General features: G+C 68.1%; 55 protein-coding genes (1 of these 55 cut by a window edge). 31 read left to right on the top strand and 24 right to left on the bottom strand.

The genetic code is table 11. The features are described from left to right. Nucleotides 1-1071: the 3' portion of an FAD-binding oxidoreductase gene (locus ACIBG5_RS27000; RefSeq protein WP_396394231.1), read on the top strand. 213 nt of this gene lie to the left of the window's left edge; 1071 of the gene's 1284 nt are visible here — the last part of the coding sequence; its start codon lies off the left edge, out of view; the stop codon is at nucleotides 1069-1071. A 57-nt stretch (nucleotides 1072-1128) separates the two neighbouring features. Here the strand turns inward: ACIBG5_RS27000 and ACIBG5_RS26995 are convergent, their stop codons facing one another. Both ACIBG5_RS26995 and ACIBG5_RS26990 read right to left on the bottom strand, forming a co-directional pair. Next, nucleotides 1129-2028: an SH3 domain-containing protein gene (locus tag ACIBG5_RS26995; protein ID WP_396394230.1), complete on the bottom strand. Its 900-nt coding sequence runs from the start codon at nucleotides 2026-2028 to the stop codon at nucleotides 1129-1131. A 215-nt stretch (nucleotides 2029-2243) separates the two neighbouring features. Next, nucleotides 2244-2891 (bottom strand): TetR/AcrR family transcriptional regulator, encoded by a 648-nt coding sequence (locus tag ACIBG5_RS26990; protein WP_396394229.1) that lies wholly within the window; start codon nucleotides 2889-2891, stop codon nucleotides 2244-2246. 56 nt (nucleotides 2892-2947) lie between these two features. Between ACIBG5_RS26990 and ACIBG5_RS26985 the strand changes: the two genes are divergently transcribed. Further along, nucleotides 2948-3463: an ester cyclase gene (locus tag ACIBG5_RS26985; RefSeq protein ID WP_396394228.1), complete on the top strand. Its 516-nt coding sequence runs from the start codon at nucleotides 2948-2950 to the stop codon at nucleotides 3461-3463. A 143-nt stretch (nucleotides 3464-3606) separates the two neighbouring features. After that, nucleotides 3607-4389 carry an enoyl-CoA hydratase/isomerase family protein gene (locus tag ACIBG5_RS26980; protein ID WP_396394227.1) on the top strand — a complete coding sequence of 261 codons (783 nt, stop codon included), beginning with the start codon at nucleotides 3607-3609 and terminating at the stop codon, nucleotides 4387-4389. Here the strand turns inward: ACIBG5_RS26980 and ACIBG5_RS26975 are convergent. The 3 genes from ACIBG5_RS26975 to ACIBG5_RS26965 form a co-directional block, all read right to left on the bottom strand. Next, nucleotides 4381-4722 carry a YciI family protein gene (locus ACIBG5_RS26975; protein ID WP_396394226.1) on the bottom strand — a complete coding sequence of 114 codons (342 nt, stop codon included), beginning with the start codon at nucleotides 4720-4722 and terminating at the stop codon, nucleotides 4381-4383. The two genes, ACIBG5_RS26980 and ACIBG5_RS26975, sit on opposite strands and share 9 nt — an antisense overlap. Nucleotides 4723-4799: 77 nt before the next feature. Continuing rightward, entirely contained in the window at nucleotides 4800-4955 is a 156-nt protein-coding gene (locus ACIBG5_RS26970) for a DUF6131 family protein (RefSeq protein WP_396394225.1), read from the bottom strand. A 94-nt stretch (nucleotides 4956-5049) separates the two neighbouring features. Further along, nucleotides 5050-6450, bottom strand: coding sequence for an MFS transporter (locus ACIBG5_RS26965; protein WP_396394224.1), 1401 nt, complete (start codon nucleotides 6448-6450; stop codon nucleotides 5050-5052). Between the two features lie 179 nt (nucleotides 6451-6629). On the opposite strand from ACIBG5_RS26965, the gene ACIBG5_RS26960 reads away from it, so the two are divergent. Genes ACIBG5_RS26960 through ACIBG5_RS26950 form a run of 3 tightly spaced genes read left to right on the top strand, consistent with a single transcriptional unit; the run spans nucleotide 6630 to nucleotide 8921 of the window. Then, nucleotides 6630-6983 (top strand): YciI family protein, encoded by a 354-nt coding sequence (locus ACIBG5_RS26960; protein ID WP_396394618.1) that lies wholly within the window; start codon nucleotides 6630-6632, stop codon nucleotides 6981-6983. After that, nucleotides 6980-8212, top strand: coding sequence for an RNA polymerase sigma factor (locus ACIBG5_RS26955; protein ID WP_396394223.1), 1233 nt, complete (start codon nucleotides 6980-6982; stop codon nucleotides 8210-8212). The genes ACIBG5_RS26960 and ACIBG5_RS26955 overlap by 4 nt, the downstream gene beginning before the upstream one ends. A gap of 37 nt (nucleotides 8213-8249) precedes the next feature. Further along, nucleotides 8250-8921: a hypothetical protein gene (locus ACIBG5_RS26950; RefSeq protein WP_396394222.1), complete on the top strand. Its 672-nt coding sequence runs from the start codon at nucleotides 8250-8252 to the stop codon at nucleotides 8919-8921. On the opposite strand, the gene ACIBG5_RS26945 is transcribed toward ACIBG5_RS26950, so the two are convergent. The 3 genes from ACIBG5_RS26945 to ACIBG5_RS26935 all read right to left on the bottom strand — a co-directional run bounded on the left by ACIBG5_RS26945 (nucleotide 8918) and on the right by ACIBG5_RS26935 (nucleotide 12316). Then, nucleotides 8918-9469 (bottom strand): DUF4240 domain-containing protein, encoded by a 552-nt coding sequence (locus ACIBG5_RS26945; RefSeq protein ID WP_396394221.1) that lies wholly within the window; start codon nucleotides 9467-9469, stop codon nucleotides 8918-8920. The genes ACIBG5_RS26950 and ACIBG5_RS26945 overlap by 4 nt on opposite strands. A gap of 54 nt (nucleotides 9470-9523) precedes the next feature. After that, entirely contained in the window at nucleotides 9524-10468 is a 945-nt protein-coding gene (locus ACIBG5_RS26940; protein WP_396394220.1) for an aldo/keto reductase, read from the bottom strand. 72 nt (nucleotides 10469-10540) lie between these two features. Beyond that, nucleotides 10541-12316, bottom strand: coding sequence for a glycoside hydrolase family 36 protein (locus ACIBG5_RS26935; RefSeq protein WP_396394219.1), 1776 nt, complete (start codon nucleotides 12314-12316; stop codon nucleotides 10541-10543). Between the two features lie 19 nt (nucleotides 12317-12335). On the opposite strand from ACIBG5_RS26935, the gene ACIBG5_RS26930 reads away from it, so the two are divergent. Next, nucleotides 12336-13091, top strand: a complete 756-nt coding sequence (locus ACIBG5_RS26930; RefSeq protein WP_396394218.1) for an SDR family NAD(P)-dependent oxidoreductase — start codon at nucleotides 12336-12338, stop codon at nucleotides 13089-13091. A gap of 5 nt (nucleotides 13092-13096) precedes the next feature. On the opposite strand, the gene ACIBG5_RS26925 is transcribed toward ACIBG5_RS26930, so the two are convergent. Genes ACIBG5_RS26925 through ACIBG5_RS26905 form a run of 5 tightly spaced genes read right to left on the bottom strand, consistent with a single transcriptional unit; the run spans nucleotide 13097 to nucleotide 19080 of the window. Further along, nucleotides 13097-14878, bottom strand: coding sequence for a glycoside hydrolase family 36 protein (locus tag ACIBG5_RS26925; protein WP_396394217.1), 1782 nt, complete (start codon nucleotides 14876-14878; stop codon nucleotides 13097-13099). A 2-nt stretch (nucleotides 14879-14880) separates the two neighbouring features. Further along, a complete protein-coding gene (locus ACIBG5_RS26920) occupies nucleotides 14881-15915 on the bottom strand; it encodes a zinc-binding dehydrogenase (RefSeq protein ID WP_396394216.1) in 1035 nt (344 codons plus the stop codon). An 8-nt stretch (nucleotides 15916-15923) separates the two neighbouring features. Next, nucleotides 15924-17258, bottom strand: coding sequence for an ABC transporter substrate-binding protein (locus ACIBG5_RS26915; RefSeq protein WP_396394215.1), 1335 nt, complete (start codon nucleotides 17256-17258; stop codon nucleotides 15924-15926). 29 nt (nucleotides 17259-17287) lie between these two features. Beyond that, nucleotides 17288-18127: a carbohydrate ABC transporter permease gene (locus ACIBG5_RS26910; protein WP_396394213.1), complete on the bottom strand. Its 840-nt coding sequence runs from the start codon at nucleotides 18125-18127 to the stop codon at nucleotides 17288-17290. Further along, complete coding sequence (locus tag ACIBG5_RS26905) at nucleotides 18124-19080, bottom strand: carbohydrate ABC transporter permease (RefSeq protein WP_396394212.1); 957 nt, start codon at nucleotides 19078-19080, stop codon at nucleotides 18124-18126. Before ACIBG5_RS26905 ends, ACIBG5_RS26910 begins: the two co-directional genes overlap by 4 nt. Before the next feature lie 110 nt (nucleotides 19081-19190). Here ACIBG5_RS26905 and ACIBG5_RS26900 point away from each other — a divergent pair, with 110 nt between their 5' ends. Genes ACIBG5_RS26900 through ACIBG5_RS26890 form a run of 3 tightly spaced genes read left to right on the top strand, consistent with a single transcriptional unit; the run spans nucleotide 19191 to nucleotide 22080 of the window. After that, the gene (locus ACIBG5_RS26900) at nucleotides 19191-20012 is read left to right on the top strand and encodes an IclR family transcriptional regulator (RefSeq protein ID WP_396394211.1); all 822 of its coding nucleotides are present in this window, start codon (nucleotides 19191-19193) and stop codon (nucleotides 20010-20012) included. Then, nucleotides 20013-21152 (top strand): mandelate racemase/muconate lactonizing enzyme family protein, encoded by a 1140-nt coding sequence (locus ACIBG5_RS26895; protein WP_396394210.1) that lies wholly within the window; start codon nucleotides 20013-20015, stop codon nucleotides 21150-21152. Next, the gene (locus tag ACIBG5_RS26890; RefSeq protein ID WP_396394209.1) at nucleotides 21142-22080 is read left to right on the top strand and encodes a hypothetical protein; all 939 of its coding nucleotides are present in this window, start codon (nucleotides 21142-21144) and stop codon (nucleotides 22078-22080) included. The genes ACIBG5_RS26895 and ACIBG5_RS26890 overlap by 11 nt, the downstream gene beginning before the upstream one ends. Nucleotide 22081: 1 nt before the next feature. Here ACIBG5_RS26890 and ACIBG5_RS26885 read toward each other — a convergent pair whose 3' ends face one another. Continuing rightward, nucleotides 22082-22885 carry an alpha/beta fold hydrolase gene (locus ACIBG5_RS26885; protein ID WP_396394208.1) on the bottom strand — a complete coding sequence of 268 codons (804 nt, stop codon included), beginning with the start codon at nucleotides 22883-22885 and terminating at the stop codon, nucleotides 22082-22084. A 100-nt stretch (nucleotides 22886-22985) separates the two neighbouring features. On the opposite strand from ACIBG5_RS26885, the gene ACIBG5_RS26880 reads away from it, so the two are divergent. Further along, nucleotides 22986-23663 carry a TetR/AcrR family transcriptional regulator gene (locus ACIBG5_RS26880; protein WP_396394207.1) on the top strand — a complete coding sequence of 226 codons (678 nt, stop codon included), beginning with the start codon at nucleotides 22986-22988 and terminating at the stop codon, nucleotides 23661-23663. 3 nt (nucleotides 23664-23666) lie between these two features. Here the strand turns inward: ACIBG5_RS26880 and ACIBG5_RS26875 are convergent, their stop codons facing one another. Both ACIBG5_RS26875 and ACIBG5_RS26870 read right to left on the bottom strand, forming a co-directional pair. Continuing rightward, the gene (locus ACIBG5_RS26875; RefSeq protein ID WP_396394206.1) at nucleotides 23667-24755 is read right to left on the bottom strand and encodes a YbhN family protein; all 1089 of its coding nucleotides are present in this window, start codon (nucleotides 24753-24755) and stop codon (nucleotides 23667-23669) included. A gap of 74 nt (nucleotides 24756-24829) precedes the next feature. Beyond that, complete coding sequence (locus ACIBG5_RS26870) at nucleotides 24830-25909, bottom strand: LacI family DNA-binding transcriptional regulator (RefSeq protein WP_396394205.1); 1080 nt, start codon at nucleotides 25907-25909, stop codon at nucleotides 24830-24832. Nucleotides 25910-26135: 226 nt separating this feature from the next. On the opposite strand from ACIBG5_RS26870, the gene ACIBG5_RS26865 reads away from it, so the two are divergent. From ACIBG5_RS26865 to ACIBG5_RS26840, 6 genes are read left to right on the top strand one after another with little or no spacing between them, the layout of a single operon-like run. Beyond that, nucleotides 26136-27215: an ATP-binding cassette domain-containing protein gene (locus ACIBG5_RS26865; RefSeq protein WP_396394204.1), complete on the top strand. Its 1080-nt coding sequence runs from the start codon at nucleotides 26136-26138 to the stop codon at nucleotides 27213-27215. Nucleotides 27216-27225: 10 nt separating this feature from the next. Next, a complete protein-coding gene (locus tag ACIBG5_RS26860; protein ID WP_396394203.1) occupies nucleotides 27226-27567 on the top strand; it encodes an L-rhamnose mutarotase in 342 nt (113 codons plus the stop codon). A 5-nt stretch (nucleotides 27568-27572) separates the two neighbouring features. Beyond that, nucleotides 27573-28736 (top strand): L-rhamnose isomerase, encoded by a 1164-nt coding sequence (gene rhaI, locus ACIBG5_RS26855; protein ID WP_396394202.1) that lies wholly within the window; start codon nucleotides 27573-27575, stop codon nucleotides 28734-28736. Between the two features lie 4 nt (nucleotides 28737-28740). Then, nucleotides 28741-30774, top strand: coding sequence for a bifunctional aldolase/short-chain dehydrogenase (locus ACIBG5_RS26850; protein WP_396394201.1), 2034 nt, complete (start codon nucleotides 28741-28743; stop codon nucleotides 30772-30774). Between the two features lie 15 nt (nucleotides 30775-30789). After that, complete coding sequence (locus tag ACIBG5_RS26845) at nucleotides 30790-32250, top strand: arabinose isomerase (RefSeq protein ID WP_396394200.1); 1461 nt, start codon at nucleotides 30790-30792, stop codon at nucleotides 32248-32250. Continuing rightward, nucleotides 32247-33668 carry a rhamnulokinase family protein gene (locus ACIBG5_RS26840; RefSeq protein ID WP_396394199.1) on the top strand — a complete coding sequence of 474 codons (1422 nt, stop codon included), beginning with the start codon at nucleotides 32247-32249 and terminating at the stop codon, nucleotides 33666-33668. The genes ACIBG5_RS26845 and ACIBG5_RS26840 overlap by 4 nt, the downstream gene beginning before the upstream one ends. 34 nt (nucleotides 33669-33702) lie before the next feature. Here ACIBG5_RS26840 and ACIBG5_RS26835 read toward each other — a convergent pair whose 3' ends face one another. Then, nucleotides 33703-34899 carry an RNA-guided endonuclease InsQ/TnpB family protein gene (locus ACIBG5_RS26835; RefSeq protein WP_396394198.1) on the bottom strand — a complete coding sequence of 399 codons (1197 nt, stop codon included), beginning with the start codon at nucleotides 34897-34899 and terminating at the stop codon, nucleotides 33703-33705. Between the two features lie 56 nt (nucleotides 34900-34955). Between ACIBG5_RS26835 and ACIBG5_RS26830 the strand changes: the two genes are divergently transcribed. Further along, nucleotides 34956-35246 (top strand): LuxR C-terminal-related transcriptional regulator, encoded by a 291-nt coding sequence (locus tag ACIBG5_RS26830; RefSeq protein WP_396394197.1) that lies wholly within the window; start codon nucleotides 34956-34958, stop codon nucleotides 35244-35246. A 276-nt stretch (nucleotides 35247-35522) separates the two neighbouring features. After that, the gene (locus tag ACIBG5_RS26825; RefSeq protein ID WP_396394196.1) at nucleotides 35523-36053 is read left to right on the top strand and encodes a GNAT family N-acetyltransferase; all 531 of its coding nucleotides are present in this window, start codon (nucleotides 35523-35525) and stop codon (nucleotides 36051-36053) included. 48 nt (nucleotides 36054-36101) lie between these two features. Here the strand turns inward: ACIBG5_RS26825 and ilvA are convergent, their stop codons facing one another. Next, entirely contained in the window at nucleotides 36102-37385 is a 1284-nt protein-coding gene (gene ilvA / locus ACIBG5_RS26820) for a threonine ammonia-lyase IlvA (RefSeq protein ID WP_396394195.1), read from the bottom strand. Between the two features lie 231 nt (nucleotides 37386-37616). Here ilvA and ACIBG5_RS26815 point away from each other — a divergent pair, with 231 nt between their 5' ends. Then, nucleotides 37617-38483 carry a hypothetical protein gene (locus ACIBG5_RS26815; RefSeq protein WP_396394194.1) on the top strand — a complete coding sequence of 289 codons (867 nt, stop codon included), beginning with the start codon at nucleotides 37617-37619 and terminating at the stop codon, nucleotides 38481-38483. A 58-nt stretch (nucleotides 38484-38541) separates the two neighbouring features. Here the strand turns inward: ACIBG5_RS26815 and ACIBG5_RS26810 are convergent, their stop codons facing one another. Further along, nucleotides 38542-39429, bottom strand: coding sequence for an RNA polymerase sigma-70 factor (locus ACIBG5_RS26810; RefSeq protein ID WP_396394192.1), 888 nt, complete (start codon nucleotides 39427-39429; stop codon nucleotides 38542-38544). Between the two features lie 171 nt (nucleotides 39430-39600). Between ACIBG5_RS26810 and ACIBG5_RS26805 the strand changes: the two genes are divergently transcribed. Beyond that, nucleotides 39601-40089, top strand: a complete 489-nt coding sequence (locus ACIBG5_RS26805; RefSeq protein WP_360437254.1) for a carboxymuconolactone decarboxylase family protein — start codon at nucleotides 39601-39603, stop codon at nucleotides 40087-40089. A 78-nt stretch (nucleotides 40090-40167) separates the two neighbouring features. Here ACIBG5_RS26805 and ACIBG5_RS26800 read toward each other — a convergent pair whose 3' ends face one another. Next, nucleotides 40168-41595: an FAD-binding oxidoreductase gene (locus tag ACIBG5_RS26800; RefSeq protein ID WP_396394191.1), complete on the bottom strand. Its 1428-nt coding sequence runs from the start codon at nucleotides 41593-41595 to the stop codon at nucleotides 40168-40170. An 85-nt stretch (nucleotides 41596-41680) separates the two neighbouring features. Further along, the gene (locus tag ACIBG5_RS26795) at nucleotides 41681-44869 is read right to left on the bottom strand and encodes a BTAD domain-containing putative transcriptional regulator (RefSeq protein ID WP_396394189.1); all 3189 of its coding nucleotides are present in this window, start codon (nucleotides 44867-44869) and stop codon (nucleotides 41681-41683) included. Nucleotides 44870-44933: 64 nt separating this feature from the next. On the opposite strand from ACIBG5_RS26795, the gene ACIBG5_RS26790 reads away from it, so the two are divergent. From ACIBG5_RS26790 to ACIBG5_RS26770, 5 genes are all read left to right on the top strand, one after another. Beyond that, a complete protein-coding gene (locus ACIBG5_RS26790) occupies nucleotides 44934-45410 on the top strand; it encodes an NUDIX domain-containing protein (RefSeq protein ID WP_396394188.1) in 477 nt (158 codons plus the stop codon). 18 nt (nucleotides 45411-45428) lie between these two features. Further along, complete coding sequence (locus ACIBG5_RS26785) at nucleotides 45429-45854, top strand: YkvA family protein (protein WP_396394187.1); 426 nt, start codon at nucleotides 45429-45431, stop codon at nucleotides 45852-45854. A 91-nt stretch (nucleotides 45855-45945) separates the two neighbouring features. Continuing rightward, nucleotides 45946-46932: a hypothetical protein gene (locus ACIBG5_RS26780; RefSeq protein ID WP_396394186.1), complete on the top strand. Its 987-nt coding sequence runs from the start codon at nucleotides 45946-45948 to the stop codon at nucleotides 46930-46932. Nucleotides 46933-47148: 216 nt separating this feature from the next. Beyond that, on the top strand, nucleotides 47149-48105 hold the full coding sequence (locus ACIBG5_RS26775) for a hypothetical protein (RefSeq protein WP_396394185.1): 957 nt from the start codon (nucleotides 47149-47151) through the stop codon (nucleotides 48103-48105). A gap of 1 nt (nucleotide 48106) precedes the next feature. Continuing rightward, a complete protein-coding gene (locus tag ACIBG5_RS26770; protein WP_396394184.1) occupies nucleotides 48107-48802 on the top strand; it encodes a class F sortase in 696 nt (231 codons plus the stop codon). A 12-nt stretch (nucleotides 48803-48814) separates the two neighbouring features. Here the strand turns inward: ACIBG5_RS26770 and ACIBG5_RS26765 are convergent, their stop codons facing one another. From ACIBG5_RS26765 to ACIBG5_RS26755, 3 genes are all read right to left on the bottom strand, one after another. Next, nucleotides 48815-49549, bottom strand: a complete 735-nt coding sequence (locus ACIBG5_RS26765) for a Type 1 glutamine amidotransferase-like domain-containing protein (protein ID WP_396394183.1) — start codon at nucleotides 49547-49549, stop codon at nucleotides 48815-48817. Nucleotides 49550-49701: 152 nt separating this feature from the next. Next, nucleotides 49702-50325, bottom strand: coding sequence for an SAM-dependent methyltransferase (locus ACIBG5_RS26760; RefSeq protein WP_396394182.1), 624 nt, complete (start codon nucleotides 50323-50325; stop codon nucleotides 49702-49704). A gap of 196 nt (nucleotides 50326-50521) precedes the next feature. Beyond that, nucleotides 50522-50944, bottom strand: a complete 423-nt coding sequence (locus tag ACIBG5_RS26755; RefSeq protein WP_396394181.1) for a hypothetical protein — start codon at nucleotides 50942-50944, stop codon at nucleotides 50522-50524. 149 nt (nucleotides 50945-51093) lie between these two features. On the opposite strand from ACIBG5_RS26755, the gene ACIBG5_RS26750 reads away from it, so the two are divergent. The 5 genes from ACIBG5_RS26750 to ACIBG5_RS26730 all read left to right on the top strand — a co-directional run bounded on the left by ACIBG5_RS26750 (nucleotide 51094) and on the right by ACIBG5_RS26730 (nucleotide 55057). After that, on the top strand, nucleotides 51094-51453 hold the full coding sequence (locus ACIBG5_RS26750; RefSeq protein WP_396394180.1) for a YciI family protein: 360 nt from the start codon (nucleotides 51094-51096) through the stop codon (nucleotides 51451-51453). Nucleotides 51454-51771: 318 nt separating this feature from the next. Beyond that, entirely contained in the window at nucleotides 51772-52815 is a 1044-nt protein-coding gene (locus ACIBG5_RS26745) for a uroporphyrinogen decarboxylase family protein (RefSeq protein WP_396394179.1), read from the top strand. Nucleotides 52816-52940: 125 nt separating this feature from the next. Continuing rightward, on the top strand, nucleotides 52941-53648 hold the full coding sequence (locus ACIBG5_RS26740; protein ID WP_396394178.1) for a 4a-hydroxytetrahydrobiopterin dehydratase: 708 nt from the start codon (nucleotides 52941-52943) through the stop codon (nucleotides 53646-53648). A 115-nt stretch (nucleotides 53649-53763) separates the two neighbouring features. Beyond that, nucleotides 53764-54279, top strand: a complete 516-nt coding sequence (locus ACIBG5_RS26735; protein WP_396394177.1) for a CbrC family protein — start codon at nucleotides 53764-53766, stop codon at nucleotides 54277-54279. Nucleotides 54280-54661: 382 nt separating this feature from the next. After that, complete coding sequence (locus ACIBG5_RS26730; protein ID WP_396394176.1) at nucleotides 54662-55057, top strand: hypothetical protein; 396 nt, start codon at nucleotides 54662-54664, stop codon at nucleotides 55055-55057. The last annotated feature ends 216 nt before the right edge of the window (nucleotides 55058-55273 follow it).

The raw sequence follows: 55273 nt of genomic DNA, 5'->3' as shown, positions 1-55273 counted from the left end.
GGCGTACCGATCGCGGTGCAGGCCACCGGCCACGGGACGCGCGTACCGGCCGACGGCGGGATCCTCCTGAAGACGACGCAGATGACGACGGTCCTGGTCGACCCGGAACGCCGGGTCGCCAAGGTCGCGCCGGGTGCGCGCTGGGGTGCGGTGCTGGACGCCGCCGGTCAGTTCGGGCTCGCGCCGCTGTCCGGATCGCACCGCGACGTCGGCGTCACCGGCTACACGCTGGGCGGCGGGGTCGGTTGGCTGGCGCGCAAGTACGGCTTCGCGGCCGACAGTGTGATCCGCGCCGAGATCGTTACCGCGGACGGGCGGTTCGTCACCGCGACCGCCGAGCACCACCCCGACCTGTTCTGGGCGATTCGCGGCGGAACCGGCAACTTCGGCATCGTCACCTCGCTGGAGTTCCGGCTGTACCCGGTCCGCCAGGTCCACGCCGGCATCGTGTACTACGGCATCGACCGCGCGGCCGCCGTCCTGCGCCGGTACCGCGACTGGACCGCCACGATCCCCAACGAACTGAGCACCGCTGTCGTCCTCACTCGCGTACCCGGCACCGAGCAGCGCGCCGTCGCGATCAAGGTCCTGTACGCCGGTGAGGCCGAACTGGCCGACCACCTGCTGAAGCCGCTGTTCGAGGTCGCCGGACCGCGACTGGCCGGCGAGCTACGCACCGTGGAGTACGGCGAGGCCGCGATGGGCGGTACGCCGGCCCGGCACCTCGACTTCCTGGACACCCTGACCGACGACGTGATCGACGCGGTCACCGGCTTCGAGGACGAGGAAGCACCGACTGTCGAGATCCGGCACTGGGGTGGCGCGATGGCTCACCCGGGTCCCGGCGCCGGACCGGTCGGACACCGCGGAGCGTCGTACTCGCTGATCATCGACCGCGAGGTCCCGCCGGAGCTGGTGCCGAACTCGGGGCGCACCTTCGTGAACTTCCTCGGCGACCCCGGCCGCGCGGACACGGCGTACGCACCGAACGACCTGCGCCGGCTGCGCGAGGTCAAGCGGGCCTACGACCCGGCGAACTTCTTCCACCTGAACGCGAACATCCGCCCCTGAACACAGCGAACCGGTCCCCGGGAGGGCTGGGGACCGGTTCGCTCGAGACCGCTCGGCTCAGACTGTGCCCGAGTTGCCGTACACGCTCACGTGCACGTGGTCGTAGTGATTCGCGGTGGTGCTACCGCGGTCCTCCATTGCGCGCCAGCCTTCGCTGCTGCGCTGGACCGTCCAGATGTGCTGCTGCCAGATCAGCTGGCTGACGCCGAGCTTCTTGTAGTTGGCGTGCAGCCAGTCGGCGACCTCCTGGCCCTCCGACCCGCTGACCATGATGTCCAGCGCGTGGCCGCTCGAGTGCTCCGAACCGCTGTCGCCGGACCGCACACCGCCGTACGACGTGATGTCCGGGAACTTGGCGCAGATCGCGCGGTGGACGCGGATCGCGTCCTGGGTCAGCCCGTCCTCGACCGACGAACCGGACTTGCAGGCGGCCTGGGAGATGGCACCCGCCGTGCTCGCCACCGGCTTCGTGGCGGACAGGTACTGCGCCTTGACCCAGCGGGACTTGCCGTCACTGACGACCTCGGCCCAGATGCCGTCGACCTTGCCGGAGACGGAGACCTTGGTGCCCTTCGGCAGCACGTCCAGCAGGACGCCGGTCAGCGGGAGCGACCAGAGGTTCACGTCGGTGGTGGTGTACTTCGAGCCGATCACCTTCGGCGGCTCGGCGGTGCGGGTCTTCGTCGGCGACGGCTTGGGGATCGGCGCCTGCTTCTTCAGGTGCTTCGCCGTCGGGGCCGCCTTCGGCTTCGGAGCCGGAGTCGACGGCGTGACGTCCAGCGGGGGACGGAGAGCGTCCCGACTGGTGGCCGCGTCGCGCGCCAGCTGCAGGGACGAGCTGGCGATCGAGGTGTTCAGGTGGACTTGCTGACCAGGGAGTGCGGCCGCCGAACCGGTAGCCACCAGGGCCACTGCTGCGCCGGGAATCGCCACCTTCACGATGCCGGGCCGGATCACCTTCGGGCGCTGTTGACGGTGCCGCGCCTGTCTATGCCGTCCTGCAGACACTTCTAGAAACCCAATCTGCCGAGACCAAAACGTTATCGACCGGAGGAGTCAAGCACAGATCCCAGCGGGGTTCGCAATCGACCCCCAGTTTTAACGCATTACGAACATCCGCCACCGGGCGCCGAGCGTGATCTGCCCGCTATCCGGAGGTGATCGTGCCGAGATCAAACGCTTGGTCCACACAAGGCGTCGATAACAGCGCTCTTGAGTAACCCGGCGTACCGCTCCGGTGACCATCCGCGGACCAGAACCAGGAGCTCGTACATCTCGACCGAGATGTAGGTCCACAGCACATCGGCGACCTCCTCGAGGGTGATCCCGTCGCGCAGATCGCCCGTCTCGAGCAGATGGCGGCCGAGCATCGTCATCCCGGTCAGCCGCTCGTCCATCAGCGTCTGCCAGGTCGCGCGCAGGGTCTCGTCGCTGAGCCGGCCGTCCCGGATCACGATCTGCACCCGGGCCGACCGCTGCTGCCGGACGACCAGGCCGTCGACGTACAGCGCGATCTTCCGGCGTACGTCGGGCTCGGCCTGGATGGCGTGGGACTCGGGGCGCTCGGCCATCGGCACCGGCTCGTCGTCGCCGGCGATGACGAAGTCGAAGACCGCCTTGGCCAGCACGGCTTTGGTGCCGAACCCCTTGTAGATGCTCTCGGCCGAGACCCCGGCCCGCTTCGCCACCGCACTGATCGTGGTCGCCTGGAAACCGTCCGTCTCGAAGAGATCGCGCGCCGCGATCACGACGTCACGGCGGCGATGCCGGGCACGCTCGCGCCGTCCGGTCGCGTCGTACGGCCTCTTGACTTCGGTCATTCTCGATCCCATGCTTTTGAGTACAGTCACACTGTATCGAATTATTGGGGGCAGCGATGAGTACCACGGCAGGCGTGTCGGCGAATGAACTCGCGGTCCGCGCCATCCGCATCATGGCCGACGGTGACCGGGCCGACTTCGACGCGCTGGTCCATCCGGACGCGGTCAACCGCGAGGACGACGTCGAGCCGCCGGAGTGCCGGGTCGGGGGACCCACCGGGTACTACGCGACCGCGCTCTGGTTGCGGACCGCGTTCGAAGGGCTGGCCTACGAGATCCACCATGTAATTGCCGACGGCAACTTGGTGGCGATCAACTCGACCATGAGCGGGCGGCATGTCGCGCCGTTCGCGGTGTACACACCGGCGGGCGGGGTGGACACGGTGTTCCCGCCGACCGGGAAGACCTTCGCGATCACGCAGTCGCACTGGTTCCGGCTGGAGGACGGCATGGTCGTCGAGCACTGGGCCAACCGCGACGACCTCGGCCAGGCGAAGCAACTCGGCTGGGTCCCGCCGACCCCGGCCTACCTGTTCCGAATGGCGCGGGCGAAGCGACGCGCATCGCGCTAGCGGACCGCCAGCCCATCACAATCGCTCCGGTCACGCGGACGCCTCGCTCAGGCAACGGCCGCGCCCACGATTGTGAGGGGCTGGCGGTACACCATGTGATCCAGCGCGCGGCGGCCGGAGCGGGTTTAGGGTTGACTGCGGGGGTGGATGAGCTCGGGTTCCGGGTCGAAGGCGGGGCGGTGGCCCGGCTGGTGATCGACCGCGTCGCGAAGCGGAACGCGTTGACGCGCGCGATGTGGGAGGTCCTGCCCGGTCTGCTCGCAGAGCTGGCCGCCGACGACGAGGTGAAAGTGCTGCTCGTCACCGGCGCCGGGCCGAGCTTCTCCGCCGGGGCCGACATCGGTGAGCTGATCTCCGGGACCGATCCGGCCGACCCGATGGCCGAACTGCGCGCGTTCAACCTGCGGGCACAGGCGGCCTTGCGGGAGTTCCCGAAGCCGACGATCGCCGTGGTGCGAGGTCACTGCATCGGCGGCGGGCTGGAGCTCGCGGTGAACTGCGATTTCCGGTTCGCGGCACGGGACGCGACGTTCGGGGTGACGCCGGCCCGGATCGGGGTCGTCTATCCGCCGGACGCGATCAAGGTGCTGCTCGACCTGGTTGGTCCCGCGACGACGAAGTACCTGCTGTTCAGTGGCGAACTGCTCGGCGCCGACGAGGCTGAGCTGAAGGGTTTGGTGGATCGCGTCGCCGACGATCCGTTGGCGGCGGCCGGGGCGTTCGCCGCCACGATGGTGTCGCGCTCGCAGCTGACCGTCCGCTCGGCCAAGGAGACGGTCAACGCTCTGCTGGCCGGGACTGATGCGGAGGCGCAGGCGCTGCGGCGCTACCGGGAAACGATCGCCAGTGGCGAGCTCGCGGAGGGCATCGCGGCCTTCACCGAGAAGCGCTCACCCGACTTCCCGTGGCGCGGCAGCTCAGGCTGAGATCAGAGTGCCGCGCAGCTCGACCCGGTCGCCGACCGCGGCGGAGACCCGGGCCGCGATCGCCTCGGCCTCGGCGTCGTCGGCGACGTCGACCATGAAGAACCCGGCGAGCTGCTCCTTGGTCTCGCCGAACGGGCCGTCGGTGACCACCTGGACACCGTCGCGGATCTGCACGATCCGGCCCTCTTCCGGCGGCTGCAGACCCTCTGAACTGACCAGCTCGCCGCTGGCCGCGAGCTCGCTCTCGAGCTTGATCAGCCTGCCGAGCCCACGCTGGTCCTCATCGGTCCAGGTGCGGTCGGTGCTCCGGAAGATCATCACGACGTATTTCATGGGATCACCGTAGCGACGTGGACGGACAGAACCCCGCGAACCGGAGTGGTTCGCGGGGTTCTACGGCTAGCGCCGGATCAGTACCAATGACGTCGTCCGCCGACGGCGTGGCCGGTGGATCCGAGCAGGAACAGCACGGCCCCGACGATGAGCAGGACGATGCCGATCGTCCACAGGATCGGGATACTCAGCAGGAACCCGAGAATCAACAGGATCAAACCGAGGATGAGCATGAAGCCTCCTTCTCAGGACCGCCGGGCGGAGGTGGCGGCCACCCGCATCCGGTGCCCACTCTGAGGGCCCCAAACCTCCAACAAGTGTTTGATGTCAGGAGGTTGCCGGCTCCAGCTGCCCTTGCGTCGACTGCTTGCGGCTGACCAGCAGACCGCAGCCGGCGAGGCCGACGACGATGAAGCTCCAGACGACCAGGAAGGCGATCCGGTAGCCATGGGTCAGAGCGATCGGTGTGGTCCCGGTCGTGGCCGCAGTGGCGACGGCGGACAGTACGGCGACGCCCACCGCACCGCCGATCTGGAAGCTGGCGTTCTGCAGGCCTGATGCGACCCCGGAGTCCTCACCGGCGACGTCGCTGAGGGAGGCGATCGCGCCGGCAACCGTTCCGGCACCCAGACCGGCGCCGAAGATCGTCAGACCCCAGAAGGCCAGCTCGAAGTAGCCGGAGTCCACGGTGAGCATGCACATCAGCGTCGTGCCGACACCTGCGATCAGCAGTGAGACGAACCCGACCCGGCGGGTGCCGACGCGGGTGACCAGGTGCTGTCCGACCATCGACGCGACCACAGCGGCAGCCGCGAGTACGGCGGACATCAGGCCGTAGCGGATCGCGGAAACGCCCAGCGCCAGTTGCGCGTACTGCGTGTAGATGTAGTTCAGCCCGAACGCCGCCAGACCCCAAGCGACTGTGATCAGGTTGCCACCGACCAGACTGCGCGACCGGAAGATCCGCAACGGCACCAGAGGTGCGGCCGACCGCTTCTCCACCAGCACGAACAAACCGAACAGCAGCGCGGACAACACGATCAGCGCGACGGTCCGCCCGACGGACGACTCCGGTGCCTCGATGACGGCGTACACGAGGACGATGAGCGCGGTGGTCACGCTGGCCGCGCCGGCTACGTCGAACCCACGCCGGCCCGGTCCGCGGCTGTCCATCAGCAGGACGGGAGCCAGTACGAGGACCAGCACGCACACCGGCACGTTGATGAAGAAGATCCACTCCCAGCCGAGCCCATCGGTCACGGGCCCTCCGATCAGGGATCCCGCCGTACCGCCGACGCCGCTGGTCGCGCCCCAGATACCCAGCGCCTTGTTGCGGTCCGCCCCGGACGGGAACGTCGTCATCACGATCGACAACGCACTCGGCGCCAGTACGGCGGCCGCGGCGCCCTGCAGGCCACGCGCGAGGACCAGCGCGTCACCGCTCCAGGCGAACCCACACAGCAGCGAGCACGCACCGAACAGCACCAGGCCGGTCATGAACACCCGCCGCCTGCCCAGCAGGTCGGAGATGCGCCCACCGAGTAGCAGCAGTCCGCCGAACATCAGCGCGTAGCCGCTCGGCACCCACTGCACACCGCCGCTCGAGAAGGTCAGCTCACGCTCGATCGACGGCACGGCGACCAGCACGATCGACGCGTCGAGGATGATCATGAACCCGGTCAGACACAGCAGCGCCAGCGCGAGCCAGCGCTTCGTCTCGGTCACCATGTGAACATCTCCAGTACGGCGGGACGCTCCCGCTGAGCGTCACTCGGTGGAGACGTCGGGTCTGGCCGGGCCACTTCGACATCCCGAATCTGTCGAAGTGGGTACAGCTGTTCCGACGTACCGGGTAACAGGGGGTCACAGCGGCCTCCGCGAGCGACAGGATGGTGCCCGTGAAGTACATGCTGCTGATCTACAGCAACCCGGAGAGCTGGGCGAGCCTGTCCGCCGAGCAGCGCGAAGGCCTGGGCCGCGCGCACGAGTCCCTGGCCCGTGAGCTGAGCGAGCAGGGTCTGCTGGTCAGCGCTGCCGGCCTGGCCGATCCCATCACGAGCCGGACCGTGTCGGTGCGTGACGACACCACGACGACCACCGACGGACCGTACGCTGAGGCCAAGGAGCACCTGGCCGGGTTCTACCTGGTCGAGTGCGACAACATCGACCAGGCGATCGGCTACGCGGCCCGGATGCCGGACGCGAAGTACGTCGCGGTGGAGGTACGGCCGGTGATGGACGCGTCCGGGCTGGAGATGTGAGCGGCGTCGAGCTGCTGCTGCGCGAGCAGGCGCCGCAGGTGCTGAGCGCGCTGGTCCGGCACTACGGCCACTTCGACCTGGCCGAAGAGGCTGTGCAGGAGGCGCTGCTCGCGGCCACCCAGCAGTGGCCGGACGACGGTGTGCCTGACAACCCGCGTGGCTGGCTGATCCGGGTCGGCTCGCGACGGCTGACCGATCTGCTGCGCAGTGAGTCGGCGAGGCGGCGCCGCGAGGAGAACGCGGCCCAGATGGCTGCGCCCGAGGAGTTCGTTGCCGCAGGCCCTGAGATCGACGATCCGGGCGGCCGGGACGACACGCTGACGCTGCTGTTCCTGTGCTGCCATCCTGCGCTGTCTCCGGCGTCGCAGATCGCGCTGACACTGCGGGCGGTCGGTGGTCTCACCACCGCGCAGATCGCGGCCGCGTTCCTGGTGCCGGAGCCGACCATGGCGCAGCGGATCAGCCGGGCGAAGCGCAGTATCAAGCAGGCGGGCAGCACGTTCGAGATGCCGCCGGAGGCTGAGCGGGACGAGCGCATGGGCGCCGTACTGCATGTGCTCTACCTGATCTTCAACGAGGGCTACACCGCATCCTCGGGTACGGCGTTGCACAGTGCCGAGCTGACCACGGAGGCGATCCGGCTGGTGCGCGGCGTACGCAAGCTGCTGCCCGACGACGGCGAGGTGGCGGGGCTGCTGGCGCTCATGCTGCTCACGGACGCGCGCCGGCCCGCTCGGACGGGTGCGGACGGCGCACTGGTTCCGCTGGCCGAGCAGGACCGGTCGCTGTGGAACAGGGACACCATCGTCGAGGGTGAGTCGCTGGTGACCGATGCGCTGTCGCGCACGCAGCTAGGGCCGTACCAGGTGCAGGCCGCGATCGCAGCGGTGCACGACACGGCCGAGCAGGCCGAAGACACGGACTGGCGGCAGATCGTTGCACTGTACGACGTACTGGAGCAGATGTCGGACAACCCGATGGTCAAGCTCAACCACGCCGTCGCGGTTGCTATGGCGGTCGGTCCGAAGGAGGGCCTCGCCGTACTCGGGCCGCTGGAGTCCGACGACCGCCTGACCGACAACCACCGGCTGGAGGCGGTCCGCGCCCACCTGCAGGAGATGTCAGGCGACCTGGCCGGCGCCCGCGAGAGCTATCTGCACGCAGCCCGCCGTACGACGAGTGTCCCGGAACGCAACTACCTCCAGTCCAAGGCGGACCGCCTGATCTGACTCGCGGTGGCCCCGGACATGTGTCAGGTTTGGAGCTGTGGATCTCACCAGGGCCTCCCTCCTCCGGGAGATGCTGACCGGCACCGAGCTCGGCACCCGGACGACGGAGTTCGCGCACTCGCTGCGCAGGTTCACCACCCGGAACGGCGGTCTGATGCTGTTCGGGCCGGTCGACGACGAGCCGTGGCACCTGACGGCGCACCTGGACGACGAATTGCACCGGGCCGGCGTCGAGGACATCCGGCCGGCTCTGGTCCGCTGGGCGCCACCACCGGACGCACCGCCACACCTGGCGATCGGACTGGACCGTCTGCGTGACGCCGGGCGGGGCGAGTCCCTGCTGGTGGTGGCGGAGGAGGACCCCGCTGACACGTTGCTGGAACGCATCAGCGACGTACGGCGGCGAGGTACGACGATCTTCAGCATCGGCAACGGTGACAAGGAGCTGACGTCACTCAGCCACGAGACGCTCGTACCGGAGCTGCTGGTGCCGGACGGGTTCGGCTGGACGAGCCGTCCGATCGAGCTCGACCATGACGAACCGCAGAGCGGCGTACCGCTCACCGACACCGAACCGCAGACGACGGAAGGGTTCGAGATGGCGCAGCACCTGGTCAGTCTGGCCGCCGCCGACCAGGACGCCGGCCAGCCAGGCTGGCGCCGCCGTCTCCGTGCCGCCATAGAACGCCTCGGCGGCGAACCGGCCTAGGCCTCCCCGTAGAGCACGGCCAGTCGGGGGAGGTGGGTCTCCAGGTCGTCCTCGTCGTCGAAGTCGATCTCCTTACCGGCGGGCAGGTCCGGCGTATCCGGTGCCTCCGCCTCGACAGCCTTCCAGTACGCCGCCTCGTCGCCGGTCACGTTCTTGTAGGAGTGACTGCCGACGTACAGCATCGCCTCGCCGTCGAACCCCTCGAAGCCCTCCGGCCGATCCTCGTCGACCACGTCCGCGAGCGAGTCCGGCTCTGCCAGCGCGCCCTCCCACACCTCCCGTCCCTGCGCGATCAGCCAGCCCCGGAACGAGTCGAACCCGTCCTCGGAGGCCCCCGAGTTGATCAGGTACGCCGCTGCCCACAGGTCCCACCGGTACGACTCGACCTGCAACCGCGCGAGTTCGACCCCGAACCCCGCGATCGCCTCGGCCTCGAGTCCACCGAGCACCTTGACCAGCGCGTCCGCAACCCCGTCCGGATCCGCGACGGTGTCATCCACCGCACCACGCGCACCCTCGACCAGTCCCCAGAAACCATCCCTGTCCACCCCCACAGCCTCTCACCGCCCCCACCCCCAACGGGAGCGCTGATCCGGTGTGATTTACCAAACGTCGTCCAGGGCGGTGTGGTGGGTGGGGGTGAGGTTGAGGGTGGTGCTGTGGAGGGTGGTGGTCAGGTGGGTGGGGGTGGAGATGCCGATGATGGGGGTGATGGCGGGGGTGCTGGTGGTGAGGTAGGCGAGGACTACCTGGCTGCGGGTGGCGTTGAGTTCGGTGGCTATGTCGGTGAGGACCTGGAGGCGGCGGGTGGTGCCGGGGTGGTCGAAGGCTTCGGGGATGGGGCGGTCGGGGCGGTTCTCGTAGGCGCCGGACATGAGCGGGCTGTAGGCGAAGAGTTGCTGCTCGGGGTTCTGTACGGCGTAGTCGAGAACCTCGTCGGTGATCCAGCCGAAGCGGTGGTCGTGGGTGTGGTCGCGGACGAACGGGCGCGGCTGCAGGTACGAGTACCGCAGTTGCAGAGCGGTCGGGCCCATCACGCCCAGTTGCAGCGCGAGGTCACGCATCCGCTCGACCCGCCACAGTGCGTAGTTCGACAGACCCAATCGGCCGATCGTGCCGGCCGCGGCGTGCTTGCCGAACGCTGCGACCGTTTCCTCGAGCGGAGTGTCCCGGTCGTCGCGGTGTGCCCAGTAGAGGTCGATGTGGTCGACCCCGAGCCGACGCAGTGAGGCCTCGAGCCCCGCGTCGATCGCCTTGGCGCTGAGCCCCTCCGAATGCTCCGGATAGCTGCCAGGCCAGAGCGGCTCGCAGCCGACCTTCGTCGCCAGCTTCACCCGGTCCCGCACACCCGGCCGGCTCGCGAACCACCGGCCGAGCAGCTCCTCACTCTGCCCGCCATGGCCGCTCGGGTCCTGCCAGAACGCGTAGCAGTTCGCCGTGTCGATCCACTCTCCGCCACCATCGACGTACGCGTCCAGCAGCGCGAACGACTCCTTCTCCCCGATCCGCGTCCCGTACTCCATGGCGCCCAGCGCGATGTTCATCATGCCGTCGATGCTTCATCCTGGCGCGCACTCCAGGTCAAGCAATCCGGTGGAGCCGCACGAGTCCGAACAGGTCTACGCCGGAGTGAGGCTGACCAGGAGACCGTCACCGTCCGGGAGCGTCAATCCCTTGTCGTTGATGGTCACCGGACGCGTCTCGCCGGTCCACTCGTCGCACAGGACGTAGTCCCCCTCGAACCCATCGAGCGCGACCCGCACCTCGCCCAGAGCCGCGGGCAGGCTGATCGCGAGCAGTACCCGTCCGTCCTCGGTTGTGGCCTGGACGGCGTCGTACCCATCGACGTCGACCTTGGGCCGGCGGACGGTTGCCGTACGCAACGGACCGCGCCACCGCTTGAACGCCGCGGCCGCCTGAGCCATCGTCTCACGGGTCTCGTCGCTCCAGGTCTCGGGATCGTCCATCAGCACCCATGGCCCACCGATCACGTACGGCGCGATCCGCGCTCGCGGGGAGAGCTTGTCGGCACCCATGTACGCGCTCTGCCAGTCCAGCGGCAGGTACCGACCGAGACCGACCTTGGCCAGGCTGTTCCAGTGCGTACGGCAGTGGTCCTCGGTGATCGTGGTGTGATGGCTGCGCACCATCGCCAGGTCCAGCGGACGTACGCCGTTCCAGCAGTTCTCCAGCACCAGTTGGGGAAACTCGGTCTGCAGGGTGCGCAGGACGTGGTGCCACGCACGCTCGGCGGCATGTTCGCCGGCGCCCGGATCGTGAGTGTGGTCGTCGCGATCGCAGCGGGCGATGGACTCGAAGTCGTGCAGGAACCAGGTCAGCCCGAACTCGCCGACCATCCGCCGGAGTTCATCGAGGATCCAGTCCCGGGCCGGGTCGTGACCCAGGCAGAGCGCATGGTTGCCGAAGCTCAGCTTCGGCGTCATACCTCGCCAACTGGCCAGCCACTCCGGGTGCTCTTGGGCGACCGGTGACGCCGGATCGGCATTCCCGAAGCCACACCAGACACCGAAGCCCATGCCGCGCGAGCGAGCCTCGTCCGACAACCACCGCATGCCGGAGGAGAACCGGTCGTTGGCGTGCCAGTCGCCGACCGAGCGTTCCCAACCTTTGTCCACCACGAAGACCTCGGCACCGATCGCCGCGGTCGCGTCCATCATCGCGATGATCCGCTCGGTGGAGGTGTTCTCCTGCACACCCCACGAGTTCGCCACCACACAAGGGAATGCCGGGTCACCAGGCATCCCGCGCAGGTCGGGTGCCGTCACGACCTCGTCGATCACCAGCGACCGCAGCGCCGCCGCCCCCGCATCCAGACCGCCCGGCACCACAGCAACCCAGCCGACTGGTCCCTCCCAGTCCTCCGAGCCGGCCGGATGGAAAGTGTCCGATGGCAGCCTGCTGGTGATCCGCGTCCGGCCGTCCCGAACCGTCACCTCGATGGTCAGCGAACCGCTGTACTCCCACGCCAGTACGGCGCACTGCCCGGCGAACTCCACCAGCGTCCACGCAGCCGCATCCTGGTGATCGTCGTCCGGCCCCGGCGCCGCACCCTCCAGATAGCGATGCCCGTCTTTGATGTCAGGAAAGCGCATCGGCTCACCGTTGCGATGGGCAACGGCATCGGCCGTGCCATACGGTCCGGCGTGCAGACAGATGAGATCACCCTCGACCAGCCTCCTGGTCGGCGTGACGACACCTCGATCAGCGGCGTCCCAGCTGAAGGGATGCAACCACTCCACGACCGCCTCGTCCGCCTCGAGCTCGATCTCGGCCAGGGGTGCGGACCGGGTCAGCGTCGTCGCGAGTCGAAGGAACGGACCGATGTGGTCCTCCACAGTGGCATGCGCAATTCCGAAGTCAGTCATCGTGGCCATCTCTCGTAGGGTTGGGGCCGTGGACAACGCGGTGGTGGTGACCGGAGCGGCCAACGGCATCGGTGCGGCGATCGCCCGCCTGCTGGTCGAACGCGGGTGGACAGTGATCGGGCTGGATCGTGACGAACCGCGGCTGCAGAGCCTGCGCGACGAGCTGGGCGACAAGTTCGTCAGCGTCACCGGCGACGTCACCCGCCGCGCGGACCACGAGCGAGCCCGGCAGGTCGCCACCGAGAACGCCCGGCTGACCGGATGGGTCAACAACGCCGGGATCGAGCGACCGACGACGGCCCGGGGACTGGACGAGGATGACCTGCAGGCGATCGTCCAGGTCAACCTGATCGGCACCATGCTGGGCTGCGCCGTCGCCACCGAAGCCCTGCGCGGCGCCGGCGGCGCGATCGTCAACATGTCGAGCATCCACTCGCTGGCCGGATTTCCGGAGTCGTTCGTGTACGCCGCGACGAAGGGCGGCATCGACGCGATGACGCGCCAACTCGCGGTGGAGGAGGCGGCCCAGGGCATCCGGTGCAACGCGGTCCGTCCGGGCGCGGTGATGACACCGCTGACCCAGTCGTTCCTCGATGCGTCCGACGATCCCGATGCTCTGCTCGCGGAGTACGCCGACCTGCACCCGATCCGCCGCCTGATCGAACCAGTTGAGATCGCCCGCGTGGTCGCGTTCCTGCTGTCGGACGAGGCGTCGTTCGTCAACGGCGAGTCGATCACCGTTGACGGCGGCGCTACCGCGCGCTGCTATCCCTACCCGACCTGACGACCTCATTCGGCACGGCTCAGCAGCCACAGGATCGAGGTTCCGGCCGTCGCCATCAACCCGGCCTCGGCAAGGTCCTTCCCGGTACGCCGCTCCGCCCGCCGCAGATCCCCGTCGTCGAGCACGTCAACGGCGTACGTCGCCATCGGGTCGAGTCCAACCGGCCGGACTGGCTCCCAGCCCCCGGTCGGGTGCAACCGGAAGCCGGCAACGAGATGACGGTCGTCCGCGGTCAGCTGGTAGGCGGGCTGACGCCAGCCCTTCTCCTCGCGCAACGGCTGCTCAGTCAGCGGAATCAGCACGCCAGTCTCGACCAACGGCCTGATCACCGACCGATAGCTGTCCACGTGATCCCGAAGCCGCCGCAACAGCTCCGGCCGCATCTCGGTGAGTCGCACCGACACACCGAACCGATGCAGCAACGCCGCCCGCATCTTCGTGTCGAATTGGTCCGACGTGATCAACGTGCCGGAGTAGTCGACCTTCTGGAACCGATGCTCGCCGCGCCACTCACTCTGCGGCCAGTGCAGCAGTTGACGAGGCGGCAGCAGCTGAGCCGCACCCCACAGACACGTGAGGTGGTGCTCGGTCCAGTCCGGGTCGGAGAGGAACAACGCGTCGACATGTGCGGCCAGCCCGGCGTCGATCCGCAGCCCGCCGGACGAACACGCCTCCAGCACAGTCTCCGGATAGGCCGCACGCAACCGATCCAGTACGTCGTACAGGCCGAGGTAATGGCGCAGCAGGCCATCCTCCGGGCCGTGGCCGTGGTCGTCGCGGGTGCAACCGGCTCCCGGATCGAGGTTGAAGTCCCACTTGATCCAGCGGGCGCGGGTGGTCTCGATCAGCCCGGACACGCTGGCGAAGACGTGCTCCTGCCCGGCCGGGGAGCCGAGGCAGACGTAGCCAAGGCTGGAACCTGCGTCGCCCGTGGCGACCAACTCGGGCCGCTCGCCGGCGATGGACGCGCGGGCGCCGATCGCCTCGGCCTCGATCCAGATGCCGAACTCGATGCCCAGGGCGCGGGTCTGATCGGCGAGCCAGGCCAGTCCGTGCGGGAAGCGTGCGGCGTTGACCCGATGCCAGTCGCCGCGCTCGGCGAACCACTGGCTGTCCGCCTCCGGGCGGCCGAACCAGCCTGCGTCCAGCAGCGCGACCTCGAGTCCCAGATCCGCGGCGACGGCGGCGTTCGCGAGGAAGACGTCCTCGGAGATCTCGGCGTCCTCGTACGGCCACCAGTGGTTCCACTCGGTCAGCAGTGGCGGACCGGCGGGGACCTGCTCGGACAGATGCCGCGCCAGGGCTGCGGCAGCGGAGGCACGCGTCTCGCCCCACGCGATGCTGACCTCCGGCAGCGTGAACGTCTCACCGTCGCCGAGGATGATCCGCTGCCCGTCAGGGTGCAGCGCGACATCGATCCGCACGCCGTCGTCGGTCGGTCTGCTGGCGATTCGCCAGTTCCCGCTCCAATGCAGCGTCACGACGTACGCACCGGCTTCGGTCTCGATCGCCAGCCACGGTACGGCGCCCTGCGTGGAACGACCCGTGGTCACTTCGAGTTCGGCCGACTCGTCCACCGGCAGGGCCACCGGCTGGTACTCGAGCCCCCAGCCGCTGGTGAAGCCGTCGATCGACGTTGCCCGGGGCAACACAATGAAGCCGACCTGTGGATCCCACTCACCAGCCTGGGTGACGGTCACTGCGTAGGTCGCCGCATCGGCGGACTGCCGGATCAGTCCGGCCTCGGCGCCGGGCAGTGCGGGGATGAGTTCCGGCGTCTCGATCACGATCACGTCCCTGGGTTGCTGGGTTGGAGTACGACCTTGCCGGCCGGATGGCCCTTGATCAGTTGCTCGTACCAGTGCTGTCCGTCGGCCAGAGCCGCGTGCACCACCTCGCCGCGGAACACCAACTCGCCGCGTCCGAGCAACTCGACCGCCTGGCCGAACTCGTCCGGCCGGTACGCGAAGCTGGTGGTGCAGGCGACCTCGCGACGGATCAGGTCCCGCAGCGGCAGCACGCCGTCGGCGGCGTGCAGCCCGACGAAGCAGACGTCTCCACCCGGTCGTGCGGCGAGCGTCGCCGAGGTTCGGGTGTCGGCGCTGCCGACCGCGTCGAACACCGCGTCCGCGCCCAGTCCGCGGGTGAGCTCCTTGAGCTGCCGGACGAGAGCGTCCGGGTCGTCGCTGAGCCGCGTCGCTCCACTGGCTTCGGCCGCGGCGACCCGTCCTTCGACCCGCTCGGTGAAGAACAGGTGCTCGACGCCCCGAAACCGCAGTACCTCCAGCAGGAGCAGGCCGATCGGACCGGCACCGATGACCAGGGCGGACCCGCCGGCCGAGATCCGGGTACGTCCGACCGCCCGTAGCGCACATGCAGTCGGCTCGGCGAACACGCTGGAGCTCGGGTCGGACAGATGATCGACGCGGTGCACCGCAGTCGCCGATACGACGATCAGCCCCGCGTTGCTGCCGTGGACGTGGCCGCCGAGCAGCCTGCGTTGCGGGCAGACGTTCTCGTGCCCGGCCACGCAGATCGGGCAGATCCCGCACGACCGCAGCGGGTTGGCGGTGACTGACGCACCCAGTGGCAGCTGTTGCTCCACCGGGACGTCAGGCCCGTACGCGTCGACCACGCCGACGAACTCGTGCCCGAAGACCAGCCCGGGCTTGCGCAGGCCGTCAGTGCCGAGGAACCCACCGAGCTCCGATCCGCAGATCCCCGACTGCGTGACGGCGATGCGGACCTCGCCCGGCCCGGGCACCGGGTCGTCGAGAGTGACCAGGTCGAAGTGTCCGACGTCGCTGAGAACCAGCGCCTCCATAACGCTCCTCAGCCGAGCAACTTGGTGGCGGCGTCCTGCATCTTCTGTGCGGCGTCCTCCGGGGTGAGCTTGTTGTTGAGCAACTGCTCGAAGTTCTTGCCGTAGACCTCGTTGAAGATCTGCTGCATGTTGGCGGTGTAGATGTCGCCGATGCGTGCGTTCGACAGGTCCTTCATGGCCGCCTCGAAGCCTTCCGGCATTCCCTTCAGCATGTCCTGGGACTCCCGGGCCGCGTTCTGCAACGGGATCCAGTCGTGGTCCTTGGCCATCTGGGGCTGGAACTTGGTCGCGCTCCAGGTCGCGAAGGCCTGCGCCGCCGACAGCGCGGCCGACTGCCGCGGGATCACCCAGCCGCCGAGCCAGTACGGCGCGATGCTGTTGCCCTGGTACTTCGGCAACGGGGCCATCGCCCACTTGTCCTTCATCTGCTGGAACGACGAGATGTTCCAGGTGCCGTCGGCAATCATCGAGTACGCGCCGGAGGCAAAGCCGCCGTTGTTCTGCGCGACCCCGGCCCGCTCGTCCGGCCGCGGGGCGATGTGCTTGGACCACATCATGTCCTGGACGAACCGCATCGACTCGACCACCTTCGGGTCGGTCATCTGGAACTTGGTCGGCTCCAGCGCCTTGTCGACGAACGACGAGCCGGCTGCCCAGGACAGCGACTGGATCCCCCACCAGATGCCGAGCGAACCGATGTCGAGGCCCCACCGGGTGACCTTGCCGCCGGTCGACTTCTGCAGCTTGGGTGCGGTCTCGACCACCTTGTCCCAGGTCCAGGTCGCATCCGGGTAGTCGAGCCCGGCGGCGTCGAAGTGGGACTTGTTGTAGAACATCGCCATCGACTGGATGTTCTCCGGCACGCAGAACAGGTGCTGGCCGTCGAACTTCCACGGGTCGTACAGCTTGGTCGGGTAGGCCTTCGCGTCCATCATCGGGGTGGTGTCGATCACGGGCTGCTCGTTGAAGACCAGGTTCTTCTTGTAGTGGGCGTACGCCTGGACATCCCAGTAGTAGATGTCGAACGGCTTCTTCGCGGCGTACTGCAACTGCACCTTCTGCCAGTACTGGTCGTACGGCAGGAAGTTGATCTTCGCGGTGTACTTGCCGGCGAACTCCTTGTTGAACAGCGCGACCCGCTTGCGGAAGTTCGCGTCGATGGTCGGGCCGTTCGTCCAGGCGTAGATCTCCAGGTCGGTCTTTCCGACCAAGGCGGTTCCGGTAGGCGCCGGCGCGGCGGCCGACCCGCCACTGCTGTTCCCGGAGCAACCGACCAGACCTGCTGCTCCGGCGGCGGTCAGGCCCCCGAGCAGGATCCGGCGGCTGACGGTGTTGTTCGACATGGATCGTCTCCTTCGACGTGACGGTCGGGCTACTTGTTCACGCCGCTGACGGCGATGCCCCGGATGAAGTAGCGCTGGGCCAGCAGGAAGACCAGGATCGACGGGAGCGCGGCGATGGTGGTCGCGGCCATGGTGAGGTGCATCTGCGGCCCGATCCGGGGCGAACCGCTGAAGTAGGACAGGGCGACGGCGATCGTGTACTTCGACTCGTCCGACAGGTAGATCACCGGGCCGAAGAAGTCGTTGTACGAGGCAATGAAGGTGAAGACGGTGACGGTGGCGATCACCGGCCAGCTCAGCGGCAGGAAGATCGTCCACCAGATCCGCAGGTAGCCGGCGCCGTCGATGCGGGCCGCCTCCTCCAGTTCGCGGGGGATGCCCATGAAGAACTGCCGGAACAGGAAGATGAAGAACGCCGAGCCGAAGAAGGCGGGCAGGATCAGCGGCTTGAAGGTGTTCAGCCAGCCGAGGTGGTTGAACACGATGTACGTCGGCACCAGGGTGACCGTGGTCGGCAGCATCAGCGTCGCCATCAGCGCCAGGAAGATCGCGTTCCGGCCGGGGGCCTGGAGCCGGGCGAACCCGTACGCGCTGAACGAGCAGCTGAGCAGAGTGCCCAGTACCACCAGGCCGACGATCGTCGCGGTGTTCAGGATGTAGCGCTGGAACGGCACCAGCTGGAACACCTCGGCGTAGTTGTGCCACTGCGGGGTGAACTTCCAGATCGGCGGCGTCACGAACACCTGGGTCGGCGCCTTGAGCGAGGTGAGCACCATCCAGACCACCGGCATCAGCACTGCGAAACAGCCGACGGACAAGACGATCAGCCGGATCCAGGTCCCGAGCGGGAGGCCTTTGCGCTGCGTCATCGGTCGTCCTCCGTCTCGGTGTGGACCCACATCGGCATCGAGCGGAAGACCAGGAGGGTGAGCGCCATGATGATCGCGAACGCGACCCAGGCGATCGCCGAGGCGTAGCCCATCTTCAGGTACTGGAAGGCGTTCTGGTACAGGTACACCGACAACAGCAGCGTCGAGTTGTTCGGCCCGCCCTGGGTCAGCACGAACGGCTCGGCGAACACCTGCAGGCTGTTGATGATGCCCATGATCAGGTTGAACAACGTGACCGAGGACAGCATCGGTACGGTCACGTGCAGGTGCTGGCGGAACGTCGAGGCGCCGTCCACCTTCGCTGCCTCGTAGAGCTCCTTCGGCACGCCCTGGAGGCCGGCCAGATAGATCAGCATGGTGCCGCCGAATCCCCACAGGCTCATGAAGATCAGCGCGCGCAACGCCCACTGCTCGTCGGTCAGCCAGGACGGACCGTCGATGCCGACCTTGGCCAGCGCGGCGTTGATCAGGCCGTACTCGCCGTTGAACATCCACTTCCACACCATCGCGACGGCGACGCCGCTGATCACGCTCGGCAGGTAGTAGGCCGAGCGGAAGAACTTCTGCGCCGGCAGCTTGGTGTTGAGCAGGATGGCCAGCACGAGCGCGAGGATCATCGTGGCCGGAACACTCACGACGCCGTAGATCAGCGTCACGCTCAGGGACTTGCGGAAGATCGGGTCGGCGAACAGGGCGCTGTAGTTGTCCCCGCCCGTCCACACCGGGTTCGTCAGCATGTCGTACGACGTGAAGCTCAGGCCCAGCGAGGCGAGCATCGGCCCGATCGAGAACAGCAGCAGGCCGAGGACGGCGGGCGCGATGAAGACGTAGCACCACAACGCCTGGCGCCGGGTCATGGTCAGGCCGCGGCGGGGCGGAGTACTCGCCACCGGTTCCTCGGCCGCCGGGCGGACTGCAAGACGTTGAGCCATAACTCCCTCGTTCCAATTATCGGAACGCTGTTCCTATCAGCGGGACCTGTTGGCATAGTAGGAGCAAAGATGAGGGTGGAGTCAACCGTTTGGACGAAAGCAGGGGGCTGATGGAAACAGAGGGGAAGCGTGCCGTAGAGGCGAGCGCCTTGACCGGTTCGGCGCGCGTACTGGCGGTGCTGCGCCACCTGGCGGAGAACCCTGCCGGGACACGACTGGGCGAGGTGGCAGCGGCCCTCGACGCGCCGAAATCCAGCGCTCATCGTGCCCTCGGCGCCTTGGTCCAGGCGGGATTCGCCCGGCAGGACGCCCAGGGCGTCTACCATCTGGGTTTCGATCTGCTCCGGCTCGTCTTCGGGTACCACGAGGCGCGGGCGCCGAGTCTCACGGTGGGCCCGCTGCTGCGCCGGCTCGCGGACGAGACCGGCGAGACGATCCACTACGGAGTCCTTGTCGACGGCAACATCGTCTACCAGGCGAAGGTTTCGCCCAGCCGGCAGACGTTCCAGATGAGCTCGGTGATCGGCGGCTCGAATCCGGCGTACCGCACAGGTCTCGGCAAGGCGCTGCTGATGCACGAGCTCACCGACCGCACGGAGGTCGATCAGTACGTCGCCGAGTACGGACCGCTCGAGGCCCGGACACCGCACACGCTGCGTACGCCGGAGGCGTTGCACGACGCCCTCGCGGAGGGCCGCAGCAACGGCTACATGCTCGACATGCAGGAGAACGACCTCGGCATCGTCTGCGTCGCGCTGCCACTGTTCCTGGATTCGCCGACCCGACCGACCGGCGCGATCAGCATCAGCGCAGTGGTCAGTCGGACGACACCGCAAGACCTCGTCAGCTGGCTGCCCCGGATCCGCGAAATCGTCACCGAGGAGCTCGGTGGCGCGGTCCTGCGCGCTCCCGAGCCCTTCACCGGAGGCTGAATGTCCACCACAGCAACGAATCTGACCATCACCGACGTCGAGGCCGTCCATCTCCGGCTGTCCGCGGTGGATGCGGACCGCTGCGACGGGACGCAGGACACCCTGCTGATCTTCGTCACGGCCAGCGACGGCTCTGTGGGGGTGGGCGAGGTCGACTCGGCACCACTGGTCGCGAAGGCGGTCGTCGAGGCCGAGCCGTCGCACCTGATCGCCCGGGGTTTGCGCTCGATCCTGCTCGGTCGCAACCCGCTCGACATCGAGGTTTGCTGGCACGCGATGGTGGAGGGCAGTCGCTACTTCTCCGGTGGCGCGACGATGCACGCGATCAGCGGAGTCGACATCGCGCTGTGGGACTTGGCCGGCAAGATTCTCGGGGTGCCGGTGGCGCGGTTGCTCGGTGGAGCGCGCAGTGACCGGCTCACGGCGTACGCGAGTCTGGTCATGCCGGACACGCCGCTGCTGGCGGCGAAGGCCGCGGCGGACCATGCCCAGCAGGGATACCGGGCGATGAAGTTCGGTTGGGGACCGATCGGGCCGGACCGGGACTTCAATGAGGAACTGATCAAGGAGATCCGGCGAGCCGTGGGCGACGACATCGACGTGATGATCGACGCGGGCCAGGTCTGGGACACCAAGACCGCCCTGCGGATGGCCGCGATGTACGAGGACTACGGCATCGCCTGGCTCGAGGAACCCGTTGCCCCCGACAACATCACGGGCTACCGCGAGCTCTCCCGCCGTACGTCGCTCACGATCGCGGGAGGTGAGCAGGAGAGCAGTCATGCCGCCTTCGAGACCTTGATCGACGAGGGTGAGCTCGATCTGATCCAGCCGGACCTGGCCCGGTGCGGCGGCCTGACCGCCGGGCGCCGGCTGGCCTGGCTGGCGCACACGCGGCACCGGCGGTTGGTGCCGCACGCCTTCAAGAGCGGCGTGCTGGTGGCGGCCTCGACCCACTTCGCGGCCTCGATCCCGAACGGCGGACTGATCGAGCACACCGTGTCGACCTCGCCGATCGCACGCGACCTGGTCCGGCGCGAGATCGCGTTCGCCGACGGCACGGTCAAGGTTCCCCTCGACCAACCAGGGCTGGGGGTTGAGGTGGATGCCGACGTGATGGAGCAGCTTCGTGTCGACTAGCCCACGTCTGTCGACCGAGTGGTCGCTGGCCGGTCAGCAAGCGGTCATCCTGGAGAACGCGGAGACCCGGATTGTCGTCCTCCCCGGACTCGGCGGCAAGGTCATGAGCATCGTCGACAAGCGGGTCGACGCCGAACTGCTCTGGCGCAACGACCGCGTCCCGGTCCGGCCCCCCGCCTTCGGGTCCGGGTACGACGACCAGTTCCTCGGCGGCTGGGACGAGTTGTACCCGAACGACGAGCCGGAGGTGCTGGCGAGCGAACCGGTCCCGGATCACGGCGAGTTGTGGGCCGTGCCGTGGCACTGGAGCACTGGTTCGGACCCCGGTCAGGTGTGGCTCGAGCTGACGGTCCGCGGTGCCGTGACGGGGACCGAGGTGACGAAGCGGCTCACGGTCGGCGCCGGTCCGGACCTGATTGTCGACTATCGGATCGCGAACACCGGCCGGATCGATCAGCCGTTCCTGTGGAAGTCCCATGTGGCCGTGGAGCTGCGTCCGGACACGGTGATCGACCTCGCGGCCGGCGACGTACTGATGCACGAGTTCGGTGATCCGCGGGTCCGGCCGGACGGTGGCAGCTTCACCTGGCCGTGGGCTTCGGGCCACGACCTCCGCACTCTTCCCGACACCACCAGCCGCGGCGTCTCGGAGTTCCTCATCGCCAGCACGCTCGAACGCGGCGAGTGCGGAGTGCGGCATCCCTCCGCCGGCACTGGCCTCCGGCTGTCCTGGGACCGCACCGACCTACCGTCGTGCTGGCTCTTCGCCTCGTACGGCGGAGGCTGGCGCGGCCTCGACGTCCTCGTCCTGGAGCCTTGCACCGGCTACCCCCTCTCCGTCAACGACGGCGTCGCGGCCGGCACCCATCAGATCCTCCCCGCAGGCGCCACCAAGTCCTGGCAACTGACGGCCCACCTGATCCGCTGACTCAGAGGTCGTGCGCGAATTGGCGCAGGACCGGGGCGAGGACAGGCGGCTCGGCACTGTGGTTCTCGCCGGTGACCGGGAGCAGGCGCGCGGTCGGCAGGCGCTTGGCGACGGCCTCGGCGCCGGTGATCAGCCAGGGTGCGGTGGCGTCGCCGTGCATGACCAGGACTGGGACGTCGACCGCCGCCCAGCGCTCGGCAGGGAGCGGGTTGCCGGACATGGTCGTGCCCATGATGCGTCCGTCGTACGAGATGGTGTGCGCGATCTCCTCGACCGGGGCCCAGTACGGGCTCTGCCGGATGCCGGCGACGAACTCGGGCGGCATGTTGGCCGCGGCCGTCATGAACAGCTCCGCCGCGGCGCCGCGGTCCCCGGCCGCGACGTACGCCTCGAGCTGCTCGACGTAGTCGGACGGCAGCGGCGGACGGCCGTCGTCGACCACCACGGGCGGTTCGAACAGGGCCAGCGCCGTGATCGGCAGCCCGGCGGCAGCGGCGTCCAGCGCCAGCAGTGAGCCGGACGACCAGCCGAACACGATCGCCGGCTGCCCGGCGTCCTCGATCAGCGCAGCGAGATCCTCGATCTCGCGCTGGATCGCGTACGGCTTGGTGTCGGTGCTCTCGCCGCGCCCGCGCCGGTCGTAGGCGTAGACCCGGAACTCGTCGCTCAGCAGCTTCGCGACCTCGGCGTTCGACGGGTTGACCGCGCGGTGCGCGGTGGCGCCGTCGATCATGATCAGCGGCTGCCCGGATCCCCAGGCCTCGAAGGCGATCGTCGTACCGTCGGCGGACCTCACTGTGCTCATCGTCGTACTCCTTCTGATGTCGTTGGGAACTAGACCGTACAGTACTCAGAGAGGAACTGGACTGTCTAGTATGATTTTGGGACGACTCGAGGAGGACCGCGTGGAGTACCGACAACGCGCTGCCGTCTGGCAGCCCGGACAGGCCGTCGAGATCGAAGGCGAGGGCCGTACGCCGCGGAAACGCCGGGCGATCCTGGCCGCGGCGACCGAGGTCTTCCTGCAGCACGGCTACCTCGGCGCGAGCATGGACGAGGTCGCCGCGAAGGCGGGTGTGTCCAAACAGACCGTCTACAAGCAGTTCGAGAACAAGGAGCGCCTGTTCGCCGAGATCGTCCTCGGCACCAGCGATCAGCTGATGGACGGCCTGGCCCAGGCGTACGCCGACACGCTGGAGGGAGCCACCGACCCGCGCGAAGCCCTTCGGGCGTTGGCTCGCCGGCTCCTGGACAGCCTCACCGCCGGGAGCGTGCTCCAGTTGCGCCGGCTCGTCATCGCCGAGGCGGATCGGTTCCCGGAGGTCTGCGGGGCCTGGTTCAACACCGGTTTCGAGAGATCGCTGGAGGCGTTGGGCGAAGCTCTCACCCGGTTGACCGAGCGCGGTCTGTTGCGTGAGCTCGACGACCCGACGCTGGCGGCGTACCAATTCGCCGGACTGGTGATGTACAAGCCGATGAACCGGGCGATGTTCGCCGGCACCCAGGCGGGGCCGGTCGCCGGCGAGCTCGACCAGCTCGCCGATCAGGCGGTGGACGTCTTCCTCGCCGCGTACGGCGCTTAGCCTCTATTCGTCGTTCCCGGCGGACGGGGGCTCAGGCGCCTTTTTCCTCGTCGGTCTGGTGACATGCAGGTGGATCCGCCAGCCCGTCCAGGCCAGGAGGCCCACCGGGATCGGCAGCCAGAACGAGATGAGCCGATACAGCAGCGTCCCGATGAGTGCGGTGTCGGCACTGAGTCCGATGACAACAAGCAGCGCGGTGAGACCGGCGTCGACGAAGCCGAGACCACCCGGCGTTATCGGGATCAGTGTGAGGGCCTGAGCAACGACATAGGCCATGAGGACCTCGGACGGGCGGGCATGTGCGTTGAGCGCGGCCAGCGCGACCACGAGTGCGGCGTAGTCGAACATGCGGTTCGCCGCCGCCGCGAGGACCGCTTTCCACCAGTGACCCTCGAAGGCAGCGGCAACCCGGTCTCGCTGCGCTATCAGCGTCGCGGAGCAGGTGTCCGCAGTCACGCTGCGCTTGACGATGTGGATGACGCGACCGGCTACGCGACCGACCACCACCACGAACCGGCTCCAGGTGAGCGCGCTGAACCCGAGACCGACGATGACGATCGCCAGGATCAGCGAGACCAGGAGGCCGAGCTCCAGTTGCCGCGCCGGCGGTGGGCCGATCAGCAGGGCGGGCACCGTGAGGATGGGCAACAACAACAGCACGCCGGTGGTGATCAGGCCGATCGCGGTCAGAGCGGAGGCGACGACGGCCGCGGGCTGCCCGGCCTGGATCAAGAGCCTGGCTTGGAGGACTCCGCCGGCTGCTGGGCCGCCGGGGACGACCTTGCTGGCAGCGTTCCCGGCCAGTTGCGCCGTCGCGAGCGTGCCCCAGCCCGAATGGACGGGTGGTGGCTCCCCGTCCCCTGCGCGCTCGGCCAGGGCCAGTCTGGCGAGCCACCACAGTGCGGCGAAGCTGAGGGCCTCCAGTACGACGAGGACCGGGAACCACCAGGGTTCCACGTCCGCGAGGCGTGGCCAGGCTCCGAAAAGGGACAGGATGCTCGGCGCCACGATGTAGAGGCCGACACCGGTGATGGCCAAGCCGACAGCGCGGCCGCCCCAGCGCCGCACCAAAGCCCCGCCAGCGACGCGCATGTCTCACCCCGCTCAGTGGACGAGTCGCCTCGCCACGATAGCGCGACCTGCCGGGTCGATCGGTGGATCGAGGCTCAGAGGGTGCCGCGGGTCGAGGTCCGGACGACGAGCTCCGGGGTGAACGTGACCCGCTGGTGTTCGTGGTCCGGGTTCGACGACTCGTCGAGGAGGAGCTCGGCGGCGGTCCGGCCGAGGAGCTGCCGCGGCTGGCGCACCGACGTCAGCGGTACGGCGGCCGCCTCGGCGAACTCGATGTCGTCGTACCCGACGATGGCGAGGTCCTCGGGAACGCGCAGGCCGAGACTGACGCACTGTTGCAGCAAACCCAGGGCCAGCAGGTCGTTCGCGCAGAACGCGGCGGTCGGCCGCCGGGCTGCCGGGAGGCCGGCAAGTCGTTGCCCTGCGCCCCTTCCCTCGGCGACGGTGAGCGCACCGGTGGTGAGCTCGATCAGGTTCTCCGGGGGTTTCCCGGCCTTGCGCAGGGCGCGCCGGGCGCCGTCGCGCCGGTCGACGACCTGGCCGATCGTGTTCGGGCCGCCGACGTACGCGATCCGTTCGTGGCCGAGTTCGAGCAGGTGGGCGATGGCGAGTTCGCCGCCGAGGATGTCGTTGACCGCGACCGAGCAGTGTTCGCCGTCGTCGATGTTGCGGTCCACCACGACGACCGGCGTACCGCGGGAGGGGAGCTTGCGCAGGCGGGAGGAGTTCTGGTCGATCGGGGTGATCAGGACGCCCTGGACGCGTTGCTGCTCGAGCAGGTCGAGATAGTCGGCCTCGCGGTCGGCGTCCTCGTTGCTGTTGCACAGGAAGACCGAGAGTCCGGCCGCCTGGGCCGCCTCCTCGACACCCTTGGCCACGTCGGTGAAGAACGGGTTGCCGGCGTCGAGCATCAGATACGCGAGGATCCGGCTGCTGCCCGCGCGCAGTTGCCGGGCCGACTCGTTCCGGACGAACCCCAGCGAGGCCATCGCCGCCTCGACCTTGGCCCGGGTCAGCGGGCTGACCACCTCCGGCCGGTTCAGCACATTCGACACGGTCCCCAGCGACACCCCGGCCGCCGCGGCGACTGCCTTCACGCCGGCGGTATGGCGCTTGGCGGCCTTCCGCCGCTTTCCGCCTCCTGGAGGCAAGGTTTCGGGCGCGCTGTCCGGCATGCGCGACCTCCCTGCGTCGTGATCCTGGGATGGACCGGTTTGAAACGTCTTAGCGGGTGGAGCGTACCTGTTCGGACCGGGGGATCCGCAGTATTCGTCCGAGTCCGGCCGCCGGAGGGCGGCCGAAAGGCGGGCGAGGTCTTGACGCCTCCAGCCGTGCACGCTTAGCTTCATGCCATCGTCTTGAAACCTTTCAGCAACTCACCGCGCCGAGTTGGAGGTGACCATGCGCGACGGCCGCCCGCTGCTCAGCGTGCGCGAGGTGTCGAAGTCGTTCGGCGCGGTCGCCGCCGTCCGGGACGTCTCCTTCGACCTGTACGGCGGTGAGGCGCACGCCCTGGTCGGCGAGAACGGAGTGGGGAAGTCCACGATCGTGAAGATGCTGGCCGGGGTGCATCGCCCGGACAGCGGCACGATCGAACTCGACGGCATCCCGATCGATCTCGGCGGCCCGGCCGATGCGAGGGCGGCCGGGATCGCGGTCATCTACCAGGAGCCGACGCTGTTCCCGGATCTGTCCGTGGCCGAGAACATTGCAATGGGCCGCCAGCCTCTGGGTCGTTTCAAAACCATCGACCGGGCCGCGATGGTGCAGCAGGCGGCCCAGCTGTTCGTCCGGCTCGGCGTGTCGATCGATCCGAACCGGCCGGCCCGCGGGCTGTCGATCGCGGACCAGCAGCTGGTCGAGATCGCCAAGGCGCTGTCCGCGGATGCCCGCGTGGTGGTGATGGACGAGCCGACGGCGGCCCTGACCGGTGTCGAGGTCGAGCGGCTGTTCGCCGTGGCCCGGTCGCTGCGGGACGACGGCGCCGCGCTGATGTTCATCTCGCACCGGTTCGAGGAGGTCACCGCGCTCTGTCAGCGGGTGACGATCATGCGTGACGGCCGGCACATCTCCACCGACCTGCTCACCGACATCACGATCGACGAGATGGTCCGCAAGATGGTCGGCCGCGACCTCGGTGCGCTGTTCCCCAAGCAGGACGTGACACTCGGCGCGGTCGCCCTGAGCGTTCGCGGTCTGAGCCGCGATCCCGTGTTCCTCGACGTCTCGTTCGACGTACGCGCCGGGGAGATCGTCGCGTTGGCCGGTCTGGTCGGATCCGGCCGGTCCGAGGTGGCCGACATCGGCTACCTGGCCGCGTACGCCGGTGCCGCGCTGAGCTCGGGCCAGATCACCGGCGCCCAGGGCGAGAAGTTCAAGGCCGGGAAGCTCGGCGAGTACACCATCGGCGCCGACGGCGAGATCGTGCTCGGCCCGCCGACCGAGTTCACCGCCGCCAACATCGACCAGTTCAACTTCTGAGAGCCACTTCATGAATCGCTACTGCTTCTGCCTCCAGGTCCGGCCCGACCGTCTGGACGAGTACGTCGAGCGCCACCGCAACGTCTGGCCGGACATGCAGGCCGCGCTGCGGGACTCCGGCTGGCACAACTACTCGCTCTTCCTCCGCGACGACGGCCTGCTGATCGGGTACGTCGAGTCCGAGGACCTGGAGGCGGCGCAGAAGGCGATGGCGGCGACCGAGGTGAACACCCGCTGGCAGGCCCAGATGACCGAGTTCTTCACTAGCCAAGGAGACGGTACAGATGACGGCCGGCCGCCGGACGAGTCGTTCCTGCTGCTCCCCGAGATCTTCCACCTGAAAGAGGACTGAGAACCATGACGACCGACGCTGTGAAGAACGCACTCAGCCGCCAGGAGATCGAGCTGCCCTCGTGGGCGTTCGGCAACTCCGGGACCAGGTTCAAGGTGTTCAGCCAGCCCGGTGTGCCCCGCTCCCCGGAGGAGAAGATCGCCGACGCCGCTGTGGTGCACAAGTACACCGGCGTCGCGCCGAGCGTCGCGCTGCACATCCCGTGGGACAAGGTCGGCGACTACGCCCGGCTGTCGGCGTACGCGAAGGAGCAGGGCGTCCGGCTGGGGGCGATCAACAGCAACGTGTTCCAGGACGACGACTACAAGCTCGGCAGCGTCACGAACCCGGACCCGCGGGTACGCCGGAAGGCGACCGACCATCTGCTCGAGTGCGTCGACATCATGGACGCGACCGGGTCCCAGGACCTGAAGCTGTGGTTCTCCGACGGCACGAACTACCCGGGCCAGGACGACATCCAGGACCGGCAGGACCGGCTCGCGGCCGCGCTGAAGGAGGTGTACGACCGGCTCGGTGACGACCAGCGGATGCTGCTGGAGTACAAGCTGTTCGAGCCGGCCTTCTACACCACCGACGTGCCGGACTGGGGTACGTCGTACGCGCACTGCCTGGAACTGGGGCCGAAGGCGACGGTCTGCATCGACACCGGGCACCACGCGCCGGGGACGAACATCGAGTTCATCGTCGCGTTCCTGCTCCGGACCAAGAAGCTCGGCGCGTTCGACTTCAACAGCCGGTTCTACGCCGACGACGACCTGATGGTCGGTGCGGCCGACCCGTTCCAGCTGTTCCGGATCATGAACGAGATCGTCCGCGGCGGCGCGCTCGACCCGGACCGCGGGATCGCCTTCATGCTCGACCAGTGCCACAACATCGAGGTGAAGATCCCGGCCATCATCCGGTCGGTGATGAACGTCCAGGAGGCGACCGCGAAGGCGCTGCTGGTCGACCGGGACGCACTCCGCGCGGCCCAGGCCTCGGGTGACGTGCTGGAGGCGAACGCCGCGCTGATGGATGCCTACAACACCGACGTCCGGCCCCTGCTCGCCGAACTGCGCGAGTCGCAGGGCCTGGACCCGAACCCGGTCGCCGCGTACCAGCGCAGCGGCTACTTCGAGCAGATCGTGAAAGACCGAGCCGACGGCCAGCAAGCCGGATGGGGAGCCTGAATCAATGACCGACACTGCAGCCGAGCTCGTTGCGCGTAGCAACCGACTGGGTGCCGATCCACGCAACACCAACTACGCCGGCGGGAACACGTCGGCGAAGGGTACGGCGACCGACCCGGTCACGCAGCAGCCGGTCGACCTGGTCTGGGTGAAGGGATCCGGTGGCGACCTCGGCACGCTGACCCAGGCCGGCCTCGCCGTACTGCGGCTCGACCGGTTGAACTCGCTGGTCGACGTGTACCCGGGCGTCGACCGCGAGGACGAGATGGTTGCCGCGTTCGACTACTGCCTGCACGGCAAGGGCGGCGCGGCGCCGTCGATCGACACCGCGATGCACGGCCTGGTGGATTCGCCGCATGTCGACCATCTGCACCCGGACTCAGGGATCGCGCTGGCGACCGCGGCCGACGGGGAGAAGCTGACCGCGGAGTGCTTCGGCGACCGGGTGGTCTGGGTGCCGTGGCGGCGGCCCGGGTTCCAGCTCGGTCTCGACATCGCGGCGGTCAAGCGGGAGAACCCGGAGGCGATCGGCTGCATCCTCGGCGGGCATGGCATCACCGCGTGGGGCAACACCTCGGCCGAGTGCGAGGCGAACTCCCTGGAGATCATTCGTACGGCGGAACGCTTCCTCGCGGAGCGTGGTGTGGACGAACCCTTCGGCGCTGTGGTCGCCGGCTTCGAGCCCCTGCCGGTCGAGGAGCGCCGCGTGCGGGCCGCCGCGCTGGCCCCGGTGATCCGTGGTCTCGCGTCGACCGACAAGCCGCAGGTCGGGCATTTCACCGACTCCGAGGGGGTGCTCGAGTTCCTGTCCCGGGAGAAGCTGGCTGAGCTGGCAGCGCTCGGCACCTCGTGTCCCGACCACTTCCTGCGGACCAAGGTGCGCCCGTTGGTGCTGGACCTGCCCGCCTCCGCCTCGGTGGAAGAGGCAGTGGCCCGGCTGAAGGAGTTGCACGAGGAATACCGGTCCGAGTATGCCGCCTACTACAACCGGCATGCCGAGCCGGACAGCCCGGCGATGCGGGGTGCGGATCCGGCCATCGTGCTCGTACCCGGGGTCGGCATGTTCAGCTTCGGCAAGGACAAGCAGACCGCGCGGGTCGCCGGCGAGTTCTACGTGAACGCGATCAACGTCATGCGTGGCGCCGAGGCGGTGTCGACGTACGCGCCGATCGACGAGCGGGAGAAGTTCCGGATCGAGTACTGGGCGCTGGAGGAGGCCAAGCTGCAGCGGATGCCTCGACCGAAGCCGCTGGCGACGCGGGTCGCCTTCGTCACCGGCGGTGGCTCCGGGATCGGCAAGGCGATCGCGCAGCGGCTGGCCGCGGAAGGCGCGTGTGTGGTGGTGGCCGACCTGGATCTGGCCGCGGCCGAAGCCGTGGCGAAGGAAATCGGGTCGTCCGACGCCGCGGTTGCCGTCGGCGCCGATGTGTCGTCGGCGGAGGCCGTCGAGGAGGCGCTGCGTGCGGCCGTACTGGCCTTCGGCGGCGTCGATCTGATTGTCAACAATGCCGGGTTGTCCATCTCCAAGTCGTTGCTGGAGACAACGGAGAAGGACTGGGACCTGCAGCACGACGTGATGGCGAAGGGATCCTTCCTGGTCTCGCGGGCGGCCGCGAAGGTCCTCATCGACCAGGGTCTCGGTGGCGACATCGTCTACATCTCCAGCAAGAACTCGGTCTTCGCCGGGCCGAACAACGTCGCGTACGGCGCGGCCAAAGCCGACCAGGCCCACCAGGTCCGGCTGCTCGCCGCGGAGCTCGGTGAGTACGGCATCCGTGTCAACGGCGTGAACCCGGACGGCGTCGTCCGCGGCTCCGGCATCTTCGCCAAGGGCTGGGGTGCACAGCGGGCCGCGGTGTACGGCGTACCCGAGTCGGAGCTGGGCGCGTACTACGCGCAACGGACGCTGCTGAAGCGCGAGGTGCTGCCGGAGAACGTGGCCGCGGCCGTCTTTGCACTGACCGGCGGCGACCTCACCCACACGACCGGCCTGCATGTTCCTGTCGATGCCGGCGTCGCCGCCGCGTTCCTACGCTAGTTCGGGGAGATTGCTATGTGGACCACTGACCCGAGCCGGTCTGTCGACGGCAGCGGAGTACTGCCGTGGGTCGAGCCGCGCAAGACCCGGATCGGACTGGTGGCCGGTGGGCTCGGTGCCTACTGGCCGCAGTTCCCCGACCTGCTGCCGCAGTTGCAGGCGTCCGCGCGGCGGGTGTCCGAGCGGTTCTCGGAGCTGGACTGCGAGGTGATCGACGTCGGGTTCATCTCGGACGCGCAGGAGGGGGCCGCGGCGGCCGAGAAGCTGCGGCTGGCGGACTGCGATCTGATTGTCGGCTTCCTGACGACGTACATGACCGCGTCGATGCTGGTCCCGGTCGCGCAGCGGAGCGGGGCACCGGTGCTGCTGCTGAACCTGCAGCCGACCGAGGCGATGGATCACGCGACGTTCGACACCGGTGCCTGGCTCGCGTACTGCGGTGCGTGTCCGCTGCCGGAGATGGCGAACGCGTTCGAGCGGTGTGGGGTCGACTTCCGGTCGGTGTCCGGGTACCTGGAGGACGAGCGCGCGTGGGCGCGGATCAACCGGTGGATCCTGGCGGCCGGCGTACGCGCAGCCTTCCGGCACGGACGGCACGGCCTGCTCGGGCACCTGTACCCGGGGATGATGGACGTGATCACCGACCCGACGCTGGTGTCCGCACAGCTCGGCGGGCACGTGGAGATCCTGGAGATCGACGATCTGCGCGTCCGGGCCGAGAAGGTCAGTACCGCGGAGACCGAGGAGCGGATGAAGGTCGCCCGGGAGATCTTCACGCTCGACGACTCGGTGGACGAGGACGACTTCCGGTGGGGTGCGACCGTGTCGGTCGCGCTCGATCGGCTGGTCGAGGACTTCTCCCTGACCTCGCTGGCCTACTACCACCGCGGGCTCGACGGCGAGATGCACGAGCGGGTGGCGGCCGGCATGATCCTGGGTGCTTCGTTGCTGACGGCAAGGGGTGTGCCGGCGGCCGGTGAGTACGAGCTGCGTACGTCGCTGGCGATGCTGATGATGGACAAGCTAGGTGCCGGCGGGTCGTTCACCGAGCTGCAGGCGCTGAACTTCAACGACAACGTGGTCGAGATGGGCCACGACGGGCCGGCGCATCTCGCGATCTCTGCCCGGAAGCCGTTGCTGCGAGGGCTCGGCGTCTATCACGGTAAGCGGGGCTGGGGCGTGTCGGTCGAGTTCGACGTGAAGCACGGGCCCGTGACTGCTTGCGGACTCGGGCAGCGGCGGGACGGGACGTTCAATCTGATCGCATCCGAGGGGACCGTCGTACCCGGGCCGTTGCTCCAGATCGGGAACACGACGTCGCGGGTCGACTTCGGATGCGACCCGGGTGAGTGGACCGACGCATGGTCCGCGTCCGGGGTCGCGCACCACTGGGCGCTCGGGACCGGTCACAAGGCGAAGGACCTGGCCGCGGTCGCCGACCTCCTCCACCTCGACCTGACCGTCGTTTCCCCATGAAGCGAGTCGCGGCGGTGGATCTGGGCGCGTCCAGTGGACGCGTCATGCTCGGCGTGGTCGGGAACGGCCGACTCGACCTCACCGAGATCAACCGCTTCTGGAACGGCTCGGTCAGCGTCTGCGGCACCCTCCACTGGGACATCCTCCACCTCTACCGGTCCATGCTCGACGGCCTCCGCGCGGCCGGTCTCGTCGACGGCATCGGCATCGACTCCTGGGCCGTCGACTACGGCCTCCTCGACGCCTCGGGCCGCCTCCTCAGCAACCCCGTCCACTACCGAGACTCCCGCACCGACGGCGTCATGGAACACGTCCTGGCCCGCGTCTCCACCGCCGAGCTGTACTCCATTACAGGCCTCCAGCAACTACCCTTCAACACCATCTACCAACTGGCCGCCGAGGAGTTGCTCGGGCAGGCGGCGAAGTTGCTGATGATTCCTGACCTGTTGGGCTACTGGCTCACCGGTGAGGCCGGGGCTGAGCGAACGAACGCATCCACCACGCAGCTGTACGACGTACGTGCGCGTGAATGGAGCGAGACGTTGGCCGCGCGAGTTGGCGTGCCGTTGGGCATATTGCCGGAGTTGCGCGAACCCGGTGACGTCGTCGGGACGGTGCTACCCGCGACCGAACTGGCGGCGGGTACGCCGGTTGTTGCGGTGGGGTCGCATGACACTGCTTCTTCGGTGGTGGCTGTACCGGCGGGGGATGAGCGGTTCGCGTACATCTCGTCGGGGACGTGGTCGTTGGTGGGGCTCGAGTTGGAGCAGCCGGTGCTGACGGACGAGGCTCGCGAGGCGAACTTCACCAACGAAGGTGGGGTTGACGGGCGGATCCGGTTCCTGCGCAACGTGATGGGGCTGTGGATCCTGCAGGAGTGCCAGCGCATCTGGGAAGACGACGATCTCGAGGGACTGCTGCGGGATGCGGCCGGCACACCGGCGTTCGCCGTACTGATCGACCCGGACGCTCCGGAGTTCCTTGCTCCAGGCAACATGCCGGCACGGATCGACGAGCGTTGCCGGGCGACCGGGCAGGAGCCGCCGCGTTCGCGGGCCGCCGCGGTCCGGTGTGTGCTCGAGAGCCTCGCGCTCGCCTACCGCCGGACGTTGCGGGAAGCGCAAACGATCGCGGACCGGCCGGTCGACGTACTGCACGTCATCGGGGGCGGTTCGCAGAACGAGTTGCTCTGTCAGCTGACCGCTGACGCTTGTGGGTTGCCTGTGCTCGCCGGGCCGGTCGAGGCGTCGGCGCTGGGCAACGTTCTGGTTCAGGCTCGCGCATTGGGCGAGCCGTTGCCGGACCTGGGAGCGATGCGCGCCCTGGTCCGTTCCACCCATCGTCTGCGGCGCTACGAGCCGCAGGGAAAACCGGCCGACTGGGACGCCGCCGAGTCCCGACTATACGGAGCTAGTTGACGTCCCCCTGACCATCAGGCCAGGGATCCAACTACTACGCGGAGGTAGCGAGTTGAGGTTCACGCTTCGGCGAGACCGGAACAGGCGTCTCTCCACGTGCACTGACGGCCCGCCCGGCCGCGATGTTCAACGCTGCGTTCACATCTGCATTCGCCTGATGCCCACAGGCTACACATCGGAACACCGCTTGGCTCTCGCGATTCTCCGGTGCGCAATGCCTGCAGACGCTACAGGTCTGCGATGTGTGTGCAGGATTCACCTTCTCGACTCGCCCCGCAGCCTTGTGCTCAAGACGTCGGATCAGAGCACCCCAGCCGTTCGCCAGGATGCTGCGGTTCAGCCCCGCTTTCGCCCGCCGCCGGTTGGGCAGGAACGCGCCGGGGCAGCCTGGGTCGGGTTTGGGCTTGGGCCGCATCGTCATCGACGTGATACGCAGGTCCTCCACCCGAATGACATCGAATCTGCGCGCGAGGTCGGTGCTGGTCTTCTCGACCCAATCCTTGCGACGGTCGCCAGTCCGCGCATGCAGCTTCGCGATCGCGGCCCTCACGCGCTGGCCGCGATTGGAACCAGGACGGCAGTGCGCCAGACGACGCTGCAGGTATCTCAGCCGTCTCTGCTCGGCCTTCGAGAGGCTGGGACAGGTCAGACGGTCACCAGTACTCAAGGCCGCCGACACGATGACGCCGCGATCCACGCCGACCACCAGGCCCATGCCAGGGTTGGGGATCGGCTTTGGGGCGACAGCGAACGCAATGTGCCAGCGGCCCACCCTGTCGCGGGTTACGCGGTACGACTTCGCGTTGGGGACCGCCCGCGACAGTCTGAACCGCACCCAGCCGACCTTCGGCACCAGTGCTGCGGCCCATCTGCGGTTGAGCTTGGTGACACGTGCTGCTTGCGGACCGACGATGCGGAACCCTTCGCTACGACCGGCTCTGCGCCAGGTCGGCCGCCGGTGGGTCCGGGCGTAGAAGTGCTTGACGGCTTGGTCGAAGTCCCGCAGCGCCTGCTGCTGCACGGTCTGCGACCCAGCCCGCAGCCAATCGAACGCGGCGCGCGCCGCGGTCAGTTGCCGGCATTGTTCAGCGAAGCTCGGCGCCCGTCGCGTTTCGCGGGTCCACATCGACCATTGCTCAAGAGCCAGGTTCCACACATACCGGGCGTGCCCGCACTGCTCGAGCAGCGCGTCCTGCTGCGCGGGAGTCGGGTACATCCGGAACCGGGACACGCCGCCAACCCAACCAGACGGGACCGACAGTCCCCGACGACCGAGAGGAGGGAGTCGTGGGGCCTCCACACGCCGAACTGTGGCGTGTCCTCGCGACGAATCCGATGACCGCTCTCCCCCAGGAACTCCGCCCGCTCACCCGTCGCGTGCCACCGCGCGAGATCAGTCATGACGACCTGCAACTGCTTCGCCTGCTTGCCACCGGCCTTCCGGTCGATTCCGTGGCGCGCCGGCTTGATCTGTCCGAACGAACGGTCCGCCGCCGTACTCGAACCGTCTGCGACCGGCTCGGCTTCGGCACCGCGATCGAGGCGATCGTCTGGGCGGCTCGCCGCGGTCTTGTCTGAGCTCGACCGGACCTGCGCCACTCACCAAGCGAGTGTTCTGACGCTCGGCGGCCCCCACGGTTGAGCGTTTGGGGGGCTTGGTGATTGGCGCAGGTCCGCACGTCAGGCGGGCGAGGGGTTCTGCCCGCCTCGCGGGCCAGAGTGGGGAGTTCTGCCTGCCGAATCCGGTGCACTACGCTCCCCGGTCCCGATCCAGCTCGTCGAACCACCCACACAAGTGACACAAGCGCCGTAAATGGTTCGCCTGGCGGGCCGCCGGGGCCGAGGATGGCTGCGATGACTACTACTTCCCCCCGAGCGGTTCGCTTCGTCGAGATGACCGGTACGGCGCTGAGCGCATTGCTGGCCGACGACCGTCCCGCGGCACAGACCGAGCTCGGCCTCCCGCTCGGCGACGAGTTCCTCACGGACAGGGCCAAGTGGCTCTGGCAGTACCGCCTCGATCAGCTGACCCGGGATCCCAGCACCTTCGGGTGGCTCGTCAAGCTCGTCGTGGCCGACGGGATCGTGGTCGGCTACGCCGGTTTCCACGGTCCACCGGACGAGGCCGGCATGGTGGAGATCGGCTACACAGTAGACCCGCTGCACCGGCGACAGGGTTTCGCCAAGGCGATCGTGACCGCGCTCCTTGACCGCGCGGCGGCCGAACCCGCAGTACGGACCGTGCGGGCCACGATCAGCCCCACCAATCAAGCCTCCCTGGCCACCATTGCCGGCTTCGGCTTCGTCGAGAACGGCGAACAGTGGGATGACGAGGACGGCCTGGAGCTCATCTTCGAACGCCCCAGCCCGCTGACCCGAACCTGACTCTCTGCACCAGCCACCCCACGGCCCGGCCTCTCGCGCGTGGGGCCTTCAGATCAGGTATCTGAATTCCGGGGAGTTCGGGTGGACGCGCTCGATCTCCAGCGGTGCGGCATCCATACGCGCCAGCAACCCGTCGAGGTCCGTCGGCCGGCTGATCTCGATGCCGACCAACGCCACACCAGTCTCCCGGTTGTTGCGCTTCACGTACTCGAACAGCGTGATGTCGTCATCCGTCCCCAACGCCTCATCCAGGAACTGACGCAGCGCCCCCGGCTCCTGGGGGAACGTCACCAGGAAGTAGTGCTTCAACCCCTCATGCACCAACGACCGCTCGAGAATCTCCCCGTACCGGCTGACGTCGTTGTTCCCGCCCGACAGCAGGCACACAACGGTCTCACCGGGCCGAACCTCGAGACCGTTGCCCAAGGCACCCGTAGACAACGCCCCGGCAGGCTCCGCGATCAACCCGTCCGTCTGGTACAGCTCGAGCATCTCGGAGCACACCAGCCCCTCGGGGACCGACATCATCTCGACCCCGGCAGCCGCCACCAACGGCAGCGTCACGTCTCCCACACGCCGTACGGCGGCCCCGTCCACAAAGCTGTCCAGATGCGGCAACGTCACCGGCTCACCAGCCGAGAGCGCCGCCGCCATACTCGCCGCACCGGCAGGCTCCACACCAACGATCCGTACGCCGGGATGCCGCTCCATCAGCCAGGTCGCAACGCCCGCAACCAACCCACCACCACCGACCGGAACCACCAACACGTCCGGCGCCTGACCGAGCTGCTCGATCAGCTCAACAGCCACAGTCCCCTGCCCCGCAACGGTTCTCGGGTCATCGAACGCCGGGACCATCGTCGCGCCAGTCGCCTCGCCCTCAGCGAGCGCCGCAGCGGCAGCATCGTCGTAGGTGTCACCGGTGATGATCACCTGGATCTGCTTCCCGCCGAGCGCGGCGATCCGGTCCCGTTTCTGGCGCGGCGTCGTACGCGGAACATAGACCTTGCCCTGCACACCGAGGGTGTGGCACGTGTACGCCAACCCCTGACCGTGGTTGCCCGCACTGGCACACACCACGCCCGCCGACTTCGCCTCGTCGTCGAGCTGGGCGACCAGGTTGTACGCGCCGCGGAGCTTGTACGACCGGCCGATCTGCAAGTCTTCCCGCTTCAGCCAGACCTGCGCGCCGGTGCGTTCCGACAGCCGGAGATTGCGCTGCAACGGTGTACGCACCGCGACACCGTCGATTCGCCGTACCGCCGCCTCGATCGCTGCCGCGTCAACGGCCGGACCGGCGTTCGATCGAGCGACTGAACTACTGCCCTGCATGACGTTCCTTCCCGTGCATTTGCACGATCTTCGCCGATTCGCTCGCTGCACAAGACAATCCGCGTCCACAGTACGGACGACTGGGACACCATTGGAGAACAGACCCTTGCCCCAGGCGTGAAACGGCTCTTCACTGGGCAGTCTAGTTTTCATACGCTCACTCGGTGTAACGGCCAGGGTCCTGGACGGGATGAGCCGAGTAAAGCCGGTCAAGTGGACTGGAGGGCACGGATGGAACTGATTCCGTTCAGTCTGTGGGGAGACGCCCTGTGGTGTGGTCAGGAGGTCGTGCGGGAGGCTCCGCACGAGCAGGCGATCCGAAGCCTGTTTCCCGACCCCATCCCAGCGCGTGGCGCAGACTTGGACACCGACGCGGACCTGGTCCCGGAACCGCACAACCGTTTCGACCCCCGATCGATCGCCGTACGGGTGCAGGGGAAGGTTGTCGGCTACCTGCCGAGGGACGATGCGCACCGGTACCACGCGGTGTTGTCAGAACTGGTGGCGCAAGGCCTGCAACCGCAGGTGCCGTGCCATCTGTGGGTCAGTGAGTGGGAGCCGGCGGACTGGGACGGCAAGGGCGACCAGGACACCGAGTTCCATGCCAGTGTGGCGGTGGCCCTCGGCCAGCCGCACATGCTGGTCCCGGTGAATCTGCCTCCGCCGGGCAGCTTTCACCTGTTGCCGCCCGGCAGCGGCATCGTCGTACCGGGCAGTGAGGTGCATCCCGACGTACTCGCGCCGTTCTTCCGTGCGGAAGGCGAGTGCTGGGCGTACGGCACCATGCACGCGATCGAGGAGGAGGACAGCTTCAACGACCGGCACCGGATCGTGGTCGAGGTCCGGCTGGACGACGAACCGGTCGGGCGGCTGAGTCCACGGCTGAGCGCGGAGTTCCTGCCGGCCATCCACTACCTCACCGACATGCGTGCCGAGACAGCTGCCCGTGTCGCCGTCCGCGGCGACCGCATCGCATCGGAGGTGATCCTGTACGCGGCGCGGAGTCACGACCTCCCGGCCACCTGGCCGGACGGCCTGACCCGCTCCCCAGCCGCGTCCCCACAGTGGCACTACTGGGCTACGAAGGAAGCCAACTAGGCGGCTGCGCAGTACTCACCACGCTCCTGGGTGGGTACTGCGGAGCTACTTGACCCGCTCAGCGGTTCAAGGTGGTTTCTTCCTCGAGGTGGGAGAGTTTCTCCGGGTTGCGGACGACGTAGAGGCCGGTGATGAGGCCGTCGTCGAGGCGTACGGCGACGATTTGTTCGATCTCACCGTCCTGGCGGAGGAGTAGTGCGGGGGAGCCGTTGACCTGGATCGGTTCGACGGTGAACTCGCCGACGACGTTGGGCAGGCCGGCCGCCAGCAACCGCGCCACGCGATCGGCTCCGACGATCGGACGCAGCAGGGCCTGCTTGACGCCGCCACCGTCACCGAGGAGTACGACGTCCGGCGCCAGCATGTCGAGCAGTCGTTGCAGATCGCCCGTTTCGACCGCCCAACGGAAGGCCTCCAGCGCGCCGCGGGACTCGGCCGGGGATACGGACCCGCGCGGCCGGCGCTCCGCGACGTGAGCCCGGGCCCGATGCGCGATCTGGCGGACCGCGGCCGGGGTCTTGTCGACGGCTTCCGCGATCTCGTCGTACTCGAGGGCGAAGACCTCACGCAGTACGAACACCGCCCGCTCGGTCGGCTTGAGGGTTTCCAGCACGAGCAGCATCGCCATCGAGACGTTGTCGGCGAGTTCGACGTCCTCGGCCACGTCGGGCGCGGTCAGCAGGGGCTCGGGCAGCCACGGCCCGACGTACGACTCCTTGCGCCGGCCGAGCGTCCGCAGGCGGCCCAGCGCCTGCCGGCTGGCGATCCGGACCAGGTAGGCCCGCTGGTCCCGCACCGTGTCGAGGTCGACGCCCACCCAGCGCAACCAGGTCTCCTGCAGTACGTCCTCCGCGTCCGCGGCCGAGCCGAGCAGTTCGTAGGCGACGGTGAACAGCAGGTTGCGGTGGGCAACGAACGCCTCGGTGGCTGGATCCGGGCCGGCCATGGGTGGCTCCTCTGCGCAGGCGAAGGTGTTTTCCATCAGACACCGGAACCCGCCGTTCTGTGACAGATCGGGCGGGGTGGCGTGCGTCACTTCACCGCGCTGTCACGCGGATCGGTCCGTCGGCATCTTGTGTTCGTCACGACCACAACATCACACCCGAAGGACGACGCTATGAACGCCCGATTCAACATGATGGAGAACGAGTGGGCCGCCAAGCTCGGCAAGCGCTTCGCCGGCCTGGCGCTGATGCTCGAGCAGTCGACGCTGCCGAAGACCGTTCAGTTCCTGGTCCAGATCCGGGCCAGCCAGATCAACGGCTGCGGCTTCTGCATCGACATGCACACCAAGGACGCGGCCGCGGCAGGCGAGACTCCGACGCGGCTCAATCTGATCGCCGCGTGGCGCGAGTCGACGGTCTTCACCGAGGAAGAGCGCGCCGCGCTCGCCTTCACCGAGGAGGGCACCCGGATGGCCGACACCCACCAGGGCGTCTCCGACGAGACCTGGGCGCACGCCCGCAAGCACTACGACGACGACCAGCTCGCCGCGCTGATCTCCCTGGTCGCCATCATCAACGCGGCCAACCGGATGAACGTCATCCCGCGCACTCCGGGCGGCTCGTACGAACCCGGCATGTTCGCCGACTTCGTCAAGAACTGAGCCCGAAGAACTGACTGAGTCGTGTCGCAGCCCGGCTCCGGACCACCTGATCCGGAGCCGGGCCTGTGCAGTCGGCGACTACCCCTGTCGCCGATCCGAACCCGCCGACGGCGGGATGTTCTGGTTGAGCCGGAACAGGTTGGTCGGGTCGTAGGTGTCCTTCACCGCGACGAGCCGCTCGTAGGTCGCCGGCGGGTACGACGCACGGACGATGTCCTGGTTCGTCTCGCCGGTGAAGTTCACGTACGACGCCGCGTCCGAACCGAGCGCGGCGCCCGCGGCGCGAGCCCACTGAACCGCGGTGTCGAAGCCATCGGCGTCCGGGGTCCGCGCGACCACGTTGAGGATGTACTCGTGGTCCCGCGTACCGAACGCGGTGGCGTCGGCCGGAACCCGGCCCATCGCCCCACCGAGATGGTGAATGTGGAGCTCGGACACGCCGTTCGGTACCTGGGTGTGCGACGAGACGATCGCGGCGACCGTCGCCGGCCCGAGGTCACTGAAGAACGCCGACCGGAAGTAGTTCCGCATGCCCCGCGGGAACAGTGGATCGAGCAGCGTCTGCATCGCGTTGTACGGCATCGGACCGAACAGGTCCGCGACCACAGGCGCGAGCTCACGGAACGGCCGGGTCGCTGCGTCACCATCCTCGGCCTGCCCGGACCACATGCCGAGTACGGCGACGATCGGCTTCCCGTGCACTTCCTCGGGCAGGAACGGCAACGGCGGTGCCGTGGTGAGGTTTATTGCCAGCGACAAGTCGTCAGGTGCCGAGGCCGCTGCCGCACCGAATCCCCGCAGTACGTCGGCCGCCTTGTCGCCGGGGTAGAAGACGATACCGGCGAAGACCGTCGGACCGACCTCGTACGCCTTGAACTCGAACGACGTGACGACGCCGAAGTTGCCGCCACCGCCACGCAACGCCCAGAGCAGCTCCGGGTTCTCGTCCTCGCTCGTGTGCAGGTACCGGCCGTCCGCCGTGACGACGTCGGCCCCGACCAGGTTGTCGCAGGCCAGGCCGGCCCGGCGGACGAGCCAGCCGATCCCGCCGCCGAGCGTGAAGCCGGCGACACCGGTCGTGGACACCAAACCCCCGGTTACAGCCAGGCCGAACGCCTGTGCCTCGGCGTCCACATCTCCCCAGGTACATCCGCCCTGCGCCACGATCCGGCGCCGGTCGGGGTCGATCCGTACCGCGTTCATCGGGGACAGGTCGATCACCAGTCCACCGTCCGTGGTCGAGAAGCCCGGGATGCTGTGGCCGCCGCCCCGGACGGCCAGTGTGAGCCCCTCGCTCCGGGCGAACTCGACTGCCCGGATGACGTCGGCCACCCCGCGGCACCGCACGATGAGTGCGGGTCTCTTGTCGTGCGCGGCGTTCCAGATCGACCGCGCCTCGTCGTACGAAGGATCGGTCGGGCGGACCAGCTCGCCACGAAGTCCCTCGGCGAGCTCACCGAGCGTGGCCTCCCCGAGCGTGTCCTGTCGCGCTTGCGTCGTTGTCATCGCTACTCCTGATTCGTCCCCTCCAGGAGGTTTTCCTGGACGACACGACGCTAGGAGGACGGCCTTCGCAGTGGCTTAGCGTGACTTAGCGAGCCGTGAGCGGACGCTGTGGGAGGGCGGCGGCCCGCGCCGTACCGATGTGGCAGCCCAGCCGGGCGAAGAGTTCGGACGCTGCCCGGCCGTGTCTGGCCAGTGTCTCGGTGTCACCGTCGTCCTGGGCGAGTTCGGCGGCGAGGAGCCGTATCCACGCCTCGAGGCGCAGGTACCCCTGCGGATGGAAGGCCTCGATCACCTGTTCGGCGAGCAGCCGGGCGGCGTGTCGTTCGCCGGCGAAGAGTTCGACGATGACGAGGTTCAGCAGTGCGCCCGCCGCGCCGGGTACGTCGTCGACGGCCTCGCCGCGATCGACGGCGATGCGGGTGAGGCGTCGTCCGGCTCCGGCGTCACCGGCGGCTGCGGACAGCAACCCCAGGTTCGCCAGGCTGAGGTTCTCACCGCGGCGATCTCCCAACTGCTCGCGGATCCGCAGCGCTTCGCGGAGATGCTCCTCGGCCGGTTCGAACAGGCCCTGGTCGCGCTCGATGCACCCGAGATGGTTGAGAGCGTGGCCGAGCCCGGCCGCGTCGTCGATGCCGGCGAACGTGTCGACGGATCGCCGTACGGCGTCCAGCGCGGCGTCCAGGTCGCCCGCCAGCCGATGGGCGTCGGCGAAGGCGGACAGAGCGTAGCCACGGCCCTGTACCGCGCCGACCCGCCGCCCGAGCAGGAAGGTCTCCTCGAACACCGGAACCAGCGATCCATCGACGGGCGCGAGCGGCATACACATCGTGACGGCGGGGAAGAACGGGACAGCGGTCGCGTCGATGAGACTCAGCCGCCGCAGGCATTCGGCGAACCGTTCCTGAGCGGGTACGACGTCCTCGCGGAAGAGCGCAGCCATCGCGGCCAGCCCGCGGGCGGCGGCGGCCACTGGTGCCGCTGCCAGGAAGTCGGCCCGGACGAGCGCGTTCGCGGCGATCTCCTCGATCTCATTGAGGTCTCCGTTCCCCAGCAGCAGAGTGCCGCGCAGTACCCGGGCGGACACCACGGCCGCAGGGTCGTCGGACTGCGCGGCAACAGCGACGGCGTCGTCCCCGAGGCCTGGGAGCCGGTCGCTCAGACCCCTCCGAGCGTCGAGGGTCGCCAGCGCGAAGAACGCTCGCTCTCGCTCCGGGGACGGTGGGGCGGCCGCCTCGAGAATGCGCTCGAGCCAGCCGGCTCCTTCGGCGAAATGACCGCGTGCCAGCCAGTACTGCGACAGGCTCACTCCGAGCAGCAGGGCCCGTTCGTGATCGTGGTGGAGCGCCCAGGCGAGTGCGGCGCGAAGGTTGTCGTGGTCGGCGTCCAGCAACTGCGGACGTTCGACGACAACGCTGGCTCGCTCCGGGTCCTGGTCGGACGCCAGTTCCAGGAAGTGCCGGCAGTGCGCGGCCTCGAGCGGTCCGATCTCCCGCGCGGCGACGAGCCGCTCGCGTGCGAACTGCCGGATGGTGTCGAGGAGGCGGTAGCGGGAGCGAGGGCCGTCGTGGTCAACCACCAACAGGGACTTGTCGACCAGGCGGCCGAGGTAGTCGAGCACCGTCGGACCGGGAATCCGCTCGTCGGCGCACACCTGCTCGGCCGATGGAAGCGAGAAGCTTCCGGCGAACACGGCGAGCCGGCGGAGCAGCACCTGCTCGTCGTCCGACAGCAAGGCGTGGCTCCACTCGAGCGCTGCCCGCAGCGTCGCGTGCCGGGTGATCTCGCCGTGCCGGCTCAGCAGCGGAAGTGCTTCGCCGAGGCGCTCGGCGATCTCTGCCGGCTCGAGGTGCGAGGCGCGTGCAGCGGCGAGCTCGAGTGCGAGCGGGATGCCGTCGAGACAGCGGCAGATCTCGACGACGGCGCCGGCGTTGTCCGCATCGAGGACGAAGCCGGGGCGGACGTCCTGGGCGCGCTCGACGAAGAGGCGTACTGACGCCAGAGTCCCGAGTCGGTCGAGATCACCCGCGTCCGCAGGCTCCGGGAGCTCGAGGGATGGCACCCGGAAGGTCACTTCGCCCGGAGCATGCAGCGGTTCGCGGCTGGTCGCGAGCACGGTGACGCCGGGACAACCTCGCAGTACTGCGCTGACGAGACCAGCACAGGCGGGGAGCAGGTGCTCGCAGTTGTCGAGCACGAGGAGGAGGGTTCGGGGAGCCAGGCGGGTGATCAGTGTGCGCAACGAGTCCGAGCCTGCCGCGGGATCCAGTCCGAGTGCGGCCGCGACGGTATCGGCAACGAGGTGCGGATCCGCGACCGGCACGAGGTCCGCGATCCAGACGCCGTCGGCGTACTCGTGCAGCCGGCGGGCCGCCTCCTCCGCCAGCCGGGTCTTGCCGGCACCGCCCACGCCGGTGAGCGTGACCAGGCGGCCTCGCTCCAGCAGACGATGGACATCAGCGATCTCCCGCTCGCGCCCGACGAAGCTCGTCAACGCCGGTGCGAGATTGTGCCGGGCCGTCGTCGGCGGGTCGTCGACCGTGACGCTGCCGGTCAGCAGGTCGCGGTACACCCGTTGCGTCTCCGGGTCCGGATCGGTGCCGTACGTCGTACGCAGCTCGCCGCGCAACCGTTCGTACTGCGCCAGCGCCTCCGACAGCCGGCCCATCGTCGTATGGCGTCGCATCAGGCTGCGGACGGCGCGTTCGTGCAGCGGGTCGATCGCGAGTGCGCGCTGCAGGGCATCGAGCGCCTCCGCGTCCTCCCCGGCCTCGGCAGCCGCGTCCGCGAGGTCGACGAGGAGGTCGCAGTAGGTCTCCCGGAGTTCCTCGCGCGGCCGGACGGCCCAGTCCTCGAACCGGTCCTCGGGGAGCAGATCGCCCGCGTACGCCGCGACCGCGGCGCGCAGGTCCGCGAGATCACCGCTCGCGCGGGACATCGCTGCCAACCGCTCGAACGTCCGGACGTCGACCTCGACGCTGTGATTGGCCCGCAGCACCACGAAGTCGTCGCGCAGTTCGAGCAGGCCATCGCTCGACTCGTCGCCGGCGAGCACCCGGCGGGCGACGTACAGCGCCTGATGGAGATTGTTGACCGCGGACGTCGGCGCCCGGTCCGGCCACAACGCCTCGAGCAGTACGTCGCGGTGCAGCCGCTGATCCCGCGTCAGCGCCAGCATCTTGACCAGCGTCCGCGCCTTCCGCAGACGCCAAGCCCGGCCATCGACAGGCAACTGCCCGCGATCGACCCCAAATCCCCCAAGCAGCCGGATCCGCACCTCACCCTCCCCGAAGAGCGTAAACACGAAACTGCCCCCGAGCACCTGTGGTTTTCTGGGCGACGTGACTGACGAGGTTCATTTCACCGCGAGGTTCCCGACCAAACGGATGGCCGCCGACTGCTTGTTCACCGACCCGGCGGGGCGATTGCTGGTGCTCGATCCGCCGTACAAGCCGACCTGGGACCTGCCGGGTGGCGCGGTCGAACGTGACGAGTCGCCACGCCGCGCCGCCCAGCGTGAGGTCCAGGAGGAGTTGGGGCTCGTGGTGGAGCCTGGCGCGTTGCTCACCGTGGATTGGGTGCCGCGGCTGGGTGACTTCACCGAGGTGGTCGCGTTCATTTTCGATGGCGGCGTACTCACACCGTCCGACATCGACCGCATCGCCCTCGACCCAACCGAAGCGAGCACCTTTCGCTTCGTGCTGTTGACCGAGGCCGAGCACCTCCTCGACTCCAACCAGTACGCCCGAGTCACGGCCGCCCTGAACGCCCGGACGTCCACGACCGCTTACTTGGAGAACGGCTCGCCACGTCTGTGAATTCGGCAGAATGGTCGCATGTCGGCGGCGTGGTGGTCTGTGGCGGCGGGTGTTGTCGGTGGTGTGCTGCTCCTCTGGCTGGCGCTGATCGTCGCGCTGTGGATCGGTCGGCCGGACGGACTACGCGTCCGTGATGCGCTGCGACTGCTGCCCGATCTGGTCCGACTCCTGCGACGTCTCGCCGCCGATCCGACGCTGCCGCGTGGGGTGCGGGTCCGGCTCTGGCTCTTGCTCGCGTACCTTGCCCTGCCGTTCGACCTGGTGCCCGACTTCATCCCGGTGATCGGGTACGCCGATGACGCTGTGATCGTGGCGTTCGCGCTGCGCTCAGTCACGCGTCGGGCAGGCAGCGAAGCTCTCGACCGTCACTGGCCCGGATCCCCCGACGGCCTGGCCGCCGTCCGCCGCCTCGCCCGGATCCCGCCCGTCGGTGATGCCGTCTAATGTCCCGGGTCGACACCCCCGCCCACACCTAGCTCCTAGCCCACAAACCCCACGGCACCTGGGCCACTGGGCTCTGGGTGATGATGCTGCCGTGAGCGACGATCAGAACCGGGTAGTCCCGGAGCAGCGACTCTTCGATGCGGTCGCGCGGTGGAACACGGAAACCGGCTTCGGCACAGACGATCTGATCGACACCGCGTGTCTCGCTCTCGGGGATGGACTCGACTCGCCGGCACTGCGCGAACTCGCGGGAGCCTCGCCGCGAGACCGCTTGGGTGATCTCGAGGAGCTGGTCGGCACCACGTTCGACGAGCTCCAGATTCCTCTGCCGGGCACGCTCCGGTCGGGTCAGGCCGTTGCTGCCGGAGGTGGGACCGTGCGTCGCCCAGGAGTGGACGCGATCCGGTTCGAGGTCGCCGACGTACCCGATGAGTCCGGCAGCGGTTTCCAGGTACTTGTCTATGTCAACGGCGTCGAGATGACGGCAGCCGGTGCCGGGCTTGGCATGGATCCGTACGACGTATTCGTCCCTGAGAACCGTCTCGTCGCCACCGCCGGGGCCCGTACGATCCCCATCGCGCGCTGCGAGTGCGGCGTGTACGGCTGCGGTTCGACCGATGTCACGATCGTGAGAGACGACGATCTGGTCCACTGGGACTGGCTCTACGAAGTCCCCATCAATCGCGGAGTCAGCTTCGCCGCGGCGGAGTACGACAACGAAGTCGCGCGCCTGGCGGCCAACTACGACTGGGAAACACCCGACCGGACCGCGGGACGGCTGATCCTGCGCGACCTCGACCGGCAGGCACTTCGCGCCCACGGCTTGAAGCCGAGTTGGGTCGCCAACGACTACCGGAACTCAGCCGTGTTCCGGGTAGCGCTCCAACTCGGCAACAGCTATCAGGTCTTCGTCGACTTTCCATGGACGGACCACACCCCAGCCGAGCTCGCACACTCTGTCTGCCAGACCCTCTCGCAGCGACCCCGAACATGGGACGCGACCTGGCACGCAATCCAGCCTTCGTTGACCCACCCGCCCAAGATCGCCGGCCGCAGCTGGCAACAGGCCAAGCTCTGAAGACTGTTGAGCATGCGGTCGGTTCAGGTATTCCCGAAACCGGTGACGACGTACCGGTGACCTTGTCATCGGCAACAGTCCGGCAGCGGTTGTACACAGGGCCTGTGGACAACGCCGTCCATCTGCGTGGGCAATCGTTACCGAACAACCTTGACTCCTGTGACGAGACCGAAATACTTCTCGTGGACCAATCCCCAGCACCGTTCGAGGACAGACATGACCCCCGTGGGTACCCGTTCCCGTGCCGCGAGCATCGTCGCTGCGGCTGGAGCATTGTCACTGCTGCTCGGCGCGACAGCTCTCCTGGTGGCGCCTTCGGCCAACGCCGACCAGTCGGTCGCCGCCAACGGCCACAAAGGCAACCCGCCAGGCAACAACGGCACGGTCAAGATCGAGGACGACGACATCCAGAGCGGACCACCGGACAACAACCCGCACCAGGGCTGCACGTTCGTGGTCGAGTTCTACAACTACGACAAGGACCCGTCGTTCAACGCGACGGTGACCTTCGAGGACCAGGCGCCGACTGCGGATGCCGGCCTCCAGGTGGTGTCCGGCAATCTGCAACCGTTCATCGGTGAGGATGCGGCCGGTGGTGGTACCGACCTCGACGCCAGGGAGACGTACACGCTGAAGTTCACCGGTCAGCCGCATCCCCAGCAGGGCTACCACGTGAAGCTCACCGTCAACGCCCCCGGTTCGATCGGCAACGACGTCAAGCACAAGGTCTTCTGGGTCGAGGGCTGCAACACCACCACCCCGCCCACCACCCCGCCCACCAGCCCGCCGACGACGCCTCCGACCACACCGGAGACGACCCCGCCGACCACGCCTCCGACGACGCCGGAGACGACCCCGCCGACCACGCCTCCGACCACACCGGAGACGACCCCGTCGAAGTCTCCGTCAACATCGCCGTCGGAGTCCCTGTCGACCTCGCCCACCGCGACCTCTTCGACTCCGGCCTCCGACGTATCGGGGGACTCGGAGTCGCCCACTCCCGGTGTGCCGACCGAGGTCGACGCCGGTCTCGGTGGCGGTTCGGCCAGTTCGGTTGCCGGGATCAACAGCCCGTTCAGCCTGACGGGTGGTCTTCTGCTCGCGGCCGGCGGCCTGATGCTCGCCGGTGGAGTGGTCGTCGGTCTCCGGCGACGCGGAAGGCACAGCGCCTGACATGAGTTCTGCCCGCCGTCGCGGCCGTCGCGCCCCACTCCGGTGGAGCGGGGCGGTCGCGATTGTCGGCGCGGGCGTGCTCGTTGCCGGCGCGTACCTGCAGTTCAATGACGACGCTGGTACTTCGCCGTCGCCGACGGGCTCCCCTTCGCCGGCAGCAGCGGTTGCGGGACGCTCGAACGGGGCGGTCGCCGAACCACCTCGGGCAGCTTCGTCCTCTGCTGCCACGACCTCGTCGACCGGCCGTGTCCCGGCGGCTCGCGCCGGCCGGCCGACCAGCCTCACCATTGCGCAACTCGACGTCAAAGCTCCAGTCATCGCCATCAAGGCCGCACACGGTGCGCTGACGCCGCCATCAGATCCGTCGACGGTCGGTTGGTGGTCAGGAGGCGCACAGCCCGGCGGCGCGCGTGGTTCCGCGGTCATCACCGGGCACACGGTTCACAACGGTGGTGGGGCCTTCGACAAGCTCGACCAGCTGGTCCCCGGGTCGGTCGTCGTCGCGTCGACGGTACGTGGTCAGCTGCGTTACCGAGTCGCGTCGGTGACGACGTACCGGAAAGCCGCGCTCGCGAAGAGGGCGACGCAACTGTTCGACCAGAGTGTTCGTGCTCGGCTGGTCCTCGTGACCTGTGAGGACTGGAACGGCAAGGTCTACCTCAGCAACGTCGTCGTGATCGCCCTTCCGATCACGTAGCTCCTCGGTTCGTCAGGGCTGGAACAGTTTCCACTGGCCCTCGGAGATGATGTCGACGGTGCCGTCGACCACCTTGATCGCGGTGTCGTCGTCGATTGCGTACGTCGGCGCAGGGATCCGCGCCGCCCACTTCTGGGCGTTGGCCACGGATGCGTCGAGGTGCCACGGGTGCTCGAAGTGGGGGATCACCCCGAAGTCCACGAGTCCCGCTCCCTGTCCCGTGACCAGGATTCTGTCGAGGTCACCCTCGGGCGTGGCGAACACGACGTTCTCCGTCTTCAGCGGGCCGTCGCTCGGGCGGGGCGGATCGACGAACGTCTCGACGAACGTGGAGGTAGCTGCGATGCTCCCGGCGCTCACACCCACATAGACCGCCTCGGAGCGCAGCGTCGGCAGGAGATCGGTCAGTCCGGAGCGCCGCATCCAGTTGGCGAGAAACAGCGGGTCGCCGCCCCCGAACAGCAATGTGTCGGCGTCCCGGACCGTCGGCATCCAGGTGTCCTCCTCGATGCTCGGCACGACCGACAGCTCCAGGATCCCCAGCGATTTCCAGCCCAGACCACACAACAACGACGAACGCTTGCCGCAGATCGCCTCCCACGCCATACCGGGCCCGCCCGGGAACGGGTACAGGGCGGTGGGGATGAACAGAGCGTTGGACTCGGCGATCGGCTTGCCCAGCAGGTCAATCAGCGCGTCGCGGATGCTGCCGTTCTTGACCCCGCTCGACGTGAGGAGAGCTCTCATGTCCCACCTTCCTGAGTTGCCATCGCGTGATGCTCAACCGCCTAGGGCAACAGTCAACGACATCCACGACGCCACCGCCAGCAGAGCTGCAGCGAGCACCTCACGAGGTCGATGAAGCGGCCGCGTCATCAGTGCCACGCACTGTGCGGCGGCTAGTTGTTGCGGTGGGCTATGACTCGGGTGAGGCCGAGGGTGCGGCCGGCGTCGGTGTGAAGCATCTGCGCCTCTTCCTGTCCCGGCGTACCGCTGTCGTGGTCGCAGGCTTCGTTCCACTGCAGCCAGTCTCGCCACCCGTCGGGCAGTCGATCAGCGACCTCGACGGTGACCAGGCCGGTCTTCTCCCAGTGCCGGCGCCACCAGGCGGGGCTGTGCCATGCGCAGAAGTCCCATTTCCAGTAGGGCTCGAGGTGTGGTGGGGGAAGCGTCTCGTACTCCTCGGCGAGCCCGGGCTGAACGATGCCGATCTGACCGCCGCGTTTGACGAAGCGTGAGTAGTAGCCGAGATAGAGGTCGTCGGTGCCGAAGTAGTGGTAGGCGCCGATGCTGATGAGCGCGTCGAAGAAGTCCTCGGCGAAGGGCAGGGCGTGGGCTTCGGCGTAGATCGGGTGAACCACGCCTTCTGCGTGTGCCTCGGCCGCGCGCCGCAGGTTCTCGTCGGGCTTGACCCACAGGTCAGTCGCCCACACCTCAACACCGAACTCCTTGGCCAGGAAGATCGAGCTCAAAGCGGTGCCACATCCCATGTCGAGTACCCGCATACCGGGCTCAAGCGGCATGAGATCAGTCAAGGCCTCCGCCTGCCACACAGCGTTCGGCCCCATCCCCCCGTCAACCATCCACCGAGCCGAATACCCAGCAGACCGCGGATACCGCTCGTTCCTCAACAGCACCTCAAGCTCCCCATCATCCACGCGACCGGAGTCTGGGCGAGTACTCACAACCAGGCAACCGGAATATTGGCTGATTGGGGCGTTACCGTTCGGTGGCCACGGCGAGGGCGGTCTTGTATTCGTTGGCCGTGATCCGAACGACGCCCGTTTGGAAGTCCGCCCTTGCCTTCTCGGACGGGGCCATTCGCGACAGCACTGTTCCCATTGACACGGGCGGGTCCCATTCCTCGACCTGAGCCAGCAACACTCCGCGAGTGGAATCGCCCGGACACGCCTGTGCCTCGGACGGTGTCCAATCATGGGCAGCCGAGGCAAGGTCGGCGCGGCCGATGAACACGCGCTCGGGTGCGCCTAGATAGAGGAGAATCTGGTCGCCGGACGCAAGCGCGTGGGCGTGCGGCTCGTCGGCGCCGATGCCCCACATGCTGACTCGCAGGAACCCAGCGGCCAGTTCGCGTACGGCGTGGCCGTCCGCCTTCACGAGGTTGAACAGGTACTGCGCCACCTTCAGGATCGTACCTCCGCGGGCGGTACCAGAACCCCAATGATCCAACGCCCGTAAAGTCTTTTGGTGTCGGTTGTCGGATCGACCGGAGGCCGTTCGTAGCGTAGGTGGAGGCGGACAGCGGGTCCGCTGGAGCCGGAGGAGCAGACATGCCCGAGTACCTCATCTACTTCAACCAGCAGTGGGTGGGCGACCACACCGAGGAGTGGTTCCGTGGGCGCGGGCCGCTCGCCATGGCGGTCACGGAGGAGATGAAGGCCGCCGGCGTATACGTCTTTGCCGGGGGTCTGGAGGAGGAGGACGGCCCGATCTACAGCGCCGACCCCACCAGTGGCGAGGTGTTGATCACCGACGGGCCCTACGTGGAGACCAAGGAGTTTCTGGGCGGGTTCGCTCTGGTGAACGTGCCCGATGACGAGACCGCCAAGATGTGGGCCGGCAAGGTCGCGGAGGCCTGCGGTTGGCCCCATGAGGTCCGCCGCTTCAAGCCGCAGCCTCGAGCCAAATAACTCCACCGCCATGTTCCTCACCACCTGGTGAGGAACATGGCGCGTCTCTCGAAGGCGCGGAACGCGGTATGTGCGGTCGGTTCGATGGCAGGATGCGGTCGTGTTCGAGTGGCATGGCTGGGCGGTCGTCGTACCGTCTCCCGGGGCAGAGGACGACGAGGCTGCAGACAACCGATCGGTGGGGATCCTGTCGGCGGTTCAGAAGTACCTCGACGAACAGACGCGCCAGTCGAGCACCTCGTTGAGTGGATTTCCCAAGCACCCTTGAGGGAAGCGGACGCCTCCTCAACGGGCGGCGGCAGGTCTACAGTCACGAGAGTGACTGCGACATCGATCCCGCTGCCGATCCTGCCAACCTCGTTGGTGGGCAGTTACGCCCAGCCGGACTGGCTGATCGACCGGGCCAAGCTCGCTGGCCGCTTCCCCCCGCGGGTGCGGGCGAAGGAGCTGTGGCGGGTCAAAGCGGAGTACCTCGAGCAGGCGCAGGACGACGCCACGTTGCTGGCCATCCGCGCCCAGGAGAGGGCGGGACTCGACATCCTCACCGACGGTGAGATGCGGCGCGAGTCGTACAGCAACCACTTCGCCACCGCCCTCGAGGGCGTCGACATCGACAACCCCGGGTCGGCCCTCGATCGCAGCGGGCATCCCAACCCGGTGCCGCGGATCGCCGGCCCGATCGCGCGGCCGCGCCCCATCGGCGTCCGCGACGTGGAGTTCCTGAAGGCGAATACCGACCACAAGGTCAAGATGACCGTGCCCGGTCCGTTCACGATGTCGCAGCAGGCACAGAACGACCACTACCCTGACCTCGCGTCGGCGGCGCTGGCGTACGCAGCCGCAGTCAACGCCGAGATCAAGGACCTGCACGCCGCCGGCGCCGACCTGGTCCAGATCGACGAGCCGTACATGCAGGCACGGCCCGAGGCGGCCCGCGAGTACGGCCTCGCCGCGCTCAACGCCGCGCTCGACGGTGTCACCGGCACCACCGCCGTCCACATCTGCTTCGGGTACGCCGCGATCATCCACGAACGGCCCGAGGGGTACTCGTTCCTCCCCGAGCTGGCCGGATGCTCGGCCGACCAGATCTCGATCGAGACCGCACAGTCGGGTCTCGATCTCGGCGTCCTGAGGGACCTCAGCGAGAAGACCGTCATCCTCGGTGTCATCGACCTGTCCGACCCCGAGGTCGAGTCCGCCGAGCTGGTCGCCGATCGCGTACGGCGAGCCTTCTCGTACACGTCCCCGGACCGGATCACCATCGCCACCGACTGCGGGATGAAGTACCTCCCTCGCGCGAGTGCGGAGGGAAAGATGCGTGCCATGGCCGGCGCGGCGTCGATCCTCCGCGCCGAGCTCTGACGCAAGCCGCACAGCCCGCCGCCCAAGACCCAACCCCGCCCTGTCCGCGGCATGCCAATGCGTTAGACGGCGGGTGAGCGATGAGCTCGGGCGCTGCGGCTGAATCAGAGCTAGGGTCCCCGGGTATGGACATGCTGAGGGGCGAACAGATCGCCGAGGCCAACCTGACCGACTGGCGCAAGCTCGCCCAGGGACTGCACGCCCGGTACGTGGTCGACGACTTCGGCGCCGGCGCACGGTTCGTCGCCGCGGTGGGCGAGGCGGGCGACGCTCTCGGCCACCACCCGCGCGTGTCGATCGGCAATGGGTACGTCGACCTCAAGCTGGTCACTGACGACGCCATCTACCGCGACGATGAGGGCACCGAGCATGTCGTCGAATGGGTGACCCAGCAGGACGTCGACCTCGCGCGACGGATCACCGAGATCGCCGCCAACCACCAGTTCGACGCCGACCCGGCCTCGGTCAGCGACATCGAGCTCGGCCTCGACACGGCGCACTCTGCGACCATCGCCCCGATGTGGGCCGTCCTGCTGACCGGGAGCGCTGAGGCCCAGGGCCGCGGAACCCCCAGCGACGAAATCCGAGACGCCACGGGACGGGTACCGAATCTGTGGTTCGGGGACGCCGACGAGCACGAGACCCCGCGTCAGCGGTTCCACGTCGAGGTCTATGTGGCGCCCGAAGTGGCCGATCAACGGATCGCCGCCGCCGTCGCCGCGGGTGGGACCGTCGTTGATGAGAGCAACGCGCCCGCGCTCACCGTGATCGCCGACCAGGACGGCAACCAGGGAATCGTCTGCGTGGACGTGTCCGCTGCGAAGAAAGAATGAACCGCCGACTCGGTCGACCCGCGGCCGCGATTCCGCCCACCCGCACAGCGGCATGAGAGTACGTGACGCATCGGGCTGGTTGTGCCAGCGTCCGCCGATCCACGATGCTTCCGGCATGAGCGACGGACTGCCGCGGTTCCCATACCACCCCGACCCCGTCGCGACGGGATCTGTCGTTGCATCTGAGGAAGTATGCGAGCGATGCGGCAAGGCTCGCGGTCTCATGTACGTCGGCCCGGTGTACGCCGTCGAGGAGGTCGAGTTCCTCTGTCCGTGGTGCATTGCGGATGGAAGCGCGGCCGACCACTTCGATGCGGACTTCACGACAGCGGATGGCGCGCCAAGCGACGTACCGGCAGCGGTACTGGACGAGATCGTGCGTCGGACTCCAGGCTTCGCGGGGTGGCAGCAGGAACGTTGGATGTTCCACTGCGCCGACGGCGCGGAGTTCCTCGGTCGAGCCGGCTGGGAAGACGTGGCAGCACTGCCCGGCGCGATGGAGTCGCTCCGCTTGGACGGAGGCTTGGACGACGCGGCGATGCGGAACCTCAGTGCTGACGGAGACCTGACAGGTTATCTCTTCCGCTGTCGCCTCTGCGGGCTTGGACTCGCGTACTGGGACTGCACGTAACGCAGCCTGCTCCCCGATCTGACTTGGCTTCAGCTCGGCAGACTACTTGACCACCTTGAGGGCGCGAGAGCCGAGCAACGGAGGCCATCACCACGGCGCATCGGTAGGTACACAGGTGGCCGACCGTGTGATCGTTGACGAGGACGGAGTCTGGCTGACCGAATCCGGTAGGACGTTTGGCTACCCCTGGTCGGAGCTGACGGGGGCGGGCATCTCCGTGTTGCTGAAGCGGTTGAGGCCCTCGTGGCGCGGAGCGGAGGCGAGCCGCCAAACCTGGCGACACTCTCCTCGGAGGACACTGTAAGCATCGCGTTAGCTGGCGAATCTCCCTCGGCGTAGCACGCTCGCGCTGGTGCGCTGCGCCCCCTGTCACGATGGGTCCGTGACTCCCGTCCCGATTCGTATCGGCGTTGTCGATCCTCGCCTCACACGCTTACACCAACGGCTGACGTACGACGGCCTCCTGGAGGGCCTGCCGAACCGGCGCATGAACGAGGCGCAACTCAGCCACGACCGGAACCTCGGATACCTGGTACCGGTCGATCAGGAGCCGATTGAGGGCTTCGAGAACTATCCATTCGGGGGTGCGGCGAGACTGCCGGCCATCCGCGTCGAGGCCGCGTTCTCCTCGAACGCCCTGACGGGCGATCCACTCCAGCGCAGCATTGCCGTTGTGATCTGGTATCAGCATGGGTGGGCACGACCCATCGAGACACCCGTACTTTCACACCTGGCTTCCGTTGAGTGGGCATCAATCGCACTCGACGAAGACCTCTGAGCGTTGCCCATCGCTTGAGTGGCCAACAATCGCTCACCGGCATGAGCGCGGAATGCGGCAGATCCGGTTGCCGCAGCGCACGCCATCTGCGGCACGTCCGAGCGACATGGTCCCTTCGTCGGGCGACGGTCATGAATGGTTGCCCAGTCGTCGCCGCACCACACGCCGCCGCAGGGTGGGCGAAGCCACCACCTCGTAACCAGCCTCGAGGAAGAC

It is taken from the genome of Kribbella sp. NPDC050241 (genome assembly GCF_044459685.1).
Lineage (GTDB): Bacteria > Actinomycetota > Actinomycetes > Propionibacteriales > Kribbellaceae > Kribbella.
Note: the sequence above shows the minus strand (reverse complement) of the source record. Positions and strands in the feature narration are given on the sequence as shown.

What these genes read in the sequence shown, in the direction of transcription:
- ACIBG5_RS26990 (WP_396394229.1), bottom strand. Translation starts at nt 2,891, where the DNA reads ATGACCGAAGTCAAGAGGCCGTACGACGCGACCGGACGGCGCGAGCGT.
- ACIBG5_RS26985 (WP_396394228.1), top strand. Translation starts at nt 2,948, where the DNA reads ATGAGTACCACGGCAGGCGTGTCGGCGAATGAACTCGCGGTCCGCGCC.
- ACIBG5_RS26975 (WP_396394226.1), bottom strand. Translation starts at nt 4,722, where the DNA reads ATGAAATACGTCGTGATGATCTTCCGGAGCACCGACCGCACCTGGACC.
- ACIBG5_RS26970 (WP_396394225.1), bottom strand. Translation starts at nt 4,955, where the DNA reads ATGCTCATCCTCGGTTTGATCCTGTTGATTCTCGGGTTCCTGCTGAGT.
- ACIBG5_RS26965 (WP_396394224.1), bottom strand. Translation starts at nt 6,450, where the DNA reads ATGGTGACCGAGACGAAGCGCTGGCTCGCGCTGGCGCTGCTGTGTCTG.
- ACIBG5_RS26960 (WP_396394618.1), top strand. Translation starts at nt 6,630, where the DNA reads ATGCTGCTGATCTACAGCAACCCGGAGAGCTGGGCGAGCCTGTCCGCC.
- ACIBG5_RS26940 (WP_396394220.1), bottom strand. Translation starts at nt 10,468, where the DNA reads ATGATGAACATCGCGCTGGGCGCCATGGAGTACGGGACGCGGATCGGG.
- ACIBG5_RS26935 (WP_396394219.1), bottom strand. Translation starts at nt 12,316, where the DNA reads ATGGCCACGATGACTGACTTCGGAATTGCGCATGCCACTGTGGAGGAC.
- ACIBG5_RS26920 (WP_396394216.1), bottom strand. Translation starts at nt 15,915, where the DNA reads ATGGAGGCGCTGGTTCTCAGCGACGTCGGACACTTCGACCTGGTCACT.
- ACIBG5_RS26915 (WP_396394215.1), bottom strand. Translation starts at nt 17,258, where the DNA reads ATGTCGAACAACACCGTCAGCCGCCGGATCCTGCTCGGGGGCCTGACC.
- ACIBG5_RS26910 (WP_396394213.1), bottom strand. Translation starts at nt 18,127, where the DNA reads ATGACGCAGCGCAAAGGCCTCCCGCTCGGGACCTGGATCCGGCTGATC.
- ACIBG5_RS26905 (WP_396394212.1), bottom strand. Translation starts at nt 19,080, where the DNA reads ATGGCTCAACGTCTTGCAGTCCGCCCGGCGGCCGAGGAACCGGTGGCG.
- ACIBG5_RS26900 (WP_396394211.1), top strand. Translation starts at nt 19,191, where the DNA reads ATGGAAACAGAGGGGAAGCGTGCCGTAGAGGCGAGCGCCTTGACCGGT.
- ACIBG5_RS26895 (WP_396394210.1), top strand. Translation starts at nt 20,013, where the DNA reads ATGTCCACCACAGCAACGAATCTGACCATCACCGACGTCGAGGCCGTC.
- ACIBG5_RS26885 (WP_396394208.1), bottom strand. Translation starts at nt 22,885, where the DNA reads ATGAGCACAGTGAGGTCCGCCGACGGTACGACGATCGCCTTCGAGGCC.
- ACIBG5_RS26875 (WP_396394206.1), bottom strand. Translation starts at nt 24,755, where the DNA reads ATGCGCGTCGCTGGCGGGGCTTTGGTGCGGCGCTGGGGCGGCCGCGCT.
- ACIBG5_RS26870 (WP_396394205.1), bottom strand. Translation starts at nt 25,909, where the DNA reads ATGCCGGACAGCGCGCCCGAAACCTTGCCTCCAGGAGGCGGAAAGCGG.
- ACIBG5_RS26865 (WP_396394204.1), top strand. Translation starts at nt 26,136, where the DNA reads ATGCGCGACGGCCGCCCGCTGCTCAGCGTGCGCGAGGTGTCGAAGTCG.
- ACIBG5_RS26860 (WP_396394203.1), top strand. Translation starts at nt 27,226, where the DNA reads ATGAATCGCTACTGCTTCTGCCTCCAGGTCCGGCCCGACCGTCTGGAC.
- rhaI (WP_396394202.1), top strand. Translation starts at nt 27,573, where the DNA reads ATGACGACCGACGCTGTGAAGAACGCACTCAGCCGCCAGGAGATCGAG.
- ACIBG5_RS26850 (WP_396394201.1), top strand. Translation starts at nt 28,741, where the DNA reads ATGACCGACACTGCAGCCGAGCTCGTTGCGCGTAGCAACCGACTGGGT.
- ACIBG5_RS26845 (WP_396394200.1), top strand. Translation starts at nt 30,790, where the DNA reads ATGTGGACCACTGACCCGAGCCGGTCTGTCGACGGCAGCGGAGTACTG.
- ACIBG5_RS26840 (WP_396394199.1), top strand. Translation starts at nt 32,247, where the DNA reads ATGAAGCGAGTCGCGGCGGTGGATCTGGGCGCGTCCAGTGGACGCGTC.
- ACIBG5_RS26825 (WP_396394196.1), top strand. Translation starts at nt 35,523, where the DNA reads ATGACTACTACTTCCCCCCGAGCGGTTCGCTTCGTCGAGATGACCGGT.
- ilvA (WP_396394195.1), bottom strand. Translation starts at nt 37,385, where the DNA reads ATGCAGGGCAGTAGTTCAGTCGCTCGATCGAACGCCGGTCCGGCCGTT.
- ACIBG5_RS26815 (WP_396394194.1), top strand. Translation starts at nt 37,617, where the DNA reads ATGGAACTGATTCCGTTCAGTCTGTGGGGAGACGCCCTGTGGTGTGGT.
- ACIBG5_RS26810 (WP_396394192.1), bottom strand. Translation starts at nt 39,429, where the DNA reads ATGGCCGGCCCGGATCCAGCCACCGAGGCGTTCGTTGCCCACCGCAAC.
- ACIBG5_RS26805 (WP_360437254.1), top strand. Translation starts at nt 39,601, where the DNA reads ATGAACGCCCGATTCAACATGATGGAGAACGAGTGGGCCGCCAAGCTC.
- ACIBG5_RS26800 (WP_396394191.1), bottom strand. Translation starts at nt 41,595, where the DNA reads ATGACAACGACGCAAGCGCGACAGGACACGCTCGGGGAGGCCACGCTC.
- ACIBG5_RS26785 (WP_396394187.1), top strand. Translation starts at nt 45,429, where the DNA reads ATGTCGGCGGCGTGGTGGTCTGTGGCGGCGGGTGTTGTCGGTGGTGTG.
- ACIBG5_RS26775 (WP_396394185.1), top strand. Translation starts at nt 47,149, where the DNA reads ATGACCCCCGTGGGTACCCGTTCCCGTGCCGCGAGCATCGTCGCTGCG.
- ACIBG5_RS26770 (WP_396394184.1), top strand. Translation starts at nt 48,107, where the DNA reads ATGAGTTCTGCCCGCCGTCGCGGCCGTCGCGCCCCACTCCGGTGGAGC.
- ACIBG5_RS26765 (WP_396394183.1), bottom strand. Translation starts at nt 49,549, where the DNA reads ATGAGAGCTCTCCTCACGTCGAGCGGGGTCAAGAACGGCAGCATCCGC.
- ACIBG5_RS26760 (WP_396394182.1), bottom strand. Translation starts at nt 50,325, where the DNA reads ATGCCGCTTGAGCCCGGTATGCGGGTACTCGACATGGGATGTGGCACC.
- ACIBG5_RS26750 (WP_396394180.1), top strand. Translation starts at nt 51,094, where the DNA reads ATGCCCGAGTACCTCATCTACTTCAACCAGCAGTGGGTGGGCGACCAC.
- ACIBG5_RS26740 (WP_396394178.1), top strand. Translation starts at nt 52,941, where the DNA reads ATGGACATGCTGAGGGGCGAACAGATCGCCGAGGCCAACCTGACCGAC.
- ACIBG5_RS26735 (WP_396394177.1), top strand. Translation starts at nt 53,764, where the DNA reads ATGAGCGACGGACTGCCGCGGTTCCCATACCACCCCGACCCCGTCGCG.